The 54230-nt window shown below is 58.5% G+C and carries 62 protein-coding genes, 2 tRNA genes and 1 pseudogene; 24 read left to right on the plus strand and 41 right to left on the minus strand.

Annotated elements, in window-relative coordinates; all coding sequences use genetic code 11:
• Positions 1-171: 171 nt before the first annotated feature.
• Positions 172-1188 carry a DUF4917 family protein gene (locus tag BFP93_RS13120; protein WP_065893446.1) on the minus strand — a complete coding sequence of 339 codons (1017 nt, stop codon included), beginning with the start codon at positions 1186-1188 and terminating at the stop codon, positions 172-174.
• Between the two features lie 123 nt (positions 1189-1311).
• Here BFP93_RS13120 and yiaY point away from each other — a divergent pair, with 123 nt between their 5' ends.
• Positions 1312-2460 (plus strand): L-threonine dehydrogenase, encoded by a 1149-nt coding sequence (gene yiaY / locus BFP93_RS13125; protein WP_065886202.1) that lies wholly within the window; start codon positions 1312-1314, stop codon positions 2458-2460.
• Between the two features lie 90 nt (positions 2461-2550).
• Positions 2551-3225 carry an NAD(P)H-binding protein gene (locus tag BFP93_RS13130; protein ID WP_065893447.1) on the plus strand — a complete coding sequence of 225 codons (675 nt, stop codon included), beginning with the start codon at positions 2551-2553 and terminating at the stop codon, positions 3223-3225.
• On the opposite strand, the gene BFP93_RS13135 is transcribed toward BFP93_RS13130, so the two are convergent.
• Positions 3226-3714, minus strand: a complete 489-nt coding sequence (locus BFP93_RS13135; RefSeq protein WP_065893448.1) for a DMT family transporter — start codon at positions 3712-3714, stop codon at positions 3226-3228. It abuts the gene before it with no gap.
• Between the two features lie 68 nt (positions 3715-3782).
• Here BFP93_RS13135 and BFP93_RS13140 point away from each other — a divergent pair, with 68 nt between their 5' ends.
• On the plus strand, positions 3783-4700 hold the full coding sequence (locus BFP93_RS13140) for a LysR family transcriptional regulator (RefSeq protein ID WP_065893449.1): 918 nt from the start codon (positions 3783-3785) through the stop codon (positions 4698-4700).
• 7 nt (positions 4701-4707) lie between these two features.
• Here BFP93_RS13140 and BFP93_RS13145 read toward each other — a convergent pair whose 3' ends face one another.
• Together BFP93_RS13145 and BFP93_RS13150 are read right to left on the minus strand one after the other, a co-directional pair.
• The gene (locus BFP93_RS13145; RefSeq protein WP_065893450.1) at positions 4708-4992 is read right to left on the minus strand and encodes a type II toxin-antitoxin system RelE/ParE family toxin; all 285 of its coding nucleotides are present in this window, start codon (positions 4990-4992) and stop codon (positions 4708-4710) included.
• On the minus strand, positions 4982-5221 hold the full coding sequence (locus tag BFP93_RS13150; RefSeq protein WP_065893451.1) for a CopG family ribbon-helix-helix protein: 240 nt from the start codon (positions 5219-5221) through the stop codon (positions 4982-4984). The genes BFP93_RS13145 and BFP93_RS13150 overlap by 11 nt, the downstream gene beginning before the upstream one ends.
• Before the next feature lie 198 nt (positions 5222-5419).
• On the opposite strand from BFP93_RS13150, the gene BFP93_RS13155 reads away from it, so the two are divergent.
• Both BFP93_RS13155 and BFP93_RS13160 read left to right on the plus strand, forming a co-directional pair.
• Positions 5420-6061 carry a LysE family translocator gene (locus BFP93_RS13155; RefSeq protein WP_065893452.1) on the plus strand — a complete coding sequence of 214 codons (642 nt, stop codon included), beginning with the start codon at positions 5420-5422 and terminating at the stop codon, positions 6059-6061.
• Between the two features lie 120 nt (positions 6062-6181).
• A complete protein-coding gene (locus tag BFP93_RS13160) occupies positions 6182-6709 on the plus strand; it encodes a DUF4142 domain-containing protein (RefSeq protein WP_065893453.1) in 528 nt (175 codons plus the stop codon).
• Between the two features lie 53 nt (positions 6710-6762).
• On the opposite strand, the gene BFP93_RS13165 is transcribed toward BFP93_RS13160, so the two are convergent.
• Positions 6763-7188, minus strand: a complete 426-nt coding sequence (locus BFP93_RS13165; RefSeq protein WP_065893454.1) for a low affinity iron permease family protein — start codon at positions 7186-7188, stop codon at positions 6763-6765.
• Between the two features lie 180 nt (positions 7189-7368).
• On the opposite strand from BFP93_RS13165, the gene BFP93_RS13170 reads away from it, so the two are divergent.
• Positions 7369-8151, plus strand: coding sequence for a GNAT family N-acetyltransferase (locus BFP93_RS13170; protein WP_065893455.1), 783 nt, complete (start codon positions 7369-7371; stop codon positions 8149-8151).
• Here the strand turns inward: BFP93_RS13170 and BFP93_RS13175 are convergent, their stop codons facing one another.
• The 8 genes and pseudogenes from BFP93_RS13175 to BFP93_RS29680 all read right to left on the minus strand — a co-directional run.
• On the minus strand, positions 8152-8652 hold the full coding sequence (locus tag BFP93_RS13175) for a methylated-DNA--[protein]-cysteine S-methyltransferase (RefSeq protein WP_065893456.1): 501 nt from the start codon (positions 8650-8652) through the stop codon (positions 8152-8154).
• Between the two features lie 138 nt (positions 8653-8790).
• Positions 8791-9096, minus strand: a complete 306-nt coding sequence (locus BFP93_RS13180) for a DUF6482 family protein (RefSeq protein ID WP_065893457.1) — start codon at positions 9094-9096, stop codon at positions 8791-8793.
• A gap of 231 nt (positions 9097-9327) precedes the next feature.
• Positions 9328-9401 (minus strand) — tRNA-Gly (locus BFP93_RS13185).
• A gap of 135 nt (positions 9402-9536) precedes the next feature.
• A complete protein-coding gene (locus BFP93_RS13190) occupies positions 9537-10421 on the minus strand; it encodes an alpha/beta fold hydrolase (RefSeq protein ID WP_065893458.1) in 885 nt (294 codons plus the stop codon).
• Between the two features lie 304 nt (positions 10422-10725).
• Positions 10726-11418, minus strand: a complete 693-nt coding sequence (locus BFP93_RS13195; RefSeq protein WP_065886214.1) for a pseudouridine synthase — start codon at positions 11416-11418, stop codon at positions 10726-10728.
• A complete protein-coding gene (locus BFP93_RS13200) occupies positions 11408-11620 on the minus strand; it encodes a cysteine-rich CWC family protein (protein WP_065893459.1) in 213 nt (70 codons plus the stop codon). The genes BFP93_RS13195 and BFP93_RS13200 overlap by 11 nt, the downstream gene beginning before the upstream one ends.
• Positions 11621-11692: 72 nt before the next feature.
• Positions 11693-12556 (minus strand): methyl-accepting chemotaxis protein, encoded by an 864-nt coding sequence (locus BFP93_RS29675; RefSeq protein WP_370671701.1) that lies wholly within the window; start codon positions 12554-12556, stop codon positions 11693-11695.
• A pseudogene (locus BFP93_RS29680) lies at positions 12551-13315 on the minus strand (MCP four helix bundle domain-containing protein); the annotation flags it as partial. The gene BFP93_RS29675 and the pseudogene BFP93_RS29680, both read right to left, overlap by 6 nt.
• A gap of 282 nt (positions 13316-13597) precedes the next feature.
• Between BFP93_RS29680 and BFP93_RS29255 the strand changes: the two are divergent.
• Positions 13598-13951 carry a hypothetical protein gene (locus tag BFP93_RS29255; protein ID WP_082632001.1) on the plus strand — a complete coding sequence of 118 codons (354 nt, stop codon included), beginning with the start codon at positions 13598-13600 and terminating at the stop codon, positions 13949-13951.
• Positions 13952-14096: 145 nt separating this feature from the next.
• On the plus strand, positions 14097-14531 hold the full coding sequence (locus BFP93_RS13210; RefSeq protein WP_065893461.1) for a DUF3757 domain-containing protein: 435 nt from the start codon (positions 14097-14099) through the stop codon (positions 14529-14531).
• A 4-nt stretch (positions 14532-14535) separates the two neighbouring features.
• On the opposite strand, the gene BFP93_RS13215 is transcribed toward BFP93_RS13210, so the two are convergent.
• Entirely contained in the window at positions 14536-15648 is a 1113-nt protein-coding gene (locus BFP93_RS13215) for an enoyl-CoA hydratase/isomerase family protein (protein WP_065893462.1), read from the minus strand.
• A gap of 135 nt (positions 15649-15783) precedes the next feature.
• Here BFP93_RS13215 and ung point away from each other — a divergent pair, with 135 nt between their 5' ends.
• Complete coding sequence (gene ung, locus BFP93_RS13220; protein ID WP_065893463.1) at positions 15784-16476, plus strand: uracil-DNA glycosylase; 693 nt, start codon at positions 15784-15786, stop codon at positions 16474-16476.
• 11 nt (positions 16477-16487) lie between these two features.
• Here the strand turns inward: ung and BFP93_RS13225 are convergent, their stop codons facing one another.
• The 5 genes from BFP93_RS13225 to BFP93_RS13245 all read right to left on the minus strand — a co-directional run bounded on the left by BFP93_RS13225 (position 16488) and on the right by BFP93_RS13245 (position 21703).
• A complete protein-coding gene (locus tag BFP93_RS13225) occupies positions 16488-17420 on the minus strand; it encodes a YncE family protein (RefSeq protein ID WP_128875681.1) in 933 nt (310 codons plus the stop codon).
• 155 nt (positions 17421-17575) lie between these two features.
• Complete coding sequence (locus BFP93_RS13230; protein ID WP_065893613.1) at positions 17576-18604, minus strand: AbrB family transcriptional regulator; 1029 nt, start codon at positions 18602-18604, stop codon at positions 17576-17578.
• The gene (locus BFP93_RS13235; RefSeq protein WP_065886225.1) at positions 18597-20111 is read right to left on the minus strand and encodes a tripartite tricarboxylate transporter permease; all 1515 of its coding nucleotides are present in this window, start codon (positions 20109-20111) and stop codon (positions 18597-18599) included. The genes BFP93_RS13230 and BFP93_RS13235 overlap by 8 nt, the downstream gene beginning before the upstream one ends.
• A gap of 1 nt (position 20112) precedes the next feature.
• The gene (locus tag BFP93_RS13240; protein WP_065893465.1) at positions 20113-20571 is read right to left on the minus strand and encodes a tripartite tricarboxylate transporter TctB family protein; all 459 of its coding nucleotides are present in this window, start codon (positions 20569-20571) and stop codon (positions 20113-20115) included.
• A gap of 148 nt (positions 20572-20719) precedes the next feature.
• Entirely contained in the window at positions 20720-21703 is a 984-nt protein-coding gene (locus BFP93_RS13245) for a Bug family tripartite tricarboxylate transporter substrate binding protein (RefSeq protein WP_065893466.1), read from the minus strand.
• Between the two features lie 230 nt (positions 21704-21933).
• Here BFP93_RS13245 and BFP93_RS13250 point away from each other — a divergent pair, with 230 nt between their 5' ends.
• Both BFP93_RS13250 and BFP93_RS13255 read left to right on the plus strand, forming a co-directional pair.
• Positions 21934-22605 (plus strand): response regulator, encoded by a 672-nt coding sequence (locus tag BFP93_RS13250; RefSeq protein WP_057723066.1) that lies wholly within the window; start codon positions 21934-21936, stop codon positions 22603-22605.
• On the plus strand, positions 22598-23989 hold the full coding sequence (locus BFP93_RS13255; protein WP_065893467.1) for a sensor histidine kinase: 1392 nt from the start codon (positions 22598-22600) through the stop codon (positions 23987-23989). The genes BFP93_RS13250 and BFP93_RS13255 overlap by 8 nt, the downstream gene beginning before the upstream one ends.
• On the opposite strand, the gene BFP93_RS13260 is transcribed toward BFP93_RS13255, so the two are convergent.
• Positions 23983-24804, minus strand: coding sequence for an HDOD domain-containing protein (locus BFP93_RS13260; RefSeq protein WP_065893468.1), 822 nt, complete (start codon positions 24802-24804; stop codon positions 23983-23985). The genes BFP93_RS13255 and BFP93_RS13260 overlap by 7 nt on opposite strands.
• Before the next feature lie 38 nt (positions 24805-24842).
• On the minus strand, positions 24843-25784 hold the full coding sequence (locus BFP93_RS13265; protein ID WP_065893469.1) for a CAF17-like 4Fe-4S cluster assembly/insertion protein YgfZ: 942 nt from the start codon (positions 25782-25784) through the stop codon (positions 24843-24845).
• 140 nt (positions 25785-25924) lie between these two features.
• Here BFP93_RS13265 and BFP93_RS13270 point away from each other — a divergent pair, with 140 nt between their 5' ends.
• On the plus strand, positions 25925-26179 hold the full coding sequence (locus BFP93_RS13270; protein WP_003189444.1) for an FAD assembly factor SdhE: 255 nt from the start codon (positions 25925-25927) through the stop codon (positions 26177-26179).
• Entirely contained in the window at positions 26163-26609 is a 447-nt protein-coding gene (locus BFP93_RS13275; RefSeq protein WP_065893470.1) for a protein YgfX, read from the plus strand. The genes BFP93_RS13270 and BFP93_RS13275 overlap by 17 nt, the downstream gene beginning before the upstream one ends.
• Here BFP93_RS13275 and nadB read toward each other — a convergent pair.
• Positions 26578-28194: an L-aspartate oxidase gene (gene nadB / locus BFP93_RS13280; RefSeq protein WP_065893471.1), complete on the minus strand. Its 1617-nt coding sequence runs from the start codon at positions 28192-28194 to the stop codon at positions 26578-26580. The genes BFP93_RS13275 and nadB overlap by 32 nt on opposite strands.
• A gap of 461 nt (positions 28195-28655) precedes the next feature.
• On the opposite strand from nadB, the gene rpoE reads away from it, so the two are divergent.
• From rpoE to BFP93_RS13295, 3 genes are read left to right on the plus strand one after another with little or no spacing between them, the layout of a single operon-like run.
• Positions 28656-29237, plus strand: a complete 582-nt coding sequence (rpoE, locus tag BFP93_RS13285) for an RNA polymerase sigma factor RpoE (RefSeq protein ID WP_003172477.1) — start codon at positions 28656-28658, stop codon at positions 29235-29237.
• Positions 29238-29269: 32 nt separating this feature from the next.
• Positions 29270-29857 (plus strand): sigma-E factor negative regulatory protein, encoded by a 588-nt coding sequence (locus tag BFP93_RS13290; protein WP_057723059.1) that lies wholly within the window; start codon positions 29270-29272, stop codon positions 29855-29857.
• A 16-nt stretch (positions 29858-29873) separates the two neighbouring features.
• Positions 29874-30833 (plus strand): MucB/RseB C-terminal domain-containing protein, encoded by a 960-nt coding sequence (locus BFP93_RS13295; RefSeq protein WP_065893472.1) that lies wholly within the window; start codon positions 29874-29876, stop codon positions 30831-30833.
• Positions 30834-30862: 29 nt separating this feature from the next.
• Here BFP93_RS13295 and BFP93_RS28420 read toward each other — a convergent pair whose 3' ends face one another.
• Positions 30863-31042, minus strand: a complete 180-nt coding sequence (locus BFP93_RS28420; RefSeq protein WP_122461895.1) for a hypothetical protein — start codon at positions 31040-31042, stop codon at positions 30863-30865.
• Positions 31043-31067: 25 nt separating this feature from the next.
• Here BFP93_RS28420 and BFP93_RS13300 point away from each other — a divergent pair, with 25 nt between their 5' ends.
• Entirely contained in the window at positions 31068-32507 is a 1440-nt protein-coding gene (locus tag BFP93_RS13300; RefSeq protein WP_065893473.1) for a DegQ family serine endoprotease, read from the plus strand.
• 243 nt (positions 32508-32750) lie between these two features.
• On the opposite strand, the gene BFP93_RS13305 is transcribed toward BFP93_RS13300, so the two are convergent.
• On the minus strand, positions 32751-34184 hold the full coding sequence (locus BFP93_RS13305; RefSeq protein ID WP_065886236.1) for a M48 family metalloprotease: 1434 nt from the start codon (positions 34182-34184) through the stop codon (positions 32751-32753).
• Between the two features lie 95 nt (positions 34185-34279).
• Between BFP93_RS13305 and BFP93_RS13310 the strand changes: the two genes are divergently transcribed.
• Positions 34280-34519: a sulfurtransferase TusA family protein gene (locus tag BFP93_RS13310; RefSeq protein WP_065886237.1), complete on the plus strand. Its 240-nt coding sequence runs from the start codon at positions 34280-34282 to the stop codon at positions 34517-34519.
• An 18-nt stretch (positions 34520-34537) separates the two neighbouring features.
• On the opposite strand, the gene BFP93_RS13315 is transcribed toward BFP93_RS13310, so the two are convergent.
• Positions 34538-35011 (minus strand): peroxiredoxin, encoded by a 474-nt coding sequence (locus BFP93_RS13315; RefSeq protein WP_065893474.1) that lies wholly within the window; start codon positions 35009-35011, stop codon positions 34538-34540.
• A 10-nt stretch (positions 35012-35021) separates the two neighbouring features.
• The gene (locus tag BFP93_RS13320; RefSeq protein WP_003189463.1) at positions 35022-35582 is read right to left on the minus strand and encodes a glycine cleavage system protein R; all 561 of its coding nucleotides are present in this window, start codon (positions 35580-35582) and stop codon (positions 35022-35024) included.
• Positions 35583-35844: 262 nt separating this feature from the next.
• On the opposite strand from BFP93_RS13320, the gene dapA reads away from it, so the two are divergent.
• The 5 genes from dapA (at position 35845) to BFP93_RS13345 (ending at position 39533) form a co-directional block, all read left to right on the plus strand.
• Positions 35845-36723, plus strand: a complete 879-nt coding sequence (gene dapA, locus BFP93_RS13325) for a 4-hydroxy-tetrahydrodipicolinate synthase (RefSeq protein WP_065886239.1) — start codon at positions 35845-35847, stop codon at positions 36721-36723.
• Between the two features lie 17 nt (positions 36724-36740).
• On the plus strand, positions 36741-37856 hold the full coding sequence (gene bamC / locus BFP93_RS13330) for an outer membrane protein assembly factor BamC (RefSeq protein WP_065893475.1): 1116 nt from the start codon (positions 36741-36743) through the stop codon (positions 37854-37856).
• A 4-nt stretch (positions 37857-37860) separates the two neighbouring features.
• Positions 37861-38619, plus strand: a complete 759-nt coding sequence (locus BFP93_RS13335; protein ID WP_065886241.1) for an MBL fold metallo-hydrolase — start codon at positions 37861-37863, stop codon at positions 38617-38619.
• A gap of 27 nt (positions 38620-38646) precedes the next feature.
• Complete coding sequence (gene purC, locus BFP93_RS13340) at positions 38647-39360, plus strand: phosphoribosylaminoimidazolesuccinocarboxamide synthase (RefSeq protein ID WP_065893476.1); 714 nt, start codon at positions 38647-38649, stop codon at positions 39358-39360.
• An 83-nt stretch (positions 39361-39443) separates the two neighbouring features.
• Positions 39444-39533 (plus strand) — tRNA-Ser (locus BFP93_RS13345).
• Positions 39534-39628: 95 nt separating this feature from the next.
• Here the strand turns inward: BFP93_RS13345 and BFP93_RS13350 are convergent.
• The 5 genes from BFP93_RS13350 to BFP93_RS13370 form a co-directional block, all read right to left on the minus strand.
• Positions 39629-39820 carry a DUF1508 domain-containing protein gene (locus BFP93_RS13350; RefSeq protein ID WP_065893477.1) on the minus strand — a complete coding sequence of 64 codons (192 nt, stop codon included), beginning with the start codon at positions 39818-39820 and terminating at the stop codon, positions 39629-39631.
• Between the two features lie 136 nt (positions 39821-39956).
• Positions 39957-40493 carry a hypothetical protein gene (locus tag BFP93_RS13355; RefSeq protein ID WP_141687970.1) on the minus strand — a complete coding sequence of 179 codons (537 nt, stop codon included), beginning with the start codon at positions 40491-40493 and terminating at the stop codon, positions 39957-39959.
• 793 nt (positions 40494-41286) lie between these two features.
• On the minus strand, positions 41287-41829 hold the full coding sequence (locus BFP93_RS13360) for a recombinase family protein (RefSeq protein ID WP_065893614.1): 543 nt from the start codon (positions 41827-41829) through the stop codon (positions 41287-41289).
• Between the two features lie 133 nt (positions 41830-41962).
• Positions 41963-42181, minus strand: a complete 219-nt coding sequence (locus BFP93_RS13365) for a hypothetical protein (RefSeq protein ID WP_065893479.1) — start codon at positions 42179-42181, stop codon at positions 41963-41965.
• 69 nt (positions 42182-42250) lie between these two features.
• Positions 42251-42469, minus strand: a complete 219-nt coding sequence (locus tag BFP93_RS13370; protein WP_065893480.1) for a hypothetical protein — start codon at positions 42467-42469, stop codon at positions 42251-42253.
• A gap of 426 nt (positions 42470-42895) precedes the next feature.
• Between BFP93_RS13370 and BFP93_RS13375 the strand changes: the two genes are divergently transcribed.
• The gene (locus tag BFP93_RS13375; RefSeq protein WP_065893481.1) at positions 42896-43756 is read left to right on the plus strand and encodes an AbiJ-NTD4 domain-containing protein; all 861 of its coding nucleotides are present in this window, start codon (positions 42896-42898) and stop codon (positions 43754-43756) included.
• Here the strand turns inward: BFP93_RS13375 and BFP93_RS13380 are convergent, their stop codons facing one another.
• From BFP93_RS13380 to BFP93_RS13425, 10 genes are all read right to left on the minus strand, one after another.
• The gene (locus tag BFP93_RS13380) at positions 43757-44974 is read right to left on the minus strand and encodes a hypothetical protein (RefSeq protein ID WP_141687972.1); all 1218 of its coding nucleotides are present in this window, start codon (positions 44972-44974) and stop codon (positions 43757-43759) included.
• A gap of 463 nt (positions 44975-45437) precedes the next feature.
• The gene (locus BFP93_RS13385) at positions 45438-45680 is read right to left on the minus strand and encodes a hypothetical protein (protein WP_065893483.1); all 243 of its coding nucleotides are present in this window, start codon (positions 45678-45680) and stop codon (positions 45438-45440) included.
• A 59-nt stretch (positions 45681-45739) separates the two neighbouring features.
• Positions 45740-47992, minus strand: a complete 2253-nt coding sequence (locus tag BFP93_RS13390; protein WP_065893484.1) for a hypothetical protein — start codon at positions 47990-47992, stop codon at positions 45740-45742.
• Entirely contained in the window at positions 47989-48402 is a 414-nt protein-coding gene (locus BFP93_RS13395) for a hypothetical protein (RefSeq protein ID WP_065893485.1), read from the minus strand. The genes BFP93_RS13390 and BFP93_RS13395 overlap by 4 nt, the downstream gene beginning before the upstream one ends.
• Entirely contained in the window at positions 48402-48572 is a 171-nt protein-coding gene (locus BFP93_RS28890) for a hypothetical protein (RefSeq protein WP_176717565.1), read from the minus strand. The genes BFP93_RS13395 and BFP93_RS28890 overlap by 1 nt, the downstream gene beginning before the upstream one ends.
• 155 nt (positions 48573-48727) lie before the next feature.
• The gene (locus tag BFP93_RS13405) at positions 48728-49276 is read right to left on the minus strand and encodes a hypothetical protein (RefSeq protein WP_065893487.1); all 549 of its coding nucleotides are present in this window, start codon (positions 49274-49276) and stop codon (positions 48728-48730) included.
• Positions 49277-50016: 740 nt separating this feature from the next.
• A complete protein-coding gene (locus BFP93_RS13410) occupies positions 50017-51489 on the minus strand; it encodes a tyrosine-type recombinase/integrase (RefSeq protein WP_065893488.1) in 1473 nt (490 codons plus the stop codon).
• A gap of 194 nt (positions 51490-51683) precedes the next feature.
• Complete coding sequence (locus tag BFP93_RS13415) at positions 51684-51971, minus strand: type II toxin-antitoxin system RelE family toxin (protein ID WP_065893489.1); 288 nt, start codon at positions 51969-51971, stop codon at positions 51684-51686.
• Complete coding sequence (locus BFP93_RS13420; RefSeq protein ID WP_065886281.1) at positions 51961-52200, minus strand: type II toxin-antitoxin system RelB/DinJ family antitoxin; 240 nt, start codon at positions 52198-52200, stop codon at positions 51961-51963. The genes BFP93_RS13415 and BFP93_RS13420 overlap by 11 nt, the downstream gene beginning before the upstream one ends.
• A gap of 678 nt (positions 52201-52878) precedes the next feature.
• Positions 52879-54105 (minus strand): MFS transporter, encoded by a 1227-nt coding sequence (locus BFP93_RS13425; protein ID WP_065893490.1) that lies wholly within the window; start codon positions 54103-54105, stop codon positions 52879-52881.
• Positions 54106-54230: the final 125 nt, after the last annotated feature.

Consider the following 54230-nt stretch of genomic DNA (forward strand, 5'->3'; position numbering starts at 1 on the left):
TTTTGCTTACTTTTGCGCTTTTCAAAAGTGAGCCGCCGTCAGGGCGGAACCCTAAGTGGCCGTTACCGCAGAAACGGATATGTACTCGATCTGACCCAACATCCTGGTCGGCCCAGAGGCCGTCATCGGGGGCAAGCCCCCTCCCACAGTTGGTCTTCTCCGTTCACTGGATCAGTGTTCGACAGGCACTGACAGCGTTGGATTACCCAGTGGGTGGGTACGCGCGGCAAAGAATTTCAGTTCCATGCCAGTACCTTCGAACAACTGCGAATACCGCTGCTTCTGCTGGCGAATGAACCCATCGCTGCGCCCCGACACCGAAATGGCCAGGGTGGTGATGTTGGCCTGGCGGATCGCATCCACCAGGTGTTTATCCTGCGGCCCCAGGTCATGGCCGAAGATGCACAGCGTGCCCTGGTGAGTGAGCAACTGTTCATAGCAGAACGACAGATAATCCGAACTGCGGATGGTCTTGAGCTTTTCCTCCACCTTGCCCTCACTGACGAACAGCGGCACATCGTCCAGCGTCTTGATCGTGTTGTTGATCGCGAAACTGCTGAGCAACGTGCTGTCGGTGGACGGCAGTTTGCGCGCGGTACCGTCGAGGTTGCGCACCAGGTGCAGGCCGCCGTGCAGGTACAGAATGCGCGTGGCGTCAGTGCGGGTGTCGCGCAGGTCAAAGCTTGAATCGGCGCTGCGAAACAGGTCGTCGATACCCGGCGTGTGCAGGATTGCCCAGTAATTGAGCAGGTCGTAATTGCTGGTAAACACCGTGGTGTAGCGGGCCAGTTCCGCGTTGATGGTCGCCAGGGTCGAAGGCTGCACCAGGCGCCAGGGAATATGCACGGTGTGGATCGTATTGATCAGTGCTTCCTTGATCGCGTAGTAGCGATTGCGTGGCGCCGCCGAGCTGACCGCCAGGGCCTTGTTGACGCGGCTGGTGGTTTTCAGCGCGCCCAGGGCTTGCTCGAAACTGCGGGTCTGCAGCGCATCGAATACGCTGAGTTCGGATTGGCCCAGGGGCTTTTCTTCCACTGTGCGAGCGTTTTCAAACAGCGAGTCGTAGGCAAAGTCTTCCCAAATCGTGCGGCTTGCGCCGTTGCCGATCAGAATCCCATTGAAGTCGATGGCGTCGCGCAGTGCGCTCCAGTCGTCAAGGTGGGCGTCAATATCCTGGAAATCCTTCATTGCGGCGGGTCTACTCGAAATCGGCTGGACGGTGACTTTATCACGAGCCGGCATTGATCCTGGTCAAGATACGGCAAGCGGTACCGGTGGATTCTGTGGGTATAAAACCCCTGAGGATCGACCATGAGCAGCACGTTTTTTATCCCCGCCGTCAATATCATGGGCATCGACTGCCTCGACGAAGCCATGATCGCCATCCGCAATTACGGTTTTCGCAAGGCGTTGATCGTCACGGACCAGGGCCTGTGCAAAGCCGGCGTGGCCAGCATGATCGCCGAGAAACTGGCGTTGCAGGACATCGACTCGGTGGTCTACGACGGCGCCAAGCCCAACCCCAATGTGGAAAACGTCGAGAAGGGCCTGGCGTTGCTGCAACAGAGTGCCTGCGATTTTGTCGTGTCCCTGGGCGGCGGCTCGCCCCATGACTGCGCCAAGGGCATCGCGTTGTGCGCCACCAACGGCGGGCGTATCGGCGACTATGAGGGCGTCGACCAATCGAGCCGGCCGCAACTGCCGCTGGTGGCGATCAACACCACCGCCGGCACGGCCAGTGAGATGACCCGTTTCTGCATCATCACCGACGAAACCCGCCACGTGAAAATGGCCATCGTCGACCGCAATGTCACGCCGTTGCTGTCGGTCAACGACCCGGCCTTGATGGTCGCCATGCCCAAGGGCCTCACCGCCGCCACCGGCATGGATGCGTTGACGCATGCCATTGAGGCCTACGTATCCACCGCCGCCACGCCGATCACCGACGCGTGCGCAATCAAGGCCATCGAATTGATCAGTGCCAACCTGCGCCTGGCGGTACGTGACGGCAGCGACTTGGCCGCGCGGGAGAACATGGCGTATGCGCAGTTCCTCGCGGGCATGGCGTTCAACAATGCATCGCTGGGGTTCGTGCATGCCATGGCGCACCAGCTCGGTGGTCTGTACGACCTTCCTCACGGCGTGTGCAATGCGGTGCTGCTGCCCCACGTGCAGAGTTTCAATGCCAGTGTCAGTGCCAAGCGCTTGAGTGACGTGGCCCGCGCGTTGGGTGCCGATATCAAGGGGATTACGCCGGAAGAGGGCGCGCAGGCTGCTATCGTCGCGATTCGCGCCTTGTCCCAGGATGTGGAAATTCCCGCCGGCCTGCGTGAGCTCGGCGCCAGGTTGCAGGATATTCCGCTGCTGGCGAGCAATGCGCTCAAGGATGCGTGTGGCCTGACCAACCCACGGCGCGCGGATCAGCGCCAGATCGAGGAGATCTTTCGCAGCGCGTTTTGATAGGGGCGGCTTCGAGCTGCAAGCGGTAAGCTACGGGTTGAACACGTTCAACATGAGCATGAAGCTTGCGGCTTGCCGCTGAGGTCCCCCATGAGAGTTCTGTTATTCGGCGCCACCGGCATGGTCGGCCAGGGCGTGCTGCGCGAGTGCCTGCTGGCGCCCGACGTGCAGGAAGTCGTCGCGGTCGGCCGTACCCCGTTGACCCAGGAGCACGGCAAACTGCATCAGGTGTTGCACGGCGACATGCTGGATTTCCAACCCCTGGAAAACCTGCTGCAGGGCTTTGATGCGTGCTTCTTTTGCCTGGGCGTTTCCTCGGCGGGCATGAATGAAGTCAAGTACACCCACCTCACTTACGACCTGACGTTAGTCGCCGCCAGCACCCTGGCGCGGCTCAATCCGCAGATGACGTTTATCTACGTGTCTGGTGCCGGCACCGACAGCTCCGAGCGGGGCAAGTCAATGTGGGCACGGGTCAAGGGCAAGACCGAGAACGCCTTGCTGCGCTTGCCGTTCAAGGCGGTCTATCTGTTCCGGCCGGGGATCATCCAACCGTTGCACGGCGTGCGTTCGAAGACGCCGTTGTACCAGGCGTTCTACAGCGTGCTCGGGCCGTTGCTCTCGTTTTTGCGTCGGATAAAACCGAGCTGGGTTGTCAGCACCGAGACCGTCGGCCGTGCGATGCTGCAGGCGGTGAGCCATGGCGCGCCGCAACCGGTGGTGGAGCAGCGCGACATCAATCATCTGGCCGCTGAGCGCGGCTGATCAACCCGCCGTCGCCGCTGCCCGCACCGGCGTGGCGCTGAACTGAATCAACACCACCGCGGCCACCAACAACAACGCTCCGAGCGCCCGCGGCGTTGTCATTGGACGCTGCGCCAGGCCGAACAGCCCGAAATGGTCGAGCAGCAACGACGCCAGAATCTGCCCGGCCATGGCCAGGGCGATAAACCCTGATGCGCCCAGCCTGGGCAGCAGCATCAATGCCAGCGAAATGAAGCACACCCCAAATGCGCCGCCAGCCCACATCCACAGCGGCGCCCGGGTAATAAAGGCCAGGCTCGGCAAGGGCAGCCGGAGTGCGATGATCACCGGCAGCAACACAATAATGCTTACCAGCAGGGATGCCAGCGTCGCCCACAACGGGTGGCCGAGCCCGCGCCCCAGGTTGGCGTTGATCGCACTCTGAAACGGCACCACGGCGCCGGCAATCACCGCCAGCAGCAACAAACCCAGCCAATGCAACGTTGTCATTTCCAATCTCCCAGAGGTTTTGCTGGACTCTAGGTTATTCGTCGCGCAAATTTAAATTCCAAATTCTTATGCCGAGCATGCAGCTGATGAATGACTTGCGACGTGTCGATCTCAACCTGTTGGTGATCCTCGACGCTCTGCTCAGCGAGCAACACGTCACCCGCGCCGCCGAACGCCTGCACCTGAGCCAACCGGCGGTCAGCCATGCGCTGGCGCGCCTGCGTGACCTGTTGGGCGACCCGTTGCTGGTGCGTCAGGGCGGCGCATTGATAGCGACCGCCCGTGCGCTGGAGTTGGCCACGCCTTTGGCAGAGGCCCTGGCTCAGGTGCAGGCGCTGCTGGCGCCGAACCGTTTTGACCCGGCGTCGGCCAAGCGCCGGTTTCGCGTGGCGATGTCGGACTACAGCGCGGCGATTTTCCTGCCCGGCTTGGTGCGTCTGTTACGCCATGAAGCGCCGGGCATCGACTTGCAAATCATCCAGACCAGCCGCGAAGGCATGGTCGACGGTGTACTCAATGGCGATCTGGACCTCGCCGCCGGGGTCTTCCCTGACGTGCCGGCCGAACTGCGCACGACGCCCTTGTTCGAGGAGCATTACACCTGCCTGGTCGACCGCGACAGCCTGCCGCAAGGCGGTGTGCTGGACCTGCCTGCCTACTTGTCACGCCCCCATGTCCTGCTGGAAATGCGCGGCAGCGGCACGCCGGAAATCGAGCGTGCGTTGAGCGCGATTCGTGAGCGGCGTCATGTGGCAATCAGCCTGCCGCACTGGGGCGTGGCACCGCAGCTGATTCAGGGCACGGACCTGATCCTGACCGTCTCATCCCGGGGCCTGCTCAATATCGATCACACGCACCTGATAAGCGTACCGCCGCCGTTTCATATTCCATCGTTTGCGTTCGAGCTGGCCTGGCACGCGCGACGAGGCGGGGATACCGGGTTGCAGTGGCTGAGGGGGCGGGTGCAAGGTGTGCTGCAGGGCTGAGCAGTCGCTACCACGAGGTGGGTGGCTGACGGCGGGTATGAAAAATTCGCATGACCTGTAGTCGCCCGTCACGAATACGGTAAGGAACGATATAGGGCCATCGCGGCACTACCCATTCACGCGTTCCCGGGACCCGGCCCATTCTTCCCAGCGCGGGAAATTGCGCAATGTGTTCGAGCCCGGTCAACATCGCCTGGACGAACTCGGAGGCGGCTTTGGGGTTTTCTTCAGCGATAAAGGCCGCTTCGTCATCAAGGTTTCTGAGGGCTGCCCTCAGCCACTCAACCTGCATTGTTGCGCCATTTATCAGCGACGGCTTTTACCTCGGCAGGCGTCGCGAAATCTCCCGCATCGGCTTCTTCCAGTGCTTTTTGAATCTCTTCGATTTGCCATGCTTCACGTGCCAGGTATTCGCGCAACGCATCAACAGCAAGGAACGATTTGCTGCGACCGGTCGCTTTGGCGAGACTGGCAAGCGTATCGGCGACGTCTTCCGGTATCCGCAGAGACATGACAGACATACAAACCTCGATGTAGTGATATGTAGTGCGCCATACTACAGCGTCATCCGATGGAGCGTTTGTCCCGTTCGTCAGGGCATTGCGGACGATTGCCGGCGTAGGGAATGGCGCAACAAATGAAGTTTTACCCGTAGCCCCGGAACCTGCACAATCGCTGTCTATTTCAACAATTTGCCAGAATTTGCCAGAGCCCCGCCCATGACCCCATCCTTGCTGTTAGCGGTCCTTGCTTCCGGGTTTATCTATGGTATTACGCCCGGCCCTGGCGTGTTGGCCGTGTTCGGCATCGGCGCCGCCCGTGGCCGTCGCGCCGGTGCCGGTTTCCTGGGTGGGCATTTGCTCGGCGACGTGGTGTGGTGCAGCACCGCCCTGGTGGCGATTGTGGGGGCGCGGGAAGTCGGCAGCAGTGCGTTTGATGTACTCGGCGTGCTCAGCGGCCTCTATCTGTTCTGGCTCGGCTGGCGCGCCATCCGCACCCAGCGCCGTAGCGGCGACGCCCCTCAGGGCGCGGCGCGGCATCCGTTCTGGCACGGCATTCTGTTCGGCCTGACCAACCCCAAGGCGTACCCGGTGGCGGTGGCGACCTTCACGGCACTGCTCTCCAGTCGTGCCGAGTTGCTGACGTGGTCGATGCTGCCGTCGCTGATTTTTCTGAGTTTTATCGGCGGCCTGCTGGCCTACGCGATCCTGATCGGTGTGGTCGGTGCCCAGCGTGTGCGTACGGTGTATCAACGTCACGAAATCCTCATCACGAAGCTGTGCGGCGTGATGTTTATCGGGTTCGCCGTCAACGCTCTGGCGCACGCATTGCCAGGCCTGTTTGCAAGCAAACCCGCCTGAATCAGCAACGACCGTTCGTCGCACTGCAAAGTTTTTTCTAAACCTTTGCCGCATGCAAAATTCGAATTCAGGGCAAGGAGCCGTTCCCTTGCCCCTATTTTTGCCCTGGAGGAACCCATCATGAGCCGCATGGCTATCCGGTTACGCACCGCCAGTTTCGCGATGCTGCTGGGCCTCGGCGCCAGCAGTGCTTTCGCCCAGTCGCCTGCCCAATTCATCGAGCAGGCTTCAGCCAAAGGCATGGCCGATATCGAAACCAGTCGTATGGCGCACGCCAAGACCTCGTCCCAGGAAATCAAGGATTACACCATTGAGGTAATCAACGAGCGCACCCTGGCCAACCAGCATCTGGCGGCGATCGCCAAAAAGCTCGACCTGCCGGTGGCCCCGCGGGAGAAGATCGTCGACAAGGCTGAAACCCTGATGCCCGAACTCAAGGACGGCGACTCCTTCGACGCCGCCTATATCGCGCAGCAGGTCAAGGAAAACGAAGACGCCATCGCCCTGTTCAAGCAGGAAGGTGCGGCGTCGGATGTGCCTGAGATAAAAGCGTTGGTGGACGAGACGCTGCCCAAGTTGCAGGAGCGTCTGGAGAAAGCCCGGGCCCTGGCATCGACCTACGGCAAGGACCACCAGGGTGACGGTTGAAGTAGCCCCTTGAAATGAAAACGGCGGTTGGATCATCTCCAACCGGCGTTTTTTTATGCCTGGTTCAAATCGGTTTTTGGCGGCGCCGCGTCGTCGGCGGCGGCACCACAACTGCTGTTGAGGCTCAAGCTGCCGGCTTTGCCGATATCGCGATATTCCTGGCGCAGTTTTTCAAGCTCTTTGCGGTCCAGGCCGTCCAGGCTCAACACGGCGTTCTGGGCATCCTTGGACACACGCAACAGCTCGTCGATCTTGATATGCAGAATGTCGTTATCGCGGTTCTGTGTGTTCTGGATCAGGAACACCATCAGGAACGTGATGATGGTGGTCGAGGTGTTGATGATCAATTGCCAGGTGTCGTTGTAATGAAAGTACGGCCCGCTCAGGCTCCACGCCAGAATCAACGCCACCGCCGCGTAGAACGTCCGGGGGCTGCCGGCCCAGCGCGATAGAGTTTGGGAGACAGCGGAGAATTTCATGACCGTTTTTCCTCAAAAGGGGGGTGATGAAAATACTGACCGCAACGAGTCGCTGAAATTTCTTTTTACAACTTGGCCTGCGGACCAAAGCAGGCATTTTTCTGCCCGGGTTTTAGGAGCGAGCCTACGGCGCTGCGAAGCCATGAGCGCAAGACTGGGTTTTTGACCTGGACAGTCCTTATGTACGCAGAGGCCGCTTGTGACATACCTGCGCTTTATTACTTGACCGAAGATCATTTTTTCGCGGCGACCTGCGCGGTGTACCGTCGACATGCCGCCGGTATCAATACCTATCTTGCCGAGGAAAATCCCACGCCGTGGAATACGTTGTTCATCCGCGTGGGCTGCGCGCCCCTGCGCGAAACGACGCCGGTGATTCTGCAACTGATCCGCCGTACCGCATTGCCTATACGCATCGTGATGCCTGAGGTACAGGTCGACGGGTTACGCGACGCCCTCACCGGGCTTGGCTTTGAGCCTGCCGAAAAGAGCACCACGATGGTTCACCCCTTGGCACGCTTCGCGCCATCGATTAGCGAGGAGGCCGTGCAGATCAGCCTGACGCGTGACTTGAACGAGTGGGCGAGTCCGCTTGGCAGTGCGTTTTCGATATCGCCCGAGACGGTCGCCCATTATCAGACGCGGCACCAGCGGGCGCTGGACGCCGGTGAAGCCCTTTATCACTTCATCCTGTCCGTCGAGGGGCAGGTGGGCTGTGCGTTGACCTTGTCAGTGTGTGAGGGCCAGGCAAGGCTCAGTGACGTCGGCACGCTGACCGGCTTTCGCGCCAGAGGCTATGCCACGCGATTGATCCAGTCGGCCCTGCTTCACGCCTCGGGGCTTGGGGCGCGCAGGTGTTTTCTCGAGGGGTCGATGATGGCTGTCCCGCTGTATCAAAAATTGGGTTTCCAACGATTATTCGACTGCGTGTCTTTTGTTCGCGGGCCTGTGCCAAGCCCGTGATCAGAACGCCAGTGCTGCCTGGCCGCGATCCTCCAGCGTCAACAGATACTGCTTGGCTTCAAGCCCGCCGGCAAACCCCGTCAGTGCCCCCGAAGCCCCCACGACACGGTGACAGGGCGCAATGATCGAGATGGGGTTACGCCCGTTCGCTGCGCCTACGGCGCGCACGGCGTTCGGGTTGCCGATCTGCCGGGCTATCTGGCTGTAGCTGCGGGTTTCGCCGAAGGGGATGGTCAGCAAAGCCTGCCAGACTTGCTTCTGAAAGTCAGTGCCGTAGAAATCCAGTTCCAACTCGAAACGATTGCGCGTACCCGCGAAATACTCCGCCAGCTGCCGCTCTGTTTCCAGGAGTACCGGGCTATCGTTGGCTTCGTGCAGTTCACCCAGGCGCACCCGATTTTCCCTTTCCGTTTCCCAGAGCACGGCACCGAGCTTGCCATTGCGGGCTACCAGGGTGAGTTGGCCGACGGGGGAGGGCATGAATTTGCAGGCGTATGACATGGGATTGATCCTTGAGGCTGTCCGCTGCAACTATCCGCTCAGTGAACCCTGGGAGAAACCGGTTTCTTGCGGTCGGTAGGACGCTGCTTAAATCAATGTCGCTGATACTCGGAAAACGGGTCCGACAATAAATGTAGCTTAGAGCGCCGCGTTCAGTGAAAACGGAATGCGCAATCCACCAACCGGCCCTTCGCGTACCCCGCACATCTCGTCATGCACACTGTGTTGCACCAGCACGCAGGGAAACGCGGGCACCCCTTGCAGCAGGTCGCGCAAATGGGTGGTGGAGCGGATGCGCAGTGGCTGCCCGTCATCGCCCTGCAGCGTTTTTTCATCGCGATCCAGCCGAACCCGTGCCAGATACAAGCCACCTTCCAGCGACAGCAATTGCAGCTCGCGGATCTCGCCGTTCGCGGCCAGCTCGGTCAGCATGTGCACATTCATGAATTGCACCTCATTGGACGCCGACCTGGGCGTGATCGACCGGTTGATCAATGTGTATTGGTACCCAACGCACAATACTTGTACAGAATTTTATATTTGTACAGTTTTCTGGGGCGACGCGAACACAGGCGTTAACGGCCCTTGAACGCCAGGCATAAAAAAACCGGTCACAGGGACCGGTTTTTTATGCTTCCCGTGTCAGCCGTGGCATGACAGGAGAACCTATTTGAGTGGAGCGGGTAGAGGGAATCGAACCCTCAACTAAAGCTTGGGAAGCTTTCGTTTTGCCACTAAACTATACCCGCTCAAAGCGGCTGACTTTGTACCAGATGTTCACCCGGATTTGAAGTTTTTCTTCGAAAAAATCGCACGTTGCGCTCGCGCCGCCTGCCGAATAGGTGGCGCCACTGCAGGAGCCCGCTCCTGCAGTGAGTCTGATGTCAGACCGCAAAGGCGTGTTGCGTCTGACCTGGCTGGTAACGTATGCGACTCACCGGCCGCTGCCCTTTCAAAAAGCCCACCACCGCGTCCCGGCTGTCCCGGCACGCCGCTTTATGCTCCATATCGAGGAAATGCCCCGTCGCCTGAACCGTGCTGAAGCTGCTGTTTTTCACATGCTGACCGAACAGCCTGGCATCGCCTGCGCTGGTGTACTCGTCCCACTCGCCGTTCACGAACAGCACGGGAATGTCGATCTGCCTGGCTGCCTTGAGGTAGCACAACCGGTCGCTGTTGAGCACCTGGCTGATGTGGAAGTGCATCTGTCCGTATTCATGTTCGGCCAGGCCGCTCACGTGCTTGTGGTTGAAGCGCTTGAACAGCGACGGCAAGTGCTTGCCCAGGGTGCTGTTGACCAGGTGGCCGACGCGGTCGCGGTCCAGGTTGCCGAGGTAGTCGACGCCGCGCTCCAGATAATCACGCATCGGTGCGTTGATCACCGGGGAGAACGAGCTGATCACGGCCTTTTCGACGCGTTGCGGGCGTTGAGCGAGGGCGAACAGCGTCGCGGCGCCGCCCCAGGAGAACGAGAGCACGTGTTCGGCGGCAAAGCGGTCGATGAGCTCCAGGAGGATCTGGCCTTCGACTTCCTTGGTCAGCATCCGCTCGTGGCGGTTGTGTAGTTTGGAACGGCCGGCATAGGGCTGGTCGTACAACACCACATTGAATTGCGGGTACAGGCTTTTCACGGTCTGGGAGAAAGAGGCCGTGGTGGCCATCGAGCCGTTGACCAGGACGATGGTTTTTTCAGCGGCATCGGCGCGATAGAACTCCGTGTAAACCCGGTATTGACCCTGTATATCCAACACAGCGATTTCTGGCCTCATGTCGTAAGACTCCTGGCAAGCGGGTAGGGCGCGCAAATGACTGTGCACGAGCTTTATGACAGGTAGGCATACGCCTGGAAGCCGAGCGCCCATGTCGGTCCGATTGCGGCTGGCCGACAGCGGTTGTCAGGGCGGGATGTTTGCCGGGACAGCCCGTCAATCAAGCGCGGGCGGGGCAAGGTGTTTCTTGGAGGTTATAGGTGACCCGCCAGTCATCATCCAACGGGTGAACTTGATTCAAGCACAGGCTCGGGATGTCGCAAGCGGCGCAGAGGTTTTTTTGCCGTCAGCGGCTGAGCGGTCGTCAGACGAGACGGATTTCCTCGTCAGTCAGCGCCCGATATTCGCCCGGCGCAAGCGCTGCATCCAGTTGCAGCGGCCCCATGCGCTCGCGATGCAGGGCAGTCACTTTGTTATCAAAATGCCCGAACATGCGTTTGACCTGGTGATAGCGGCCTTCGATGATGCTCAAGCGCGCCGTCCTGGGGCCCAGTAACTCCAGTTCGGCGGGTTGAGTGATGAGGTTTTCGAAGGCGAAGTACAGGCCCGCCCTGAAGACCGCTGCATAGTCCGGGCCGATGTCCTGCTCGGTTTCCACCCGATACACCTTGGGTAACTTGGTCGCCGGTTGCGTCAGGCGCCGCGACCACTGGCCGTCATTGGTGAGTACCATCAGCCCGGTGGTGTTGTAGTCCAGACGCCCGGCGATATGCAGTGCGTCCTTGTGCGGTTCATCCAGCAGATCGAGTACTGTGCGGTGTTGCGCATCGCAGGTAGCGCTGACGCACCCTTGCGGCTTGTGCAGCATGAAATAACGTGCAGGTTTGCCCGGCTGCAGCACCTCACCGTCCACGCGCACGCTGCTGAACGTGCGCACCTCATGAAGCGGGTCGCTTACCGTGGCACCATCCACCGTTACCCGGCGTTCGGCCAACAGCAGCCGCACTTGCTTGCGATTAAACCGTGGCAGGTTACTGAGGAAGCGATCAAGGCGCATCGTGGCGGCGCAGCTGTTGGTCCACCTGGGCGCAACGCGGGCACAGGCAGGCCTGGTTGCGCAGTTCGTCGGGCAGCGCCTGGAGCACCTCCGGGTCGATGGTGACGCTGTAGCACCAGCAGGCCTGGTCGGCCGTGCGCGGGTCGGCCAGGCTGCAGTCGTTACGGGCACCGCAGGCGGGGCAAAGGGTCGGGGTGGTCATGGGCAGGTCGGGCTGTATCGGGCAAGGTGTGCGTGGCCTTGCACGATACAGCGCCGATGGGCGCCAAGCTACTTACAGCTTGAATTTGCCGACCAGCACACTGAACGAGGTGGCCAGGCGCGACAGGTCCTGGCTGGAAGCGTTGGTCTGATGCGCGCCGGCGGCGGTCTGGGTCGACAGGTCCTGGATGTTGAGCAGGTTGCGATCGACTTCACGCGCCACTTGGGCCTGTTCCTCCGAGGCGGACGCGATGACCAGGTTGCGTTCGTTGATCTTCGCCACACTGGCGGTGATACGTTGCAACGCTTCGCCGGCATTCTGCGCCAGCACCTGGGTGTTGTTGGCCCAGCTCAGGCTCTTGTTCATCGCGGCCACCGCGCCGTCGGCGCCGACTTGCACTTCGCCGATCATTTTTTCAATGTCCACCGTGGACACTTGTGTGCGATGGGCCAGCGCGCGCACTTCATCGGCCACCACCGCAAAGCCACGACCTTGCTCACCCGCACGGGCGGCCTCGATCGCTGCGTTGAGGGCGAGCAGGTTGGTCTGGTCGGCAATCCCACGAATCACATCGATCACCTTGCCGATTTCGCGGACCTGGCTGGCGAGGCCTTCCACCGACTTCGTCGAATCGTTGATCTCCACCACCATCGAATTCATGCCGGAGACGGCCTGTGCCACTTGCTCACGGCCTTCCTCGGCCTCGGTAGTCGCCTGGCTTGAAGCCTGCGAAGTCGATACAGCGTTGCCGGCCACCTCATCGACGGCCGCAGTCATCTCGTTCACGGCGGTGGCAGCTTGTTGAATTTCATCATTCTGCCGGGTCAGGCCCCGGGTGCTTTCTTCGGTGACTGCGCTCAGTTCTTCAGCGGCCGAGGCCAGCTGGTCGGAGGCGTTTGCGATTTCCAGCAGGGTGTGTTTCAAGCCGCCCTGCATGTCCGACAGCGCCACCAGCAACTGCCCGGCTTCGTCGGTGCGCTCGGTGCTGATGGTCTGGGTCAGGTCACCGTCGGCAATGCGTTGCGCGCTCGCCACCGCTTGAGCGATGGGGCGGGTGATCAGGCGGGTGATCAGCACGCCGACGATAATGGCGATGATGAAGGCCAGGACGATGCCACTGATCATCCAGGTGAGCGCACTGTCACGCAGCGCCTCGGCGGCAATGGCGCCTTCCTTGATCTGGCGGTTGTTGGATTCGACCATCACGCGGATCAGCTCGCGGGCCTGGCGGAACAGTTCATTGTTGGTGGTATTGAGCTCGGTGCGTGCCTGCTCGATCTGGCCTTTGTCGAGCAGACTCAGGATGCGTTCCGAGCTACTGAGGTACGTTGGCCAGATCTGGTCGAAGGTGTCACCCGCCGCCCGCTCGTCATCTTCCAACGGCGTGGCGCGGTAGGTGGTGTACGCCGCCTGGCTGCGTTTGACTTCGTTGGCGATATCCTGGCGCACGCGGTCGCGGTCCTGCTGGGCGACGTCACCGTTACCGGCATCGAGCAAGCGGTACAAACCACGGTTGTGTGCCACCAGCCCATTCAGGGTGGCAGTTGTGTTGCTGACCGACACCAGGTTGTTGGAGAACGTTAATTCCAGCGCTGCGGCGAGCCGCACGACCCCTTTGATACCCAGCAGGCCGACACCGAGGGTAATCACGGAGCAAAGTAAAAATGAGAGCAGCAGCTTGGTAGCAATTTTCATATCTTGAATCCGGCGGTAAGTAACGGGAAGGCGCACACCAAGGCCTCCGTGGCACTGTGCAGTATCACAATGACATCATTGTAAGAGACAAAGTTTCGCCTCTGAATAAAATACTGAATCGATACAGCTAACGTATTCCGGCGTACCGCTGGTGATGTATCAAGTTGTTACTGAAACGCACCAGATTCTGCTTTTGATGTCATACGTTCTGTCATTCAAGTAAATCTGAATGACGCCCTCCAGCGTCGCTGGAGGTGCTCTTCCGCGGTCCAGGAGGCCGCCATGTATCGACGACTGCTGCTCACTGCATTACTCGGCCTGACCCTGTCAGCTTGCGTGCCCTATTACGATGGAGGTACCACTTACTACCGCTCCGAGGTCTACACCGCACCGGCACCCGCCTATTATTACGGCGGTCCTCGTTACTACGGGCGCAGCTACTACACACCCGCGCCACGCTACTATCCGGCTCCCCGTTATTATTCGGCGCCGCGTTATTACCAACCTGCGCCACGTTACTACCCAAGGTCTGCCTATCGGCCGTATCCAAACCAGGGATGGGGAGACAATCGGTGGGGCAACGGTGGGCACGGGCGTGGTGGCGATCACGGCGGTGGGCGCGGAGGTCACCGCTGACAAAAGGTTTTGAACGAAGCGGCGCATGATGCGCCGCTTTTTTTTGCCCGCCGTTTGTCGGTACTGTCAGAATTAACAGCTAGCTTTGAGGCCGCAGATACATTTCACTGGGGGAAAAGCGGTGTGGTAATCGAAGGTGGCGTCTATGCTCAAACACGTGATGTGCATGCTTGTACTGGTCGTCTGTATGGCTGGCCAGGCGCAGGGCAACCAGTTCTGTCCAGACAAGTCGAAGATCCAGACGGGCACGGGTTATTTCCAGTACCAGGCCAGCGGCGTGCTGTGGCAAGGTCCCAAGGTTGAGCCCGGCGAGTTCATACATGCCTTCTCGGGCGCGGTGTTTGCGCCGCAGAAGGGTGATGATCGACGCAGCGGGCTGGTGGAAAAATGTGTGTACACCAATCAGCGCGATGAGCTTGTCGTATTGCGTCCGTGCCTGTCAGACGTGGCCAGCAGCATGTCGTTGGCGGACAGCTTGCATTGGGAGCGCGAAAACACTTCGTTCGACCAACTGGTTTATCTGTGCAAGGAAAATCAACCGGGTAACTGTGCCTTCAACGTTAAGGATAACCGGCGATAAGCTGTCAGTAATCGGAAAGATCTGCCAAAGGATTCCTACCTTCCCATGCCTTGTTGAAGTGCGCCTGCACCACCGCCTCGGGAATTGTATTGATATCCGGCCAATGCCAGCGAGGCGCCTGATCCTTATCGATCAGCCTTGCCCGTACGCCTTCGGCAAATTCCGGATGGCGACAACAATTGAGGCTCAGCGTGTATTCCATCTGGAACACTTGCGCCAGGGACAAATGACGGGCGCGGCGGATCTGCTCCCACACCAGGTGCGCCGTCAACGGGCAGCCTTCACTGAGGGTCTTGCCGGCGCGGGCCAGGAGTGGGTCAGCGTGATCCTTGAGCAGGCTCAACGCGCGCCACGCACTGGCCACGTCACCCACATCCAGCCATTCGTCGATCTGCCCCCGGCGCGGCATCCATTGTGCCTCGGGTAGCTGGTCGACGGCGTCCTGGGCCAGGGCCTTGAGCAAACTGTTGAGCTGCATCGCGGTCTGTTCCTGCCAGTTCAATTGCAACAGGCCATCGAGCAATTCGTCTTGCTGGTCATCGCGCAGGAAACGGTCGGCCAGGCCCAGGTCCAGGGCATCACGGCCATTGATATGGGCACCGGTAAGGCCTAGGAACAAACCCAGCGTGCCGGGCAGGCGCGACAGAAACCAGCTGGCGCCCACGTCCGGGTACAAGCCGATGCTGATTTCCGGCATGGCCAAACGGCTGCTGGGGGTCACAATGCGTACGGACGCACTCTGCAACAGGCCCATCCCGCCGCCCAACACATAACCGTGACCCCAGCAGATCAACGGTTTCGGGTAGGTATGCAGGCGATAATCCAGGCGATATTCAGCGGCAAAAAATTGCGCGGCCAGGGTAGGCACGACGCCAGGTTGTTCCCGGCAGGCCATCGCCAGGCTGCGCACTTCGCCGCCTGCGCAGAAGGCCTTGGGGCCGTTGCCGCGCAGCAATACGCAGACGATCGTCGGGTCCTTGGCCCAGGTGTCCAGGCGTTCGTCCAGGGCCAGGATCATCGGCAGGGAGAGGGCGTTGAGCGACTGTTGCGCATCCAGGCTGGCGATGCCGATGCGGGCGCCGTGGTTGCCGGTGAGTTCTTCGAAGTGCAGATTCATCGTGACCTCAATCCAGAAGGTGAAGGGTCAGTATGATCGCTCCGTGGGAAAGTGCCGGGGGTGTGTCAGATCAATTGACAAGCGGGGTCGGCTTTCCTAGGGTTCGCCCATTGTTTTTCACTCGATGACCTCATCATGACCGACGGCGACCGCATCAAACTCGAACCCAGTTGGAAACACGCTCTGCGCGAGGAGTTCGACAAGCCCTACATGGGCGCACTGCGCGAGTTTCTGCGCCAGGAACACGCCGCAGGCAAGGAGATCTATCCGCCGGGCCCGCTGATCTTCAATGCACTCAATTCCACGCCGCTGGACAAGGTCAAAGTGGTCATTCTTGGACAGGACCCGTATCACGGTCCCGGCCAGGCCCATGGTTTGTGCTTCTCGGTGCAACCGGGCGTGCCGGCGCCGCCTTCGTTGGTCAATATCTATAAAGAACTCAAGCGTGACCTGAACATTGACATCCCCAACCACGGCTACCTGCAAAGCTGGGCCGACCAGGGCGTGCTGATGCTCAACACCACGCTGACCGTGGAGCGCGCCAACGCCAACGCCCATGCCGGCAAGGGCTGGCAGTTTTTTACCGATCGGGTGATCGAGGTGGTCAGCGAGCATCAGCCGCACCTGGTGTTCCTGTTGTGGGGCGCCCATGCCCAGAGCAAGCAGAAGCTGATCGATGCCACCAAGCACCTGGTGCTGACTTCGGTGCACCCGTCGCCGCTGTCGGCGTATCGCGGGTTTCTCGGTTGCGGGCATTTCAGCCGCGCCAACAAGTTTCTTGAGCAAAACGGCGAGGCGCCGATTGAGTGGCGATTGCCGCCTGTTTGACCCGTGCGTTGCTATAGCCTGACCATGCATATCGATTGGTTTTGAATATCAGCGACATACAGATTGCGGCCGTCCGGAGCTACCACAATACCTCGCGGACTGCCGAAACCTGCGATCGTGCCGACCATGCTTTCCAGTCGGGTGTCATAAATGCTGATCTGGTCCCTCTCAGTGATATAGGCCATCTCGCTGAGGGGGTTGAATGCTACGCCCCAGGGCTCGTTGAGGCCGCTGATGTACTTGCTGACTTCAGGAATCAAGGCGTCGCCGATAGTCAAGCGGCCCGCGTCGCGGTGAGTGATGTAAATGCGTGGGTAGCGTGGGCTGTGACCGATCGAAGTAGGATTGCCTGGGGCGATGGCGAGCTGCCTGACGATCGGCTTGTTTTCAAGGTCTACGATGCTCCAGCCCGCTAAATCCGACACAACGTAAACGCGAGTGTCGTCACGCGGCGCCACTATCACTTCCTTGGCGTAACGCACAGGTATTTCGGTTACGCGTTGGTGGTCGCTGGTGTCAATGGTTACCAACTCCGAAGCCCCGTGATCAGCGACATAGAGCCGGGTGCCGGTTGAGTTCAATGCCATGCCATTAACCGTCGTGAACCCCGTGATGCGTGCGATGACGCTGTTACTCACGGTTTCGATAACGGTAATCGGGTTTCCCGATGCGGCGCTGTTGTCACTCACGTAAATGCGCGAACCTGCCGGGTTGATTGCCAGCCATATCGGGGAACCGAGATTTTCTATCGTCTGTAGGACGCTAAGTGGCTGGGTATCTAGAACGGTGAGGGATCCCGATGCTGTGGCGCTTGCCACATAAAGGCGTGTTCCTGCGCGGTTCATTACCAGGCGATTGGGGGAGCCCGGTACTGCAATGGTTTGCACAACTTGTGCATGTGCACGGGCATCGCCAGGGGGGCTTTGAATAAGATCTTCCATCATGTGTACTCCCAGGGGTTCACAGGCTGCAGGCAGCGTGATTATTGATGAGTCCTGCCCGGGAATTCATGCGCTTTATGGTTGAGAATGCCCAGCTGTGAGAAATGACAGTCCAGATGAACGGTCACAAAGCCTGGCAAGCACGACAAGCTGCTTATTCAAGGCTGACGATTCCAGTACCGGAACAACGGCTCCGCCAGGAACAGCACAAACAACAAACGCATCACCTGCATCGCTGTCACCAATGGCACCGACAATTGCAAGGTTTCAGCCGTAAGGCTCATCTCGGCAATGCCGCCGGGCATCATGCCCAGGGTCAGGGAGCGCAGGTCGAGATGGGTCAGGGCGCTCAAGCCCATCGCCGCCAATGTTGCCAGTGCCATGGTCAAGGCGGTGCCTATCAAGGTGCGCGCCATGAACGCCGGCGCACGTCGGAAGAACTGGCGGTTGAAGTGACAGCCCAAACCGCTGCCGATCAACCATTGGCCGATCTGACTGCCGCCATCGGGCAGGCCGATATGCAGATCCCACATCACACTGGCCGTCGCGCTGACCAGCAACGGGCCGAACAGCCAAGGGTTCGGTTGTCGCAAACGCTGCCAGCCCCAGGCCGCCAGCGCACCTATCGGAAACAGCAACGCCAGCCATAGCCAATTGACCGGCGCCGGATGAAACTGCGGCGCGCCCCCACCCAGCAAGTATTTGAAGATCGCCGGCACACACAGCACCACCACTAATACCCGCAGGCTTTGCCCCGCCGCGACACGGCTCAACACGGCACCGTTGCGTGCGCCGAGGTTGACCATCTCGCCGGACCCGCCTGGCATGCTGGAAAAAAACGCGGTAGCGCGATCTTCGCCACTGCGGCGCATCAGCCACACACTGACCACACTCGACAGGCTGGTGACCAGCGCGCCGAAAAAGATCAGCCCGAAGTGGCTCATCACTTGCTCGATCACCACCGGTGTGAAGTGCAGGCCGATGCCGATGCCCACCACCCATTGGCCGCATTTGCGCCCACCGGGGATTTCCGCCAACTGCCACGGCGTCAGGCAGCGCACCAGGATGATCGCCAGCAACGAGCCGACCATGTAGGGCAAAGGCCAGCCGACGAGGCTGGCCAGGTAACCGCCGGCCAGGCCGACCAGCGGTGTTCCCCACCAATGTTTGAAGGTGACCTCAGACATCGGCCACGGCACGACGCTGCAGGGCGCGTTTGCGGTAAATGCGCACCAGCGGGAACATCAGCATCAGTGCGGTCAGTACCCACACGCCAAAGGTGATCGGGCTCGACCAGAGGATTTCCAGTGCACCGTTGGAGATCGACAGCGCCCGGCGCAGGTTCTGTTCCATCAGGCCGCCGAGGATAAAGCCGAGCAATACCGGCGACAGCGGGAAGTCCAGCTTGCGCAGGATGTAGCCGAAGATGCCGATCCCGACCATCAGGAACAGGTCGAACGTGGTGGCGTGAACCGCGTACACACCGATCGCGGTAATGATGGCGATCACCGGCACCAGCGCCCAGTTCGGCACGGCGAGGATACGGGTGAAGATGCGGATCATCGGGATATTGAGGATCACCAGCATGATGTTCGCGATAAACAACGACGCGATCAGGCCCCAGACAATGTCCGGTTGCTGTTGGAACAGCAGCGGACCGGGGGTGATGTTGTACAGCGACAGGGCGCCAATCATCACGGCGGTGGTGCCCGAGCCGGGAACGCCCAGGGTCAGCATCGGCACCAGTGCGCCGCAGGCGGAGGCGCCGATCGCGGTTTCCGGAGCGGCCAGGCCACGCATGTCGCCTTGGCCGAATTTGCCGCTGGCACCGGCCAGGCGTTTTTCGGTCATGTAGGCCACGGCGGACGCCAGGGTTGCACCGGCACCCGGCAACACGCCCATGATGAAACCGAGCAAGCCGCAGCGGATGTTAACCACGAACACCGCACCGGCTTCCTTGAGGTTGAACATCATGCGCCCGGTGGCCTTGACCGCTTCCTGGCCACGGTGGGTTTTTTCCAGCAGCAACAGGATCTCGCTGATGGAGAACAGGCCCAGCACCAGCACCACAAACTGAATGCCGTCGGTGAGGTGGATGTTGTCGCCGGTAAAGCGGTACACGCCGCTGTTGGCATCGATGCCCACCGCCGAGAGGAACAGGCCAATCAGCGCCGCCACGAAGGTCTTCAGCGGCTTGTCACCGGCCATGCCGCCCAGGCACACAATCGCAAATACCATCAGTACGAAATACTCCGCCGGACCGAAGGCAATCGCCCATTTGGCCAGCAGCGGTGCGAACAGCACCATGCCGCAGGTGGCGATAAAGGCACCGATGAACGAACTCCAGGCCGACAACGACAGCGCCACACCGGCCAAGCCTTTGCGGGCCATTGGGTAGCCGTCCAGGGTGGTCATTACGGTGGAGGCTTCGCCCGGAATATTGAGCAGGATCGAGCTGATGCGACCGCCGTATTCGCAGCCCAGGTACACCGCCGCGAGCAGGATCAATGCCGACTCGGGTGGCAGGCCCAGGGCGAATGCGATGGGGATCAACAGCGCTACGCCGTTGATCGGGCCCAGGCCCGGCAACAGACCGACCACGGTGCCGATCAGCGTGCCGCACAACGCGGTGATCAGGTTGTACGGGCTCAGCGCGACGCCGAAACCCTGGCCCAAATAGCCAAAAGTATCCATATCAGTTCTCCAGAACGTCGAGCAGGCCGAGGGGCAGCGGCACATCCATGGCTTTATCGAACAGCAGGTACAGGCCGATAGCCATGAGGCCAACGATCACCACGCTGGGCATCCAGCGGCCGCCATACAGGCGCGCCATCGGGATGCCGATCAACATGCTGCTGAGGATGAAACCCAGGGATTCGAAGGTGGCGGCGAACACGAGCAACAGCACCACGCAAATGCCTATCTTGATCAGGGTGTCGCGGTCCAGCGCCGGGTCTTCTTCGGTGTGCTTGGTGGGCTGCGGGCGAAACAGCATGTAGATCAGCGCCAGGCTCATCAGCCCGAGCATCAGCAGCGGGTAGGCGCGCGGCCCGACCGGCTCGTAGGAAAACGCCGCCTGATACGGCCAGGCCATCAGGGCGAGGCCGGCGCAGGCCAGCAACAGCACGGCGGCGAAAATGCGTTGTAAGAGCATAGAAAACTCCAAGGCCTCTCTTGCAGGAGCGAGCTTGCTTGCAAAAAACGTCAACGATAACGCGTGCTGTGTGGACGCACGTGGATGTCCTTGGGTTCTTCGCGAGCAAGCTCGCTCCTACAGGGGCATTACACAAAAGAGGGGGCGTTTACTGGATCAGGCCGAACTCTTTGGCCAGCACTTTGTAGTCAGCCACCTGTTTCTTCACGTAGGTGTCCAGCTCCGGGCCGGTCATGGCGAAGGGGAACAGCTCGCGCTGGTCACGCAGCTTGGCGAACTCGTCGGAGGCCAGCAGTTTGTCGAACGCCTCTTTCCACCAGGCGTAGTCGGCATCGCTGACTTTTGGCCCGAGGTAGAAACCGCGCACCACAGGCCAGACGATGTCGTAGCCTTGCTCCTTGGCGGTCGGGATGTCTTTCATTTCCGGCTCGTCCAGACGCTGCTCGGAGAACACCGCCAACAGGCGCATGTCACCGCTGAGGATGTGCGGCATGGAGTCGGAGATATCGGTACTGCCCACCTGGATGTGGCCACCGAGCAACGCGGTGGCGATTTCGCCGCCGCCTTCGAGTGCGACGTAACGCAGCTCGCGCGGGTTGATCCCGGCCGCCTTGGCGATCAGTGCGGTTTGCATCCAGTCCTGGCTGCCGACCGTGCCGCCCGAACCTATCACCACGCTGCCTGGATCTTTCTTCAAGGCTTTTACGAGATCGTCGAGAGACTTGTAGGGCGAATCACTTTTCACCGCGATAGCACCGTAGCTGGTACCCACTGCGGCGAGCCAGCGCACGGCGCTTTCATCGAAGCGACCGAACTTGCCCTGTGCCAGGTTCAGCAGCGAACCGCTGGACCAGGCCACCAGGGTGCCGCCATCCGCAGGGCGCTGAGCAACCACCGCGTTATAGGCCACGGCGCCCACGCCGCCTGGCATGTAGGTCACACGCATTGGCTTGCTCAAGAGCTTCTGGTTGACCAGCGCGCTTTGCGCCAGTTTGCAGGTCAGGTCGAAACCACCGCCAGGGGAGGCCGGGGCGATGCATTCAGGGCGCTTGGGTTCATCGGCGGCCAGCAGGTGGCCGGCAAACAGCATGCAGCCGGCGGCGAGGGCGAGCTTACGTAGGGGGAACGTCATGTGTGTCTCCATTTATTGTTCTTATTTGGCGAAAACGCTTCGAGGCGTTTTTCGGGTGCTATCGCTCAATAGCTTGGCAGGCGTAACCTGCCGTCGCCCGATGCTAACCGGCGAAGCTTTCAGTATCCTTTCAACTGCCTTTCACTGTTTTCGGGCTTCACAGGGCAGTCGGCGCCTGTAAACTGCCTCGCAAAGCGTGGCGCCGACCACCCCGAATAAGGTAGAAATCCATGCGCGTCCTCCTGGTTGAAGACCATTTGCAACTTGCCGAAAGTGTCGCCCAGGCGCTCAAGAGCACGGGGTTGACCGTCGACGTACTGCACGATGGCGTGGCCGCGGACCTGGCCCTGAGCAGTGAGGAATACGCCGCGGTGATCCTCGATGTGGGGCTGCCGCGCATGGACGGTTTCGAAGTGCTGGCACGCTTGCGCGCCCGTGGAAAAAATGTGCCGGTGTTGATGCTGACGGCCCGCAGCGATGTAAAGGACCGCGTGCATGGCTTGAACCTGGGCGCCGACGATTACCTGGCCAAACCGTTTGAGCTGACGGAACTCGAAGCGCGGGTCAAGGCGCTGCTGCGGCGCAGCGTGTTGGGCGGCGAGCGCCAGCAAGCGTGCGGCGTGCTGGTTTACGACCTCGATACGCGGCGCTTCACGGTTGGTGGCGAACTGATGACCCTGACCTCTCGTGAGCAAGCCGTGCTTGAGGCGCTCATTGCCCGGCCTGGTCGGGTGATGAGCAAGGAGCAACTGGCCTCCCAGGTGTTCGGTCTCGACGAAGAAGCCAGCCCCGACGCCATCGAAATCTACGTGCACCGCCTGCGCAAGAAGCTCGATGGCCAGCCCATCGCCATTGTCACCTTCCGTGGTCTCGGCTACCTGCTGGAAGCCCGCGATGCATAAGCCCCGTAGCCTGCGCTGGCGCCTGCTGTGCAACCTGGCGCTGTTGCTGGTGCTGCTGATGCTCGCCAGCGGCATGAGCGCCTACTGGAACGGTCGCGAAGCCGCCGACACCGCCTACGACCGCACGCTGCTGGCCTCGGCGCGCACCATTGCCGCCGGCTTGACCCAGGTGGACGGCACGCTCAGCGCCAATGTGCCTTATGTGGCCCTGGATACCTTCGCCTACGACAGTGCCGGGCGTATTTATTATCAGGTCAACGACATCCACCAGCAGCTGATTTCCGGTTATGAAAACCTGCCCGGCCCGCCACCCGGCACCCCGCGCACCGACGATTATCCGGCCCTGGCGCGGTTCTACGACGCTGTGTATCAGGGCCAGCCGGTGCGCGTGGTGAGCCTGCTCAAGGCTGTCTCCGAGCCGAACATGAACGGCATGGCGGAGGTGCGTGTGGCGGAAACCGACGAAGCCCGTGTCGCCATGGCGCGCAGCCTGATGGCCGACACCTTGTTACGCCTGGGCATGCTTGCCATTGGTGCGCTGCTGCTGGTGTGGTTTGCCGTCAGCGCGGCGTTGCGCCCGCTGGAGCGCCTGCGCACGGCGGTGGAAGAGCGCCAGCCCGACGACCTGCGGCCCTTGCCGCTGGTGGAGGTGCAGGATGAGTTCGGTCCGCTGGTGCGCTCCCTCAATCATTTCACCGAACGCCTGCGCGGCCAGTTCGAACGCCAGGCGCAGTTTATTGCCGACGCCGCCCACGAGTTGCGCACGCCGCTGGCCGCGCTCAAGGCCCGCCTGGAACTCGGCCTGCGCGCCGAAGAACCGGCCACGTGGCGCAGCACCCTGGAAACCGCCGCCCAGGGCACCGATCGGCTCACTCACCTGGCTAATCAGTTGTTGTCCCTGGCCCGCATCGAAAACGGTGCCCGGGCCATTGCCGAAGGCGGCGCGCAGTTGCTCGACCTCAGTCAACTGGCGCGGGAGCTGGGCATGGCCATGGCGCCGCTGGCCCATGCGCGTGGCGTTGCCCTGGCGCTGGAGGCGGACGAACCGGTGTGGCTGCGTGGCGAACCGACGCTGCTCAACGAGTTGCTGAGCAACCTGGTGGACAACGCATTGGCTCACACTCCACCGGGTGGCAACGTGATTTTACGGGTGACGGCGCCGGCGGTGCTGGAAGTCGAGGACGATGGCCCGGGTATCCCGCTGGAGGAGCGGGACCGGGTGTTCGAGCGATTTTATCGACGCAGTCAGCAGGGTATGGGGTCCGGCCTGGGGCTGGCGATTGTCGGCGAGATCTGCCGTGCGCACCTGGCGCAGATCAGTCTGCATGATGGCGCGTCGGCGGGCTTGAAAGTGCGAGTGAGCTTTATTGCCGGCGATCAATAGAACATCGAACGTGCTTCATGCAGCTCAAGGTGCAGTTTCTCGCTGGAGGGGTCGAGCCGCAGTTTTTTCATCGCCGGCACGCTCGCCATGTCGACTTTCGCCAATGGGTGTTCCGTGTTGTGGTGACAGAACAGCACCGCAACCTGCACCAGGTCGATGTAATCGAGCGGGCCGCCGTCGCGTTCCAGGTTCAGGTACTGGCCCGGCAGTTTTGCCAGCATTTCCGGGAAGTCCCAGCCACTGAGCAACTTGTCGCCCAGTATCGGATGGATGCTGTCGATCACGTGGTTTAGGCTGACCGGATCGGACAGCAACTCGTAATGGTCTTCGGCGTAGGTGAGGATCGGCAGCACGCCAATCTGGTGCACCAGGCCACCCAGGGCCGCCTGGTCCGGCTTGAGCTGGCTGTGCCGGCGACACAAGGCATAGCTGACGCCGGCTACTTCAAGGCTGCGGCGCCACACATCGCGCATTTTCTGTTCCACCACCTCGGAGCGGGCGTGGAAGATCTGTTCCATGACCAGGCCGATGGCCAGGTTGCTGCTGTAATTGGTGCCAAGCCGCGTGATGGCGGTGTGCAGGTCGGTGACTTCCTGAGTCGCCCTCAGCAACGGGCTGTTGACCACTTTGATCAGGCGCGCCGACAGGGCCGTATCACGACCGATCACCTTGCTCAAGTGGCTGATGCTGATCTCCGGGTCTTCGGCGGCCTGACGAATCTTCATGGCCACCTCCGGTAATGTCGGCAGAACCAGGTCATCGTTGTCGATGGCCTTCACCAAAGCCTGTTGGACTTTTTCCGCCAGCTGGTTCATTCATGCTCTCTAGGGTGTCGCAAAAAAAGGTGCAGCGATCAACGCTGGATCTCGCGATCGCGATCCAGCGCGTAGGGCAGGTCGAGCAACTGCAGGCCGGGGCCTTCCAGGCTGCCTAAACGGATGTCGCCATTGTCGGCAGCTTCGGCTTGCAGCACGGCAAGAAGTTCAATTGACTGGTCGGCTTTTGCCGCGATGACCACTTCGCCGATCGAACTGTTATGGCTGGGAGCAAACAGTGCGGTGCCTGGCTCGGGCAATTGGGCTGCAACCATGCTCAGGCGGTACAGGCGGCGCTTGAGTTTGCCGAGGTACTGCATGCGCGCGACGATTTCCTGGCCGGTATAGCAGCCTTTCTTAAAGCTGACCCCGCCCACGGCTTGCAGATTGAGCATCTGCGGGATGAACAGTTCGCGGGTCTGCGGCATCACCTGGCCGATGCCGGCGCGAATCTGGCCGAGCAGCCATTCGTTCAGCTCGGCTTGCGGCAGGGTGGCCGCCAATTGGCTGAGCAGGCTCTCGGCGTGTTCGGCGGGTGCCCAGAGTTCAGCGCGGCCTGGCGATACACGGATGGCGATCAGCGTCTCGGTGCGCACCACGCTGTCGGTCTCCACCGGTAACGCCAAACCAAGGGCGGATAGGGCCTGATCGGCATGCGCCAGGCCAAAACGCACCCACGCGGCGCTTTCATCGGTGAGTTTGGATTTGGAGAACACCGCGTATTTTTTCAGGTCCGCCAGTTGCGGTTCGAGCAGTTCGCTGGCCATGGCCAGGAGCACGCCGTCACCTTGTAACAGGATGCGAAAACTGGACTGCATCCGGCCTTTTTGCGTGCAGCGCGCGCCCAGGCTGGCCTGGGTGTCATTCAGGTAATTGAGGTTGCAGGTCAACTGGCCCTGCAGGAACTTGGCAGCGTCAGCACCGCGGACGGCAAGAACGCCTTCGTGGGTCAGGGAGCAGAAGAAAGCAGAGTCGGCCATGGGTCATCGCAGGTTAAAAAGTCATGGGTGCATCATAGAGGGGCGCCCGGCAAATGCATAGTTTCCATGGGGCGCGACCAAAGCCGACTGGTCCGGTGCCGTCGGGCCTGTATACTTGCGCTCTATTTGAGGAGCGCTCCATGGTCGAAGATGTAGAAATCAATCGCCTCTACTGGCACAGCCGTCGTGGCATGCTGGAATTGGACGTGTTGCTGGTGCCTTTCACCAAAGAAGTCTACGCAACGCTCAACCAAGTGGATCGCGACCTTTACGTCCGATTGCTGGAATGCGAGGACCAGGACATGTTCGGCTGGTTCATGGAGCGCGCCGAATCGGAAGATCCGGAGCTGCAGCGCATGGTTCGGATGATCCTGGACCGTGTCCAGCCCAAGTAACCGTTTTGAATGCCGCTGGCAGGCCTCACGGCTGTTGCTGGCGGCGTATCTGCTTGCCCAGCTGCTCGCGCTGGGTGCCTGCCTGGTGGTCGACCTGCCTTTTGCCTCCCTTGGCCTGCTGGTGTGCCTGGCCCACGCCGCGTGGGTGTTGCCGCGACATATCCTGCTGACTCATCGCTCGTCGATTCGCGGCCTGCGCCGCGATGAAGAGGGCTGGCAATTGTTCAGCGCCGAGCGCGGCTGGCACAGCGTGCAACTGCGGCCCGACAGCCTGGCGCTGCCGCTGGTGGTGGTGCTGCGTTATCGCGTGCAGGGTGAGCGGTGGGTGCGCTCCCTTTGTGTGCCTCGCGACTCGCAGAGCGCCGATGTGCACCGGCGCCTGCGCGTACGCTTGAAGTTCAGTCGCCGTAGGTGGCTGGCACCAGAATAGTGTCGCGGGCCTCGGGCAGCATCTGCGGGTAGTCCAGGGTGTAATGCAGGCCCCGGCTTTCCTTGCGCTCCATGGCCGAGCGAATCATCAGCTCGGCGACTTGAGCCAGGTTGCGCAGTTCGATCAGGTCGCGACTGACTTTATAGTTGCTGTAGAACTCGTCGATTTCATCCAGCAGCAAACGCACCCGGTGCTGTGCCCGTTGCAGGCGCTTGTTGGTGCGCACGATCCCCACGTAGTCCCACATGAAGCGCCGCAGCTCGTCCCAGTTGTGCGCGATGATCACGTCCTCGTCCGAATCCGTCACCTGACTGGCATCCCAGCGGGGCAGGGCGGCCGGTACCGGGATGCGCGGCAGTTGTTCAAGGATGTCCGCCGCTGCCGAGCGCGCGTACACGAAGCATTCGAGCAGCGAGTTGCTGGCCATGCGGTTGGCGCCGTGCAGGCCGGTGAAGCTGGTTTCGCCGATGGCGTACAGGCCGGGCACGTCGGTGCGGCCGTGTTGGTCGACCATCACGCCGCCGCAGGTGTAATGCGCGGCAGGCACCACCGGGATCGGGCCTTTGGTGATGTCGATGTTGAAGGTCAGGCAACGTTCATAGACGGTGGGAAAGTGCGTCTTGATGAAGGCCTCCGGTTTGTGGCTGATGTCCAGGTAGACGCAGTCGATACCCAGGCGCTTCATTTCATGGTCAATGGCGCGGGCGACGATGTCGCGCGGCGCCAGTTCGGCGCGTGGGTCGAAGCGCTGCATGAAGCGTTCGCCATTGGGCAGCTTCAAGTGCGCACCTTCGCCGCGCAAAGCCTCGGTGATCAGGAAACTCTTGGCCTGGGGGTGATACAGGCACGTGGGGTGGAACTGGTTGAATTCCAGGTTCGCCACTCGGCAGCCCGAGCGCCAGGCCATGGCGATACCGTCGCCGCAGGCGCCGTCAGGGTTGCTGGTATAGAGGTAGACCTTGGCTGCGCCGCCCGAGGCAAGGATGGTGAAGCGTGCGCCATAGGTGTCGACTTCACCGCTGGCGCGGTTCAGCACATAGGCGCCGAGGCAGCGCTCGCCGGCAAGGCCCAGGCGTTTTTCGGTAATCAGGTCGACGGCGACGCGCTGCTCCAGCAATTCGATATTGGGCCGTTGGCGGGCCTGATCGAGCAGCGTCCTGAAGATGGCGGCGCCGGTGGCGTCGGCGGCGTGGATGATGCGGCGGTGGCTGTGGCCGCCTTCACGGGTCAGGTGGAACTCGAATCCGCCGTCGTCATTGCCTGCATGCTCATCGCGCGTGAAGGGCACCCCCTGGTCGATCAACCATTGAATGGCTTCGCGGCTATGCTCGACCGTGAAGCGCACCGCGTCTTCATTGCACAGGCCGCCGCCGGCATTGAGGGTGTCTTCGACATGGGATTGGACGGTGTCGGTGTCGTCCAGCACGGCAGCAACACCGCCTTGCGCCCAGAATGTCGAACCGTTGGCCAGGTCGCCCTTGCTCAGGACGGCAATGCGCAGATGGCCGGGGAGTGTCAGTGCCAGGCTCAAGCCGGCGGCACCGCTGCCGATCACCAGGACATCGTGTTGAAACTGTTGGCTCATTGAATGGATTCCGCAAAAAGCGATCCGGAGAGGAGGCGCAAGCAGGACGCCTGGATCGGCGAATCAAAGGGGCACACAGGCCACTAGTATATAGAGGGGTGGAGCGGCACAATAGCCAGGCATTCGTGGCATTGTGAGATTACGGTGCACAGCTTCGGTTTCACAGCCAGTCAGCGAGCGGGAACTTTTTGCATAGGCCCCGACTCAATAGCAGGTTGCCCGAAAGCTGGGAAGACGTTGTGTTTATTGGCCCGTCGGGAGCATTGGACGCGTCAGAAGACCGACGACAAGATTATTCGCGCAGCCGGCGTTGCCTGAGCTGCGTTTTTCGTGTGTGCCAAATCAGTGCGTGCCGGAAACTTGCTTGAAGGGGGAGAACTTTTGCGAAAAGCCCGAGTCTATGTTTGCAAGCCTGATCGTTTAGTTATGCAAGCCTCCTTCGAGTACAACGAGGAGTGTTCATGCTAACCCAGGAAGAGGATCAGCAGCTGGTCGAGCGCGTACAACGCGGCGATAAGCGCGCATTTGATCTGCTGGTGCTGAAATATCAGCACAAAATTCTCGGGTTGATCGTGCGGTTTGTGCACGACACCCATGAAGCGCAGGACGTTGCACAGGAAGCCTTTATCAAGGCATACCGTGCACTGGGAAATTTTCGCGGTGATAGCGCGTTTTATACGTGGCTGTACCGCATCGCCATCAACACGGCGAAGAACTATCTGGTGTCTCGCGGTCGCCGCCCACCAGACAGTGATGTCAGTTCAGAAGATGCTGAATTCTATGATGGTGATCACGGCCTCAAAGATCTCGAGTCGCCGGAGCGTGCTTTGCTGCGCGACGAGATCGAGGGAACCGTTCATCGAACGATTCAGCAACTGCCAGAAGATTTGCGTACGGCGTTAACTTTACGTGAATTCGATGGTCTGAGTTACGAAGACATTGCGAGCGTCATGCAATGTCCGGTGGGGACTGTAAGGTCACGGATTTTCCGGGCCCGGGAAGCCATCGACAAAGCCTTGCAACCGTTGTTGCAGGAAAACTAAAGACAGCGGCGACAGCCAAGAGAGGAACCGCCATGAGTCGTGATGCCCTGCAGGAATCGCTGTCCGCAGTGATGGATAACGAAGCGGATGAACTGGAACTTCGTCGAGTGCTCAACGCATTTGATGATGCCCAAACCCGTGATACCTGGTCTCGTTACCAAGTCGCTCGGGCGGTGATGCACAAGGATCTTCTAATCCCTCGTCTGGATATTGCTGCGGCCGTTTCTGCCGCGTTGGCCGATGAAGCCGTTCCGGCAAAAGCTGCTCGTGGTCCATGGCGTAGCCTGGGTCGTCTGGCAGTCGCTGCTTCGGTGACCGTCGCCGTACTGGCCGGTGTTCGTCTGTACAACCAGGACGAAATCGCAGGTGCCGAGTTGGCCCAGCAGACTCAGCAGCCGGTTATGGCCGGTCCGCAGGTCAAAGGCCCGGCTGTACTGGCTGGCTACAAGGAAAGCTCTGACACCGCCGGCCCTATGGCTAACGGTGTGCTTCAAGGGCAATCCGGCTGGCAGGATCAGCGCCTACCAGGCTACCTGCGCCAACATGCACAGGAAGCAGCTGGCAAGAACGCTGAAAGTGCCCTGCCATACGCTCGCGCAGCAAGCCTGGAAAACCGCTGAACCGTTAAGGAGCCCTATGCGCGCCATACCGCTCCTTACGCTTTTGCTCAGTAGTTGGTTTGCACTACCCGCCCACGCCGATGAAGCCCAAGACTGGCTGACTCGACTTGGGCGTGCAGAGCGGCAGCAAAGCTTTCAAGGTACGTTCATCTATGAGCGTAACGGCAGTTTTTCTACCCACGACATCTGGCATCTCGTCCAGAACGGTCAGGTCCGGGAGCGTCTGTTGCAGCTCGATGGTTCTGCCCAGGAAGTGGTACGGGTAGAGGGGCATGCACAGTGCGTCAGCGGCACACTTGTGGCCGGCCTGGGCAGTCCCCGTGACGCCGCGTCATATTCGCTGGACCCACAAAAACTCAGTCAATTCTATGATCTGGCCGTAATCGGCAAATCTCGCGTGGCCGGTCGTAATGCGGTTATCGTGTCGATTACTCCGCGTGACCATGACCGCTATGGCTTCGAGCTGCACCTGGACCGTGAAACTGCATTGCCCCTCAAGTCGCTGTTGCTCAGTGAGCAAGGGCAACTGCTTGAGCGCTTTCAGTTTGTGCGATTGAACACCTCCGCGCCACCCACTGACCATGATTTGCAGCCCAGCAGCGAATGCACCCCTGTCGCGATTGACCATAGCAATGCCGTGCAAGCGCCTGCCTCGAATGCGTGGCACCTGGATTGGCTGCCAGCTGGCTTTGAGCTGACGCGGAATGCGTCGCGCAAAGACCCTCAGACAAAATCCACCATCGACAGCCTGATGTATGACGATGGGCTTGCACGTTTTTCGGTGTTTCTCGAAACCACCAACGGTGCGAGCGTGTCGCAGACGCGTACTCAGCTTGGGCCTACGGTTGCGGTATCCCGGCATTTGAATACGGTGGACGGCGAGATAATGGTGACGGTGGTGGGGGAAATCCCGATCGGCACCGCCGAGCGCGTCGCATTGTCGGTTCGCGGTGAAAAGACCGCAGCCAAACCGTGAGTCGTTAATCCGGTGTTCATCCTGATCTTTCACTCTGCCCCCATGCCGGGGTGCCTGCCGAGAGCATGAAATGTCTGGATCAGCATTTTCACTTGCAAAAAATCCTTATGTTTTTTATAGGTCAGGGCTTCTCGGCCCTGGCCTTGTTTGTTCGCGGAACAAAAAATGTCGGTCGCGGTTTTCGGCGTTTTTTGAACCCTGTCGCTCAACCCTGCTCGTCGTAACGGGAGCTGTATGTCGATACCACGTTTGAAGTCTTACCTATCCATAGTCGCCACGCTGCTGGTGCTGGGTCAGGCCGTGCCCGCGCAAGCGGTCGAACTGCCTGACTTCACCCAGCTGGTGGAGCAGGCCTCGCCTGCGGTGGTGAACATCAGTACTACGCAGAAATTGCCGGATCGCAAGGTGTCGAACCAGCAGATGCCGGACCTGGAAGGCCTGCCGCCGATGCTGCGCGAATTCTTCGAACGAGGCATGCCGCAACCCCGCGCCCCGCGCGGTGGTGGCGGTGGCCAGCGTGAAGCGCAGTCCCTGGGTTCGGGGTTCATCATTTCGCCTGACGGCTACATCCTGACCAACAACCACGTAATTGCCGATGCCGACGAGATCCTCGTGCGCCTGGCCGATCGCAGTGAGTTGAAAGCCAAGCTGGTCGGCACCGACCCACGTTCGGACGTTGCCTTGCTGAAAATCGAAGGCAAGGACCTACCGGTGCTTAAACTGGGCAAGTCCCAGGACCTGAAAGCGGGCCAGTGGGTCGTGGCAATCGGTTCGCCTTTTGGGTTTGACCACACTGTCACCCAGGGCATCGTCAGCGCCATCGGTCGCAGCCTGCCAAACGAAAACTACGTACCGTTCATCCAGACCGACGTGCCGATCAACCCGGGCAACTCCGGTGGTCCGCTGTTCAATCTGGCGGGCGAAGTGGTAGGGATCAACTCGCAGATCTACACCCGCTCCGGTGGGTTCATGGGGGTTTCTTTCGCGATTCCGATCGACGTGGCCATGGACGTCTCCAATCAGCTGAAGGCCGGTGGCAAAGTCAGCCGCGGTTGGCTGGGTGTGGTGATCCAGGAAGTGAACAAGGACCTCGCAGAGTCGTTCGGTCTCGACAAGCCTGCGGGTGCGCTGGTCGCACAGATCCAGGATGACGGCCCGGCTGCCAAAGGTGGCCTGCAGGTCGGCGACGTTATCCTGAGCATGAACGGCCAGCCGATCATCATGTCGGCCGACTTGCCGCATCTGGTAGGCGCGCTGAAAGCGGGCAGCAAAGCCAAGTTGGAAGTGATTCGGGACGGCAAGCGCCAGAACGTCGAGCTCACTGTTGGCGCAATCCCGGAAGAGGGTGCGACCCTGGATGCCCTGGGTAACGCCAAGCCGGGTGCCGAGCGCAGCAGCAATCGCCTGGGCATTGCCGTGATTGAGCTGACGCCTGAACAGAAGAAGGCCTTCGACCTCAAGAGCGGTGTGGTAATCAAGGAGGTCCAGGATGGCCCAGCCGCCTTGATCGGCCTGCAGCCGGGCGATGTGATCACCCACCTGAACAACCAGGCAATCGATAACACCAAGGAATTCACCGACATCGCCAAGGCGTTGCCGAAGAATCGTTCGGTGTCGATGCGTGTGTTGCGTCAGGGGCGTGCCAGCTTCATCACCTTCAAGCTGGCCGAGTAGTCGTCCAGCCCAATAAAAAGCCCCGCCATCGACGGATGGCGGGGCTTTTTTGTGCCCCTTTGATTGTTCCCTCGCTCCGCGTGGGAATGCATCCCGTGACGCTCTGCGTCACCATTGCGCAAGTGTCGGATCTTGCGCTGAAACCAGGACGCGGAGCGTCCCGGCTGGCATTCCCACGCAGAGCGTGGGAACGATCAAGCCCCGCCATTGAAGGATGGCGGGGCTTTTTTGTGGGCGATGGGTTTAGCTCATCATCCCTTTCACCAGGCGTTCCTGTTCGATCAACTCACGCTGGCGCGCATCGATTCGCGAGGACAGTGGGAAGTTGTTGCCGGCGCGGCGCTTGGCAAAGTCCAGTTGCTGGATGGCTTGCTGGAAATCGCCCACCAGAGCGAAGTATTCAGCGCGCGCCTGATGCAGGCCAATGATATTGCCCGACAGACCGCGCGTTTCGGCGACCTGATACCACACGTCCGGATCATCCGGGCGGGACTTGAGCAGGCCGTCCAGGGCTTTTTCCGCATCGGCGGTACGGTTTTGTTTGAGCAGCAGATCGACGCGTACCTGGTTCAGTGGATAGTTGCTGGGGTACTGGGTCAGCATGCGGTCGGTGCGTTGTTGGGCGTCCGGCATGCGATTGCTGGTGATGTCCAGCTCGATCTGCGCCAGGTTGTAGGTAATGTCGTTGGGCGCCTTGGCCAGCAGCGGCGCCAGGCTTTCCCGTGCTTCCTTAAGCTGGGTGCCCTTGATCTGGGCGATGGCCAGGCCATAACGCGCCACATCGTTTTTCGGGTTCTCATCCAGCTGTGCCTGGAAACGCTTGGCGGCCAGGCCCGGCGTGTCTTCATACTTCAGTTGCACCCGCGCGCGAATCAACTGATAGCGCAGGCTGTCTTCCTTGCCGCCAGGCTTGGCTTGTTCCGCGCGGTTGCGGGTGTCGGCAATCCGCGATTCGGTGACCGGGTGCGTCAGCAGGAATTCCGGTGGCTTGGCATCGAAACGGTACTGGCGCATCAGGCGCTCGAACATGGTGGGCATGGAGCGCGGGTCGTAGCCGGCTTTCTCCAGGTTGAGGATGCCGATACGGTCGGCTTCCTGTTCATTCTGGCGAGAGAATCGACGCTGCTCCTGGATCGCGGCGGCCTGGGAGCCGGCAATCGCGGCAATGCCCGCATCGCCGGCACCGGCTGCGGCGGCAATGATGCCACCGAGCAGGGCAGCCATCATCGGGATCTGCATGCGCGACTGCGCTTCTACGCCCCGGGCAAAGTGGCGTTGGGACAAGTGCGCCAATTCGTGGGCCAGCACCGATGCGTATTCACCTTCGGTCTGGGCATTGAGGAACAGGCCGCCATTGACCCCAACGATCCCGCCGGGTGCGGCGAAGGCGTTGAGCTGCGGGCTGTTGATCAGGATGAATTCCAGGCGCCGGTCGTTGACCTGGCTGGTTTCCACCAGCTTGTACACGCTGGTTTCGACGTAATCCTTGAGCTGTGGATCATTGAGCTGCGAGACCTGGCCGCGCAGATAGGCCAGCCATGCGCGGCCCAGTTGGTATTCCTGTTGCGGCGAGACAATGGCAGAACTGGCGTCGCCGAGTGACGGCAGCTCATCAGCGAAGGCCGGGGAGGCCAGCAGGCAGGCCAGCGTCAGCAGGGTAGGGCGCAAAAAATTCATGCACAAAGCCTTTCGACAAAGAGCTTACTGTAGCCGGACACTGAGCTTCGGACCAGATATTCTAAGCCGCTCAAATGTTTGCCTGGAGTAACACCATGATCGACGCTGTCGCCTTTGACGCCGAACTCGATGCCAGCGGCCTCAATTGCCCGTTGCCCTTGCTCAAGGCCAAGCTGGAACTCAATCGACTGGCCAGCGGTGCCGTACTCAAGGTCACCGCCACGGACGCCGGTTCCCAGCGGGACTTTCGCACCTTTGCCAGGCTGGCGGGGCATACGCTGGTCCAGGAAGAAGAGGCTGCTGGTGTGTACCGTTACTGGCTGCGCAAGGCCTGATCGCCTTGTAAGCGCCAATCAGGCCTCGTTCAGCGCCTGCGCCGCCGCCAACACCGCGTCTACGTGCCCCGGCACTTTCACGCCGCGCCATTCCTGACGCAGTACACCTTCGCTGTCGATCAGAAAGGTGCTGCGATCCACGCCCAGGTATTCCTTGCCGTAGAGCTTCTTGAGCTTGATTACATCAAACAGCTGGCACACCGCCTCGTCCTTGTCGCTGATCAACTCGAAGGGAAACGCCTGCTTGGCCTTGAAGTTCTCGTGAGACTTCACGCTGTCACGCGACACGCCGAACACCTCGGTGTTGGCGGCCTTGAACGCTGCGTACTGGTCACGAAAGCCCTGGCCTTCGGTGGTGCAGCCCGGCGTGCTGTCCTTGGGGTAGAAGTAGATCACCACTTGCTTGCCCTTGAGGGCTGCGAGGCTGAAGGTCTGGCCGCTTGTGGACTGGGCTTGGAAATCGGCTACAGGTGTGTCGATGGCTACCGGCATGAGTCCTTCCTTACATTGGGTTCTGTGGGCGCCATGGTTCGATCAGCGCGTCAAGGTTCAGGGCATCGGCGAAGTCCAGGAACTGGTCGCGCAACCAACTGATCTGCACGCCGGCCGGCAAGGTCACAGTGAAGGTGGCATTGAGCATGGTGCCGCCGGTTTGCGGCGCCTGATAGGTGTCGCAGGTCAGGTTCTCCAGTTCGACGTTGTGGTCAATGAAGAACTGGCACAGCTCGTTGACGATGTCCGAGCGATAGGCCGAGCTGACATACGCCACATAAGGCAGGGCCTGCGGGCGGTTTTCCAGGGCAGCGCTGCGCACTACATTGACGGTGAAGTCGTGCTTCTTGGCCAGGCCCGGCAGGCCGGTCTCAAGGCGCGCCAGGGCGTCCCAGCTACCGGAAATCTGCAGCACCAGAGCGCTGCACTCGCCATGGCGGGTCAGGCGCGAGGTCACCACGGCGCAGCGGTTCTCATGGCTGGCGCGGCACAGGACGTTGGTCAGCTCCATGGGGTTGGCGCCGAGGGCACTGATAACAAGGAATTGTTCGCGAACTGTGGGGGTGGACATGCAGCCTTCCTAAAGCGATGAGCGGTCGATACCGCCAGGGCGGTACCGATCAAAGGATCAAGGGTAGCGAAAAGCGTCGCCAAGGGCTAGGAGGTGGCGTTTTCATTGCGTGAACGACCTGATTCAGGCGCTGCTTTGGCCCAATGATGGCATTGCCCGTCGTTTAGTTGCGCCATAACGCATCCTCGCACGGTACTTCGCTTGTACAAGCATCTTGGCGCCAGTACCATTACGGCTCTCTTTTTCCGGCAGGAGCGGTTGCATGATTGCGGGCAGTATGGTGGCACTGGTCACACCCATGGATGCACAAGGTCATCTCGACTGGGACAGCCTGGGCAAACTGGTGGACTTCCACCTGCAAGAAGGCACCAACGCCATCGTGGCGGTCGGCACCACCGGTGAGTCGGCCACCCTCGACGTGGAAGAACACATCCAGGTGATCGAGTTCGTGGTCAAGCGGGTTGCGGGCCGTATCGCCGTGATCGCAGGTACCGGCGCCAACTCGACGCGGGAAGCGATCGAATTGACCCGCAATGCCAAGAAGGCCGGCGCAGACGCCTGCCTGCTGGTGACGCCGTACTACAACAAGCCGACCCAGGAAGGCTTGTACCAGCACTTCAAAGCCATCGCCGAAGCCGTCCAGATCCCGCAGATCCTCTATAACGTACCGGCTCGTACCGCGTGCGATATGAAGGCCGAGACCGTGATCCGCCTGTCCACCGTGCCGAACATCATCGGCATCAAGGAAGCCACGGGCGACCTGCAACGCGCCAAGGACATCCTGGCCGGCGTCAGCAGCGACTTCCTGTTGTACTCCGGTGACGACGCCACCGCCGTGGAGCTGATGCTGCTGGGCGGCAAAGGCAACATCAGCGTGACCGCCAACGTCGCCCCGCGTGCCATGAGCGACCTGTGCGCCGCCGCCATTGCCGGTGATGCCGTGACCGCCCGCGCGATTCACGAAAAGCTGATGCCGCTCAACAAGACACTGTTTACCGAATCCAACCCTATTCCCGTGAAATGGGCGCTGACTGAAATGGGCATGATGCCGGACGGTATCCGTCTGCCGCTCACCCGTCTCAGCGAAGCCTTTCACGAACCGCTGCGACAGGCCCTGCGCCAGTCCGGCGTCCTGGTTTAATTGAGGAAGCACTACGCATGAAGCGATTGGCCGGACTTTCCGCACTTGCCTTGATTATCTCCAGCACCAGTGGCTGCGGTTGGGTATGGGGCCCGGAAGGCTACTTCCGTGACCGTGGCAGCGATTACCTGGAAGCGCAAGCAACCAAACCGATGCAACTGCCGCCTGACGTGAACGTCGCCAAGCGTCTCGACCCGCTGCTGCCGATTCCGCGCAATGTCGCCGACGACACCGTCAAGGGCGAATATGTAGTGCCACGTCCGCAGCCGATCACGGCGGTGGCCGAGGCGAGCGACTACAGCCTGCAAAAGAGTGGCGACAACCGCTGGATCGTGGCTCAGCGCCCACCTGCCGAAGTCTGGCCGGTGGCGGTGCAGTTCTTCCAGGACAATGGCTTTCGCATCGACGAGCAGCGCCCGCAGACGGGTGAGTTCACCACGGCGTGGCAGCAAGGCCGTGAGTTGTCCGCCAACATGGCCCAGCGCCTGTTGGCTGGCGGTGTAGCCGCCGACAGCGAGGCCCGTGTGCGTGTGCGCATCGAGCCAGGCGTACAGCGCAACACCAGTGAAGTCTATGTGGTCAGCGCCGAGCGCCCTGCCGGCAGCACGGCCAGCGTCGATTTCACGCCGCGCTCGGTCAATACCGGTGTCGACGCCGCGCTGGTCGACGAGATGCTGGCCAGCATGAGCCGCATCTCCGAGAAGGGCGGCTCGGTTTCCTTGCTCGCCGCACGTGATTACGACACACCCAGCCGCGTCAGCCTCACCGAAGATGGCAGCGGCAACGTGGTGCTGAACCTGGGTGAGGACCTGGACCGTGCCTGGGCCAGCGTAGGTCGCGCACTGGAGCAAGGCCCTTGGCGCGTTGAGGACATCAACCGCAGCCTGGGTCTTTACTACATCAACGTGGCTGAAAAGGCCGAGAAAAAAGACGACGAGCCAGGTTTCTTCGGCAAGTTGTTCGGCAGCCAGCCGACCAAGGAAGAAGTCGAGACCCGCGCCGAGCGTTATCAGGTTCGTTTGAGCAAGGTCGGCGAGAGCGTGCAAGTCACCGTCGAGAAAAACATCAACACTGTCGCGCCAGCTGAAACAGCGCGCAAAGTATTGGGTGTGATTCAGGACAACCTGGGCTGATCCGATGCGTTTTGCTGTTCTCGGTAGCGGTAGCCAAGGGAACGGCACGCTGGTCGCCCATGACGACACGTACATATTGGTCGATTGTGGTTTCTCGTTAAGAGAAACCGAGCGGCGCCTGCTGCGCCTGGGGGTTCACCCCGCGCAGCTGAGCGCGATTCTGGTGACCCACGAACATGCCGACCACGTGCATGGCGTGGGTTTGCTGTCTCGACGCTACAATCTTCCGGTGTACCTGAGTCGTGGCACATTGCGCGGGATGCGCAAACCCATTGAACCCGCAGGTTTCCTGGCCGGTGGCGAGCAGCTGCAGATCGGTGCCCTGAGCATCAGTGTCGTCGCCGTCGCTCACGACGCCCAGGAGCCGACGCAATATGTATTCAGTGACGGTGAGCGACGCTTCGGCGTACTGACCGACCTGGGTTCCTACTGCGCCAAGGTGCTGGACGGTTACCGCGACCTCGATGCCTTGATGATCGAGTCCAACCACTGCCGAGACCTGCTGGCTCGCGGTCATTACCCCTACTTTCTCAAGCAGCGGGTGGGCGGCGAACTGGGACATTTGAACAACCATCAGGCGGCGTACCTGGTGTATGAGTTGGGCTGGCAAGACCTGCAACACCTGGTCCTGGCCCACCTGAGCAGCAAGAACAACCTGCCGACGCTTGCCCGGCAATGTTTTGTCGACACCCTCGGGTGCGACCCGGACTGGCTGCAACTGGCCGATCAAGATTCAGGGCTCGACTGGCGCCACATCGCCTAGCCCACCTCACTCAAAGCGGAGCCCATCATGGAAAAACGTGAAGAACTCTACCGCGGCAAAGCCAAGTCGGTATACAAGACCGACGACGCCAACCGCCTGATCCTGCTGTTTCGCAACGATACCTCGGCGTTCGACGGCAAGCGCATCGAACAGCTTGATCGCAAGGGCATGGTGAACAACAAGTTCAACGCCTTCATCATGCAGAAACTCGAAGAAGCCGGTGTTCCGACCCAATTCGACAAACTGCTGGGCGATAACGAATGCCTGGTCAAGAAGCTCGACATGATTCCGGTCGAATGCGTTGTGCGCAACTACGCCGCCGGCAGCCTGGTCAAGCGCCTGGGCGTGGAGGAGGGCCTCAAGCTCAACCCTTACACCTTCGAGCTGTTCCTGAAGGACGACGCCAAGGGCGACCCGTTCATCAATGAATCCCACGTCGTGGCATTTGGTTGGGGCACCGCTGAACAACTGGCACGCATGAAAGAGTTGTCCCTCAAGGTCAACGACGTGCTGAGCGAGCTGTTCGACGACGCCGGCCTCCTGCTGGTGGACTTCAAGCTCGAATTCGGCGTATTCCACGATGGCTCCATCGTCCTGGGCGACGAGTTCAGCCCGGACGGCTGCCGCCTGTGGGACAAGGACACCAAGAAGAAGATGGACAAAGACCGCTTCCGCCAGGGCCTCGGTGACGTCATCGAAGCCTACGAAGAAGTCGCCAAGCGCCTCGGCGTACCGCTTTAATCGACGCAAGCATCTGATAGCACGGAAAAAAATCGCCTTTGGGGTTTGCTTCCGTGAAACACACTGTTATGATGCGCGCCGTTGGAGAGATGCCAGAGTGGCCGAATGGGACGGATTCGAAATCCGTTGTACCTTCACCGGTACCTAGGGTTCGAATCCCTATCTCTCCGCCATTACATCTAAAGCCCCGTAAGTCTTTGATTTACGGGGCTTTTTTGTGCCTGATGATTTTCTCGTTTGCCCACTCACTTTGCCCACTCAGCAGAGGTCAATTGTCGTAGAAGACGGCAGAGAGTGAAGAGGCTTTTAGAATCTCCACCGATCTTTGGCAGTCGGCATAGGCTACGTAGCTCTCACTGCTGCGGGCAATAGCCTTACCGTTGCTGGCGTAGTAAATCCAATACCAATGGCCGGAGGCGTCTTTCTTCTGCCAGTAGCATGGATACGTGACTTGGGCCATAAAGCTATCCTTGTGTGTTGGTTGATGCCAGAGAGTAGACCTGATCGGCGGGATTTCAAGGGCGTGGTTGTTAGTCGTCAGCACCGCCGAAAGGTGATCACCTTTGATCGAAGTTCACGGCTAACCCCAGCCCCGCTCAAGATCTAGTCAAAGCTTCCAGCTCTAAAAAGTGCTCCCGCCCTAACGGGGTGAGGTCGGCATAGGTTCTGCCATAAGAACCACGGACTGGACGAATCAATCTCACGTTTGCAAGGTGGTCGAGGGCATATTGCGTTGCGATTCTGGACAAACCAGAACTTTCAATCACCTCTTCGAACCCAACCTGATAACCCTGCTGGATCGCATTCCCTACGACAAGGAATACACGGTTTTGATCATCTGTCAGAGGTGCACCATCCGTAGCCGCACCATCCACAGTCCCAACCTTCTCATACCGGCCATATACCAGCGCTGCAACGGGCACCATCAGCAGCACAATCAGAATAAGTGCGAGCATCACCGCCCAGAACGGAAGAGAAACGTCTCTCGCAAACCAACTGCCAACGTTCTGTATCCAGCTCCACAGTCCTGAAATTGCCGGACTGAAAAACGACAGGTTCAATTGAGACTCGACCATTTTCGTTATCGGCACTGCCACCACCGTACCGAGTGCCCAATACAAAACTTTCTTCACCGTCTTCACCCCTAGCCATCTGATTTGACAGATGTTACCAGAGCCCCTGCTGTAGTCGATTGTGGCGAATAGTTGCCGGAACACCTCCATCCTCCCTGATGTACCCCAGCCCATACCCTGATATCCCAAAATCCAGCCTTAGCTTGCGATCTTGCTTTTTGTTCTATTGGGCTTGAGTAACTGATAGCGTGGCGCTATCAATGGATTAACTGGCGACGGAACGTCGAAGGCGGGATAACTCGAAAGCTCACGCTTTCGGGCAAATCAAGAGCCAAAGCAAGAGCTTTGATTTGTAGAGACACGTATGTAGGTATCTGTGAACTGATCCAGACCTTGTGGTGGTGTTACCGGCGTGAAAGGTCAAGGGCATTATACCAAAATGCCACTATCGTGTCAAGCGATATTTGTTGCAAGGCTGATCTGGATGTGGTGGCGCTTCGCCTGTGTATATTACAACCGTAAATAAGTAGTTATATACAACTGCTCTAGATCAGTGCTTACAGCGCTGCTGTAGACGGATTCACCCAAGGGCTTTTTTCTGGGAAAACCCAAGCCCGCCGAAATTTTCGATGCCCATCGAGGGTGATTTGGGTGGGGCTGGGCGGAATTCCAGACAGTTGCGGGGGTCGCTTAATAACCTGCGACAGTGGGCTTGGTAAGCCGTCTTAAGATACAAATAACAGTATGACTGGGTGCCGCTGGGCTCGCTTCTGGCAGGCGATGAGCCGAGTGCTGTCAATTGGTATCAAATGCGACGGAGCCCGCTCAGGGCGGGCTCTGTGGAGCGTTACACTCAACCTTTCATTGCACGCTGAACGGTGCTCAAGCTGACACCAAGGGCCTTTGCCACCTTGCGAAAGCTCGCCCCATCCTCTGCCATTGCCTTGCGGATAGCATCATCGTCCACAGACTTAACACGTCCCTTGTAGACACCCTTCTCCTTTGCCTTGGCGATGCCCTCTGCCTGACGTTCACGAATCAACGCACGCTCGAACTGAGCAACACTGCCCAACAGGCCCAGCATTAGCTCCTGCATGGGGTTGGCTTCGCCGGTGAAGTGAAGTTGTTCCTTGTGAAACGAGACTGCCACGCCCTTACCAATGAGCCCCTTTACAAGGGCTAGCAGGTCTTCCAATGAGCGGGCTAGCCGGTCGATGCTGTGGACGTGGAGCACGTCGCCCTTACGGACATGGCGAAGCATTGCCTGTAGTTCCGGACGATCAGTGTTAGCCGCTGATACCTTGTCGGTGAACACTTCGTCCAAGGCAACGCCTTCCAACTGGCGAGCGGTGTTTTGGTCGGTGGATGAAACTCGAATGTAGCCGATACCCGCCATTGCTCTCCCCTCTGTATTCATTTAACTCTAGAGGTTTGAGTATGATCGTGTTCATTAACAAAAACAAACCCTATTGAATACGATCCTTGTATTCACCGGCAAGCGGTCTCAAGGGTATACCCATTTGAATACATCAGTGACCGCGTAGAGCCGTAATGCCATCCGCGATGGCGCTGGCATTCCTGTCGAGCGCTTCAAGCGCCTCCACTGCTTGAGAATGTGCATCACCTCCACCTTGAGACTTTACCCAAACGCCGAGCTCTTCAATCGAAGCGGCAGTCGCTAACTGATTTTCCCAGAGCAGCGTCAGCAGGTCGGCAACGAGGATAACGGGGTCTGATTTGGCAGGCATGGCAGGTCATCCTTTGATAGAGAGGTGCAGCCGTTGTTGATCAGGCGCTGGCTGCATGGGCTGAAGGGATTAGGCGCTGGCGTTCAACCGCTCCGAGTACTGGCGCCCGTGGAAGGTGATTTCGATCTTCATAAAGCTCCAGCCATCGTCTGCACTGCTGTCCAAGGCAGTGACGTAGCCAGCCTCCTTAAGCTCCTTGATAGTGGCGTAGCTGGGCGTGGAGGTTTCATTGACCGCCTTGACTTCATTGGCGGCGATTGCATTGAGAGCGTCTTTGTATCTCTGCATGGTTGGTATGCCTTTCTCTGTGTGTGAGCCTAGAGAATACCATTTTTTCAACAAGCCATCAGAAAGTACTTGACCATCGATACGCATTCGTGCATTGACACATGCGTCAACCCCGAATACCACACCAGAAGTGTGAAATGCGCCGTCAGGCACGGAAAACCACCCCGGAGCGGATTGAAACAACGCATTCGCAGAACTTTGGTTAGCACCATGAGCCACAAGCCACGGAAATACTGGGCTACAGACGTGCTACAAGGCCCATGCTTTAGGTGGTGAGTGCCGAGAGACGCAGGTATTGCGTAGGTTTCGCCGGGGTTTCAGCAAACGTTTCCAAAGGGGTATGCCCCTACATCGCCACCATGGATAATGGTTTTAGAAAGGATGCATTCAATGGAGCATTCCTGAACAGGTACGAGCGAGGTGGTAATGGATTTCTCACAGCGTATGGGGCTGCTTCCTGCGTCAAAAGTCATTCAAGAGTCAAGAATGGATGACGACTTAAAGATATCACTCTGGAACATTCTGACTCAGCACTGCTGGAGATGGTACGAATCTCCATATTCTGGATCTTATAACCCGGTCGCAGGTTCAAATCTAGAAGTAGTGGCTGTGATGCTCTATTCGAAATACTACAAGCGCCCTACGGATAGCATTCCAGAATTGTGGCCGGATTTTTTGGACGTCGTTAGAGCAAACTATTTCAATAGCAACTGGCATCGAATTTACTCACTCATCGAATTTATGGGGGAGCATTGCATATCTAAAAGAATTGGCGGCCCTGATGCCTATACAAAGTACTTTGATGCTTGCAACGAAGTCTTTGAGCTTGAAAACTCAGCATATCGTTTTGTCAGTGGGAAAATCACTCCAATAACATCACCTGAAGAGATTGACGAGATAGAGCGCGCGATAGCCAGCTCTGACCAATACGCAGGCGTCAGAACTCACCTCCAGACATCCCTTGGCTTTCTGACAGACAAACAAAATCCGGACTATAGGAATTCGATTAAAGAAAGCATCAGCGCTGTTGAGTCGCTGGCGAAGAAACTTGTAGGGGATGAAAAAGCCACTCTAGGCCAGGCACTTAAGGTCTTGGAAAAGCATCACCATCTTCACTCAAGCCTCAAAAATGCTTTCTCCGCACTCTATGGTTACACCAATGATGCCAGTGGCATTCGTCACTCCTTGATGGATAACGAATCAGCACTTACCCAAGCAGACGCTAGATTCATGCTTATCTGCTGTTCAGCGTTCATCAACTTCGCCATCGACAGCACGAAAGGTTAATCACTCCCACGGCAGAGGGTCCGCCTCATACGTTGCCGTATTGACCTGTAGCACTGGTAGTGACATGTCATCCATCTGCTCATCTAGCTCATCCAGCTCATCAGCGAACGAGCGGAATGTCTTGAGGACTACCACAGCGGGACTGGAGGCTTGCTTGGGCTTCACATTGAACACAATGGGCTTGTATGCCGGGATACGTTCGCCGTGATCCATGACACTCGTGTGGCGGGCAATGTATTCATTTAGGACGTTCTGGATGGCTTCGACAGGCTGGCCGTGTAACACATCAAATACTGCCTGCTGTTCTCGGGTGTTGAGGTTGATCCGACTCAAGTGCTGTGATGTAAACGGGGCCGCACGCTTGCGAAGGATGTTCACGACAACGGCTAATTCTGGCCGGTATGTGGAATGGCGCTCAAGCTCAAGCAGGAACACGTCAGAGGCTGTGTAGGTGGTGGTCTTCACCACGAAAGACCCTTTTCCCTCTTTGCCTTCCAATGTTGCCTTGAGAGCCCTCAGGGCTTGGGTGGTCATGCCATCGAGACTGTCGAGGTAATCGCGCTGCTCTGGAACAACTGGGTCTAGGTGATCCTGTAGCCAAGCTGTAAGGGCATGGCGCTGGGTTGACTGGATCTTGGCAACCTTCACTAGTTCGGCCACTACATCAGGCCCAAGGAAAGCGATGATGCGTTCTACGATTTGCTTGCGTGGCGCTCCTTTGGCTACAGCGTGCTTGGATACCAAGGCGCTACGACTGATGCTCAGGCCATGGCCGTAGTATTTTGTACCGTGGGCGCGGTTGAGGTGAGTCGGCGCCACTACAAGGTTTTCAGCGTGGTACAAACCGATGGAGTCGCGGCCCTTGGATGGACAGATGTGGGAGATTTCAAAGTCTCGGGTTTGGCCGTATTGGTTGGCCCTGAGCTTGAGCTTGTACACATCGTGCAGCGCTACCAGAGAATAAACTGTATGGCTGGATAGGATTTGCAGGGTTCCCGCACGTTCGCATTCGTAGGCCAAGTGGTATAGGAATGCAGAGTTGGTTGCTTTGGCAAGGCGTGCAGTTCGTCTCTTGGTGGAGGCGGCGAGCTGTTTGCACTGGCGGGAGCAGTAGATGGCTGTAGCGCTCTTTGTACGGAATCGTTGTTTACATTCAGGGCATGTCGGGCGGCGGTAAACTGCCTTAGTGGTGGTCTTGCTCGGTGCTGCTGTTGTCACTAGTGCTGACTCCTACTTGGGTCGTCGAGGTATTGGTTTGGTTATCTGATTGGTACGTGATACGGCATGCCCCGGAACAAAAGGGCATTGGCTTGGAAACGGTGAAAGCTCGCCCGCAGGCGCGACATGTGCATACTTTGCTCATGGGTGAATCACTCTTGAGAGGTTGAATGTTGTGTGCTCTCGCACACTGGTTATGTCCACTAAAAAGTGGCTACAGCCCTTGTAATACGTGGCTTGTGGGGCGTAATGACGGAATCATTTCATTACTAGCGATGGGTGGAGTTTGTTAGTCATGCCGAGAATGCCTGTAACGCAGTATCGAGGTCTCGCTCAAGCGTCACTAACCAAACTGTGGCGCCCCTGTCATCAAGGGCGACATGCCGATACACGGGCCTATGGAGCCTTTGTGACAATTCATAGGTAGCGCGCATTGCGTCGGAGGCGCCGTAGTAGATTTGATTCATTGGTCGTTAGCCCTCGGAAGTGGTTTAACCCGATAATCGATATACACCTCTAAATGCGTTTGGGCCTCCGGGCATCCCGCCAAGATGCAATCTAATACCATTGACGGAATGGGCGGGAAGGCGTTGATTACCTCTTGGCCGTAAACTTCAACGGCGTAGAGTCTGCACGCCTCGTGTATGTCGTTGGCTTGGGCGATGTCGTTGTATTTCATGCGCTTGATCAGTATTAGGTCGGGCATAACGCCTCCTTGGTCTTACTGGGATGGATTAAGGAAAGCCCGTTGTAACGGGCTAGGAATTACTGCACTTCCTTAGGTAGGTAGGTTTGGAGCGTCTTTTGAATCTCTTCGCGAACTTGCCCACTTACAGCGGCACCAATAGCCTCTGGGGAGGCATCTGTTTTTGCGTTGATGGTCACTTCAATATGCACGGGAGCGTCAATATTGGTGGTATTGGTAACAGCACCACTTTTATTCGGCTGATCATCTGAAACCATGTAGCCGCTACTTCCCGGTGTAGCACGCGAAGCGTTTGCAACTGCCTGAGCTGCAACTTTAGCAACTGCATTGTTTGGGTCGGACTGGCTCAACAGGTCCTCAAGATGTTTGCCGAAGTCTGGCAATGCACGAGTATTCAGCCCAGACGTATCAAGAGCCTGCGGGCGAATATCCCAAGGCGCTTGATCACTGAAACCAACTTGATCCCAGCGTTTGCGGTTATCGTTGGCAACTTGCTGCAAATCCTCGCCAACCCCAAGGAGGCGCCACAACTTCGACACAGGATCATTTACGTCGGCGTCGAGTTGCTGCTGAACTGTACGAGAGCTTCCACTCTTACCGTTGATATCGAATGGGCTGATTCCAGCGCCTTCAATCATGTATGCAGCTCCAACCTCCTCTGCTTTCTGCTGTGGAGTCTTAACAGTGTCATCGGCGTTCTTACCAGCCATCATTCTGAGTATGCCCGTTTGAAGCTGGACGAGCGCAGTATCGAAGTCACGGAATGCAGCTTGTAGGCCCGTTGTAGAAGCGATTAGCTGACGCTCAGCTTCAAGACGTTCGCCCAGTGCTGAAATTAACGCTGGACTTTCGTTAACACCTGCACCACGCAAGTATTCATCGTTTGATACACGCGCCTGCTCTGCATCCAAACTTGATTTGTGTCGTTTTAGAATTTCCGCACTGTGATCTACTGCATAGGCGTTACCAGCATCAAGAGCACGAGGTGTAATCTCTCCCGACTTCTGTTTCGCCAGCATAAAGCCAGAGGCGCCTTCGTCTTTACCTTTGTAGCCGAGATAACGAGCAGCACCGATATCAACTAGCCCAGCGAGACGAGCGCCAAGCGCAACATGGATCGGCTTGAAGTCGTCGCCTTGGGCCTTACCCTTGGCTAGAACTTGCCCATACTGCAAATTTAGAGATTCTTGTTGTACGGTGCTCAAATTCCCCGCTCTGTAAAGTGCAGCCCTATCACGCATAACCTTGATAGCTTCATCAGGGGTGTAACCCTTTTGCATCAAGCCCTGAACGCCATTCGAGTATGTACGGCTAGTTTCCAGATTTATCGTCTGCCCGAATTCCTGATACGTTTCAATGAACGCCTTCTTAAACTTCGCACGAACAGCAGCATCTTCCGACGACGAATCCAAAGCGTTATGAAACTGTTGGGCGTCACTAGCAACTTCTTGGCGCTGTTTAATTCGCTCACCCAAGTATCCAGCCGCCTCTGTCAAAGCGTACAAGGCTGCTCCAGCAGCGCCAAGGCCGACGGTGAGTCCACCCAACCCGCTGCTCTCTGGACGGTCCTGACGTGCCTTCCAAGCCGCAAAACGCTCTTGGGCCATACTGTAACGTCCTGCTGTCTGTTCACCTCTAACGGAGGCTCTAGCCTCACGGGCGGCGCTGGCAAGTTTGGATGCCTGATGGCGCTCAGCCAATCGAACTCCACGCTCTCTAGCGGCAAGTAAACTAGTCTCGGCACGTTGCAGCTTGCTCTGATGTAGCGCCGCCTGTTGTTGTAGTTGAACTGTTCTCTCTTGGCGGCGAAGCAAAACATCTTGAAGGCGTGCTTCTCGAATCTTAGACTGTTCAGCCGTGGCCTGTAGCTTCGCCCTACCAAGATCGACTTTAAGGGCTTCTTGTTCGGCCTTGTGTTGTTTGCTTGCAAGTACAGCGGCGGTTACTTGTTGCTTGAGCGCTGCACTTTGCAGAAACGACTCTTCACGTTTCCCAGCGGAAGTTAGCTTTTGTTCGGCAAGCTGAGCCCTAAACTGTGATTGCCGCAGTCGAGCCAACTTCCCCTCAGTGGCGAGTTGCTTGGCGAGAGACTTTTCAACTGCTGTATTCGCCGCTGAACTGGCATCACGCTTGGCTGAAATTCCCAACTTTCGATCAAGCTTCTTGTTCAAGTCGTCCGCTGTTCTCATTACGCCCAACATAGATGCCTGAACTCGTTTAAGCATCTGCTCGAACGCAAGGAGCGGACCTGTCTTCACATCAAACTGGAGGACACCTGTTAGGCGTGCAATCTCTTCATTGTGAGCGGTCATTGGCTACTACCTCCAAACGAGTGTTTAACCAATGTTGGTGAGTAGCTCCAAAGGAGTTGGTCAAGGGCCGTTTGAAAGGTGAGATGACCAATGCCCTCATAAACAACTTCGCCTGCTGAGAAGAATTCTTTTTGAACCCCGGCCAGCAGGAATAACTTCGCGTGTGCAACCACTGGACGAGAGCCCGCGATAGCAACAACTGCACTTCCATCAGCACAACGAAACCACACAAGCTTATAGGCTTGTTGGCCGTAGATCCGTTTGACGGTTTGTTTGAAGTTCTCCAAAGCATGGGGAACGTTTATAGCGCCTTCGGAGGGGTTTAGTCTGAAAATGATTCTACGTGCAGCGGGTTGTTCTACTAGTTTGGCGATACGAGTCGCCAAGATGTTTGTTGCGCGTCTTGTCATCAATCTTCCTCTTGGGTAATGAACACCCACGAACCAACTGGAATACCATGCTGGCTAACGGGCAGTGTGAAGCTTCGGGACATCAGCTCTGGATGTTGAGTATTGAATTCGCGAAGTGCTTTGAAAATTACTGACTCGGCATAGTCATTCGACGACATGATAACAATCATGCCTGAAATCTCCTGTAGAGCCTCTGGGGCGCTTTTAGTTATAGAGTGTTGCACTTGTGTCTCCACAGCCTTAATTGTTGCCACGGGCGCTTGTAGGGGCTCCTTTAGTTTGCGCGGGGCGTACTTGGTCAATAGCAGTTGAGTAAGGCCGTCCATTAACGCTTGCCTCGGGCTGGAGCGGTCTTCGCTGCTTCTGTTGCCGGTTGTGGTGTGTAAGTCGCACGAACTTCGGCCTCAATCTCTGCACGGCGTTTAGCTGCTGCTTCTGTAAGTTCTCGCTCTTGGCGACGTACCTCAATATTGATTTGGGCTTGTACTTCCGACTCTATGAACGCTGCGTTGTGGGCTTCAATCTCCGCTTTGTAATCGTCTTCAACCTTTTGCAGGATTGCCGCAAGCGTTGGTTTGATTTGGGATTCTGGCCGGTTCATATAAATCTCAAAAGCGGTTGTACCCACTGAAACAGTGCCAACAGGAGTAAGCGTGTACCCCTCAGTGATCTTTTGAATGTAAACAGGAATCAGGTCCTCGGCGTAAGGGACTAGAATCGCTTCAATGCCACCAGCGACATAGCCACCAATACTCCGACCTGTTACTGGGTCAATACTTGCGTGGTGATCAACTCCAGCCTTACGGCCACGGAATTGTTTTTCTGCTGCTGCCTTGCGGGCTTGTAGCTCTCTTTGGTCAACTTGTTTTAACACGGTGATTCTCCTGTAATTTGAATTGGTTTGTCTGAATGGATTAGTTCGATCAGTTCCGGCGTCAACTCCTGCCGAACTATCGCTTCAAGTTGGTCAAGGGTCAGTTCTGGGGCGCAGTCTTCAAAGACGACTGATAGCCTGCCGATAACGACTGTTTTAGTTGTGGAGCGCTTTGCACGCCCGTGAAGTGTTCTGCAAGAGTCACTACAGAACGTTGCTCGACTTGTCTTTGCTGGGAATAGAATATTGCAATGACGGCACGGTCTTTGGATTACGGCCAAGTGCGGCCTCCTGTATAGGTGATGTATTTATTTGGCGGAATGTTTCGGAAGTTGCGTTACTGGGGGCTAGCCGAAAAGAAAGGCATGAAGCTAGAGGGAACTTCATGCCTCAAGGGGCTTTGTGAGCCGATACTCGGTTTCAGTGCTGTGAAGAAGTTGTGCCCATTTTCGATAGTCAAGGGCGTGACCGACTAGAGTCCTCACCCTAGTCTAACAAGTTGTGGCCGACGACTTGCTGGCGTCAGGAGTCGGATGGATCATCCGGGCCGGGTGAAGCTAGGAGAAACGAGGGGGGGTATTGCAGAAGGAGGCGCGAGAGAATCTTTCTCTACTTATCTGACTAAGTTTACCACGCAAAACGTGATTCTGTCAAGCAGTATTTCACTTTTTGGCACGATTACTGCATAAATTTGCAGTGTCGCCTCACATGAGTTGTTGGATTTGTGGTAGGGATGCCGTCTAAAAGGAGTACGTCAGTACCTTTAAGGCTGCAAGCTTTTGAGCAGGGCTAGCGCCTTCATCGTAAACGTCGAACGTCACCAATCCAGTCTCATGGCCGACGATGTTTGCCACTGTTGGGCCAGGAACACCCCCACGGAGTAACAGAGTGACAACCATGGCGCGAACACTGTGAAACACATGCTGTTTGCCATATCCCTGCGCAGTCTTCAATCGACCAAACGCTTTGCTGAGCGAGTCGCTACGGATACCGTACTTGTTGCCGCCTGAACTCGGCAGCAGGTAGCCATCTGTGCTTTCAGCAATGAGACGTTCGACAGTTGCCAGCAGTGCAGGGTGGATAGGTATTTCCCGGATGCCAGCGACGGTCTTGCTGTCCTCAATTTTGAAGCTTTGGACGCCCTCAACTTTGACTACAGATTCTTTGCGGAGCTGGGCGATTTCCTCGACACGGCAGCCGGTATGGGCGCCCAGCGCGATCAGATCGCACAGAGCCTGATTGCCGCCTTCCTTAGCCACACGAAACAGTTGTTCGATCTGCTCTGGGGCGAACGCCTTACGAGCTGCATCCGCCTTAGCCTTGCCACGTACCCTTGGGAGTTCTTGCCCGGAAAATGGGTTGTCCTGCCCTTGGTAGGCGTTCTGCCAAGGGATGTCGTGTTTGAGCGCCCAGCGCCAAAACGTGGAGCCAGCGAGCAGGTATTGCGTCTTGGTCTTGCTCGAAAGTCCCAGCGTGTCCAGCCAAGTAGCAATGGTTTTGCGGTTGAGGGGTTGGCTTTCGTCACGGAGGTAGGTGGACAGCTTTTTCAGTTTGCTTTCTTGCTGGTCTATGGTCTTGGCGGCAATGCCATCTTTCACTCGGTAGGCCCGGAACAGTTCAAGGCGGTGAGTTGTGAAGGGCGACACCGGTTTGTAGGTCGACGGTGATTGCACAATATCGCGTGCTTCTGCCAGTTCAGGCTGGGATAAGCCGTAACGGTGCCCAGCGCTGAGAAGCAAAGTATCTTGGGCAAGCAAAGCAGAGCGCTGCACGCCGTCTAGTAGTGTTATCGGTGGGATCTCAAAAGCGTCCCGCGTTCGCTCTGTAAGCCCGGTAGGGTCTTGAGAACGGTGAGCGAGTTCGACCGATCGGATAAGCATCCCAGAAACTTTAGCGTCTAAAGGTTCCGGTGAGTGTTTCACGGCGTTCAAGAGGCTAGCGTCAGTCCTTGCCTCTAGGGTTAGTCCTTGGTCTGCTAGCTCAGGGCGCCAGAGGTCACGACTAGCCGTCTTACCGTCTTTGGCTGCCTGAATCTCTTGCTTCCAGCGTGCGAGGATAGGCAAGCGTCTATCCATGGCCTCTGCCTTGTTGCTCGTGCCCGTGGTCTTCACCAGCTTAGAGCGCCCGCCAAACGCATGACGCACAGATGGCGGCAAAATTATACGGACGTACCAAACGGATTCGCCGGGCTTCTGAAACAGGTGGGTAGCCATTGATATTTTCTCATGGCTTGCCCACTCACTTTGCCCACTATTGAGCCTAAAAGCCACTGAATACGGTGTTTAAAGGGCTGTAGGGATGAAATAATAGAGTCCCTATCTCTCCGCCATTACATGAAAAAGCCCCGTAGCTGCATAAGCTACGGGGCTTTTCCGTTTGGGGCGTCTTTTGGGCTATCAACCCACGGTTAGCTCAAGCGCTCATTCGCCTTGCGATAGGCCTGATCATGCTCCCGCTTATCCACGGCCACCACGACGACGGTAATTTCCTGATCGATCACTTGATAGATCAGTCTGTAGCCGCTACTGCGTAATTTGATCTTGTAGCAGTCAGGGAGTCCATGCAGGCGATTGGCTTCGTTGCGGGGGTTGTTCAGAATCTCCACCAGCTTCTTCTTGAGCTGCTGGCGGAGAGTGTCGCCGAGTTTTTGCCATTCCTTCAATGCGCGTGCATCAAAATCAAGGCTATAGGTCATCTAACGAGACCTTCACTCGCTGGGGAGATGCCAAGCGTTCACGTACCGTGGCCATCAAGGCCTCATCCTCTTGCGTCATCAGCACGGGCTTGAATGGGAGCTGACCACGCTCGGCGACGTACTGCAGCGCCTGACGCATCAGCTCGGAGGGCGTGACGCCGAGCTTCTCCAATTCGAGATAGGCGCGCGCTTTCAGGTCGTCATCAATACGAACGTTGATAGATGCCATGGGAAAAGTCCTCCTGTAATGACGTTGGTCATTACATTGGATGAGGTGCGTCCCTTTGGCAAGTCTGTCTGGACATACGGCAATCGCTTTCATTCTTTGATCCTACTTTTTACCCTTCGGTTTGGCTGGCGGCTTTTTATCCGTTTCCTTGACCGTCTCCCGCGGCCTTTTTTTTGCCTCACCTTCTGTCACGTATTCTCCTGTGACCGCGTCGCGATATCTCGTTGGCATATAAGCTCCCTGGCAAGTACGTCGCCAAACCGGCGACTCTTTTGAGGCTAGCTTAGCGGCCTGGATGCTCAAGTTTCACTGCGGGAATTCTCGTTACCAAGCCTTTCCGAAATAGCCGCTTACGACTTTAAAAGCGAGCGTGTAATCACGCTGAATACGTCTTTTCCCGTATCCGTTGAGTGCTCCTGAAGACAGGTCATAAGGCTTACACCTTATTCAGGACCGGACGCTGAAACAAAAAAAACCTGCCGAGCTCAATGCTCAGCAGGCTTTTTACATGATCGTTCCCACGCTCTGCGTGGGAATGCCGCCCAGGACGCGGAGCGTCCTGCTTTCAGCGCAAAATCCGGCACCTGCGTAATAGTGACGCGGAGCGTCACGGGATGCATTCCCACGCGGAGCGTGGGAACGATCAATGCTCGGCAGGCTTTTTAGTGTGTTGTCTGGTCAGGCTGGCTGCGCCGCCAGGCGATTGCTGATGTTACGACCCAGCACCAACACGGTGACGAAGCCTACGCCCACCAACGCTGTGGCCAGGCTCAACAGCACCGAAGTGCCCAGGTGGTCAACGATCTGTCCACCAAAGAACGACCCCAGCGCAATGATCACCTGGAACAGCGCAACGAATAACGGCATGCCACGTTCCACGTCCTGGGGCGCGACCACGAACATCCAGATGCTGGCGCACGCCGGGAAGGCGCCGAAGGCGAAGCCCCACAGCGCGATCAGCATCGTGGCGCCGATCATGCCGGTGGCGAAGTAGGGGAACAGGGCGGTGCTGGTGCCGATCATCAGCGCGACCAGCAGCAGGGTGTGACGCACGCTGCGATTGGCGGCGAAACCGGCAAAAATGTTACCTGCCACACCGGCCACGCCAAACATCAGCAACAGCGAACCGATCGTCGGCCCGTCGAAGCCGGCGCTGTTCTTGAAGAACGGCGCGACGTAGGTGTAGGCGGCAAAGTGCGCGAGGCCGATCAGCAACACGGCGATCAGTCCGACTCGGGCACGTGGGTTGATAAACAACGCCGGCAAGTCACGCACGAGGATGGCCTTCTCCGGGTAGAGCCGAGGCAACAGGAAGACCTGCGCCAGCAGTACCGGTACACCCAGCAGCGCGGTGACCAGGAAGGTCATGCGCCAGCCCATCAGGCCACTCAACCAGGTACCGACCGGCACGCCCAGTACGGTGGCCAGGGTCACGCCCATCATGATGATCGAGGTGGCTTTCGCGACGTCCACTCCCCTGGGGGCCAGGCGGCCGCTGAGGGCGATGGCCGTCGCCCAGAAACCACCGATGCTGATGCCCAGCAACACGCGCCCGAACAGCAGCAGGCTGAAGTCGCTGGCCAAAGACACCACCAGGTTGGCGATGATCATGACCAATGTCAGGCCGATCAGCAGGTAGCGGCGATCCATCTTGCCAATGATCACCGACAGCAGCGGCGCCGCGAGGGCGGCCATGATGCCCGGCAGGGTCACCATCAGGCCCGCGTGGCCGGCGCTGATGCCGAGGTCGCTGGCGACGTCGTTGAGCACGCCCACGGGCAGAAACTCGCTGGTCACCAGGGCGAACGCGCCCACGGCGACCGAAAGAATCGCCAACCACTGCTGTTTGACACTCTGTTGATTATGTTCGGGAAGGCCGCGAGGGGCCTGGCTGGCATTTGGCATGGTGTTCAGTTCCGGGGTGAGCGTCGCCTGAAGTCAGGCGAGGGGGAGGGAATTTGGAGCCGATTATAGAAACCAGTTGTAGTAATTGAGCAGGCGCTCGGTTCGATAGTAATCATCAGTGCAAT

The organism is Pseudomonas sp. 44 R 15 (genome assembly GCF_900004965.1).
Taxonomy (GTDB): domain Bacteria; phylum Pseudomonadota; class Gammaproteobacteria; order Pseudomonadales; family Pseudomonadaceae; genus Aquipseudomonas; species Aquipseudomonas orientalis_A.

Coding starts and splice junctions, on each gene's coding strand:
- BFP93_RS13130 (WP_065893447.1), top strand. CDS start 2,551: ATGAGAGTTCTGTTATTCGGCGCCACCGGCATGGTCGGCCAGGGCGTG.
- BFP93_RS13150 (WP_065893451.1), bottom strand. CDS start 5,221: ATGTCTGTCATGTCTCTGCGGATACCGGAAGACGTCGCCGATACGCTT.
- BFP93_RS13265 (WP_065893469.1), bottom strand. CDS start 25,784: ATGGCCGACTCTGCTTTCTTCTGCTCCCTGACCCACGAAGGCGTTCTT.
- BFP93_RS13180 (WP_065893457.1), bottom strand. CDS start 9,096: ATGAATGTGCACATGCTGACCGAGCTGGCCGCGAACGGCGAGATCCGC.
- BFP93_RS13370 (WP_065893480.1), bottom strand. CDS start 42,469: ATGCAGAGATACAAAGACGCTCTCAATGCAATCGCCGCCAATGAAGTC.
- BFP93_RS13300 (WP_065893473.1), top strand. CDS start 31,068: ATGTCGATACCACGTTTGAAGTCTTACCTATCCATAGTCGCCACGCTG.
- BFP93_RS13395 (WP_065893485.1), bottom strand. CDS start 48,402: ATGACAAGACGCGCAACAAACATCTTGGCGACTCGTATCGCCAAACTA.
- BFP93_RS13140 (WP_065893449.1), top strand. CDS start 3,783: ATGCCGAGCATGCAGCTGATGAATGACTTGCGACGTGTCGATCTCAAC.
- BFP93_RS13310 (WP_065886237.1), top strand. CDS start 34,280: ATGATCGACGCTGTCGCCTTTGACGCCGAACTCGATGCCAGCGGCCTC.
- rpoE (WP_003172477.1), top strand. CDS start 28,656: ATGCTAACCCAGGAAGAGGATCAGCAGCTGGTCGAGCGCGTACAACGC.
- BFP93_RS28890 (WP_176717565.1), bottom strand. CDS start 48,572: ATGATTGTTATCATGTCGTCGAATGACTATGCCGAGTCAGTAATTTTC.
- BFP93_RS13415 (WP_065893489.1), bottom strand. CDS start 51,971: ATGACCTATAGCCTTGATTTTGATGCACGCGCATTGAAGGAATGGCAA.
- BFP93_RS13215 (WP_065893462.1), bottom strand. CDS start 15,648: ATGAATCTGCACTTCGAAGAACTCACCGGCAACCACGGCGCCCGCATC.
- purC (WP_065893476.1), top strand. CDS start 38,647: ATGGAAAAACGTGAAGAACTCTACCGCGGCAAAGCCAAGTCGGTATAC.
- BFP93_RS13145 (WP_065893450.1), bottom strand. CDS start 4,992: ATGCAGGTTGAGTGGCTGAGGGCAGCCCTCAGAAACCTTGATGACGAA.
- BFP93_RS13225 (WP_128875681.1), bottom strand. CDS start 17,420: ATGATGGAAGATCTTATTCAAAGCCCCCCTGGCGATGCCCGTGCACAT.
- BFP93_RS13255 (WP_065893467.1), top strand. CDS start 22,598: ATGCATAAGCCCCGTAGCCTGCGCTGGCGCCTGCTGTGCAACCTGGCG.
- BFP93_RS13260 (WP_065893468.1), bottom strand. CDS start 24,804: ATGAACCAGCTGGCGGAAAAAGTCCAACAGGCTTTGGTGAAGGCCATC.
- ung (WP_065893463.1), top strand. CDS start 15,784: ATGACCGACGGCGACCGCATCAAACTCGAACCCAGTTGGAAACACGCT.
- BFP93_RS13135 (WP_065893448.1), bottom strand. CDS start 3,714: ATGACAACGTTGCATTGGCTGGGTTTGTTGCTGCTGGCGGTGATTGCC.
- BFP93_RS13200 (WP_065893459.1), bottom strand. CDS start 11,620: ATGACCACCCCGACCCTTTGCCCCGCCTGCGGTGCCCGTAACGACTGC.
- BFP93_RS13295 (WP_065893472.1), top strand. CDS start 29,874: ATGCGCGCCATACCGCTCCTTACGCTTTTGCTCAGTAGTTGGTTTGCA.
- BFP93_RS13195 (WP_065886214.1), bottom strand. CDS start 11,418: ATGCGCCTTGATCGCTTCCTCAGTAACCTGCCACGGTTTAATCGCAAG.
- BFP93_RS13290 (WP_057723059.1), top strand. CDS start 29,270: ATGAGTCGTGATGCCCTGCAGGAATCGCTGTCCGCAGTGATGGATAAC.
- BFP93_RS13375 (WP_065893481.1), top strand. CDS start 42,896: ATGGATTTCTCACAGCGTATGGGGCTGCTTCCTGCGTCAAAAGTCATT.
- BFP93_RS13360 (WP_065893614.1), bottom strand. CDS start 41,829: ATGGCGGGTATCGGCTACATTCGAGTTTCATCCACCGACCAAAACACC.
- yiaY (WP_065886202.1), top strand. CDS start 1,312: ATGAGCAGCACGTTTTTTATCCCCGCCGTCAATATCATGGGCATCGAC.
- BFP93_RS13235 (WP_065886225.1), bottom strand. CDS start 20,111: ATGGATACTTTTGGCTATTTGGGCCAGGGTTTCGGCGTCGCGCTGAGC.
- BFP93_RS13245 (WP_065893466.1), bottom strand. CDS start 21,703: ATGACGTTCCCCCTACGTAAGCTCGCCCTCGCCGCCGGCTGCATGCTG.
- BFP93_RS13240 (WP_065893465.1), bottom strand. CDS start 20,571: ATGCTCTTACAACGCATTTTCGCCGCCGTGCTGTTGCTGGCCTGCGCC.
- BFP93_RS13425 (WP_065893490.1), bottom strand. CDS start 54,105: ATGCCAAATGCCAGCCAGGCCCCTCGCGGCCTTCCCGAACATAATCAA.
- BFP93_RS13175 (WP_065893456.1), bottom strand. CDS start 8,652: ATGTCATACGCCTGCAAATTCATGCCCTCCCCCGTCGGCCAACTCACC.
- BFP93_RS13385 (WP_065893483.1), bottom strand. CDS start 45,680: ATGCCCGACCTAATACTGATCAAGCGCATGAAATACAACGACATCGCC.
- BFP93_RS13350 (WP_065893477.1), bottom strand. CDS start 39,820: ATGGCCCAAGTCACGTATCCATGCTACTGGCAGAAGAAAGACGCCTCC.
- BFP93_RS13390 (WP_065893484.1), bottom strand. CDS start 47,992: ATGACCGCTCACAATGAAGAGATTGCACGCCTAACAGGTGTCCTCCAG.
- BFP93_RS29255 (WP_082632001.1), top strand. CDS start 13,598: ATGTATCGACGACTGCTGCTCACTGCATTACTCGGCCTGACCCTGTCA.
- nadB (WP_065893471.1), bottom strand. CDS start 28,194: ATGAGCCAACAGTTTCAACACGATGTCCTGGTGATCGGCAGCGGTGCC.
- BFP93_RS13315 (WP_065893474.1), bottom strand. CDS start 35,011: ATGCCGGTAGCCATCGACACACCTGTAGCCGATTTCCAAGCCCAGTCC.
- BFP93_RS13155 (WP_065893452.1), top strand. CDS start 5,420: ATGACCCCATCCTTGCTGTTAGCGGTCCTTGCTTCCGGGTTTATCTAT.
- BFP93_RS13190 (WP_065893458.1), bottom strand. CDS start 10,421: ATGAGGCCAGAAATCGCTGTGTTGGATATACAGGGTCAATACCGGGTT.
- BFP93_RS13170 (WP_065893455.1), top strand. CDS start 7,369: ATGTACGCAGAGGCCGCTTGTGACATACCTGCGCTTTATTACTTGACC.
- BFP93_RS13305 (WP_065886236.1), bottom strand. CDS start 34,184: ATGAATTTTTTGCGCCCTACCCTGCTGACGCTGGCCTGCCTGCTGGCC.
- BFP93_RS13365 (WP_065893479.1), bottom strand. CDS start 42,181: ATGCCTGCCAAATCAGACCCCGTTATCCTCGTTGCCGACCTGCTGACG.
- BFP93_RS13165 (WP_065893454.1), bottom strand. CDS start 7,188: ATGAAATTCTCCGCTGTCTCCCAAACTCTATCGCGCTGGGCCGGCAGC.
- BFP93_RS13320 (WP_003189463.1), bottom strand. CDS start 35,582: ATGTCCACCCCCACAGTTCGCGAACAATTCCTTGTTATCAGTGCCCTC.
- BFP93_RS13335 (WP_065886241.1), top strand. CDS start 37,861: ATGCGTTTTGCTGTTCTCGGTAGCGGTAGCCAAGGGAACGGCACGCTG.
- BFP93_RS13120 (WP_065893446.1), bottom strand. CDS start 1,188: ATGAAGGATTTCCAGGATATTGACGCCCACCTTGACGACTGGAGCGCA.
- BFP93_RS29675 (WP_370671701.1), bottom strand. CDS start 12,556: ATGCAGGGCGGCTTGAAACACACCCTGCTGGAAATCGCAAACGCCTCC.
- BFP93_RS13210 (WP_065893461.1), top strand. CDS start 14,097: ATGCTCAAACACGTGATGTGCATGCTTGTACTGGTCGTCTGTATGGCT.
- BFP93_RS13160 (WP_065893453.1), top strand. CDS start 6,182: ATGAGCCGCATGGCTATCCGGTTACGCACCGCCAGTTTCGCGATGCTG.
- BFP93_RS13230 (WP_065893613.1), bottom strand. CDS start 18,604: ATGTCTGAGGTCACCTTCAAACATTGGTGGGGAACACCGCTGGTCGGC.
- bamC (WP_065893475.1), top strand. CDS start 36,741: ATGAAGCGATTGGCCGGACTTTCCGCACTTGCCTTGATTATCTCCAGC.
- BFP93_RS13250 (WP_057723066.1), top strand. CDS start 21,934: ATGCGCGTCCTCCTGGTTGAAGACCATTTGCAACTTGCCGAAAGTGTC.
- BFP93_RS13420 (WP_065886281.1), bottom strand. CDS start 52,200: ATGGCATCTATCAACGTTCGTATTGATGACGACCTGAAAGCGCGCGCC.
- BFP93_RS13410 (WP_065893488.1), bottom strand. CDS start 51,489: ATGGCTACCCACCTGTTTCAGAAGCCCGGCGAATCCGTTTGGTACGTC.
- dapA (WP_065886239.1), top strand. CDS start 35,845: ATGATTGCGGGCAGTATGGTGGCACTGGTCACACCCATGGATGCACAA.
- BFP93_RS13270 (WP_003189444.1), top strand. CDS start 25,925: ATGGTCGAAGATGTAGAAATCAATCGCCTCTACTGGCACAGCCGTCGT.